Origin of the sequence: Jongsikchunia kroppenstedtii DSM 45133, from assembly GCF_000380485.1 — a bacterium.
Taxonomy (GTDB): Bacteria; Actinomycetota; Actinomycetes; order Mycobacteriales; family Mycobacteriaceae; genus Jongsikchunia; species Jongsikchunia kroppenstedtii.
Genome location: NZ_AQYG01000050.1, coordinates 115,207 through 171,351, shown reverse-complemented (window position 1 = coordinate 171,351; position 56,145 = coordinate 115,207). Strand labels below are relative to the sequence as shown.

The 56,145-nt window shown below is 67.6% G+C and carries 57 protein-coding genes, 1 tRNA gene, 1 other RNA gene and 1 riboswitch (1 of these 60 only partly in view); of the genes, 40 read left to right on the top strand and 19 right to left on the bottom strand.

Annotation, left to right across the window (positions count from 1 at the left end; all coding sequences use genetic code 11):
- Window positions 1–287: 287 nt before the first annotated feature.
- The 11 genes from G341_RS0116820 (at window position 288) to G341_RS0116770 (ending at window position 9,539) form a co-directional block, all read left to right on the top strand.
- Entirely contained in the window at window positions 288–926 is a 639-nt protein-coding gene (locus G341_RS0116820) for a hypothetical protein (RefSeq protein ID WP_018180333.1), read from the top strand.
- 82 nt (window positions 927–1,008) lie between these two features.
- The gene (locus G341_RS24305; RefSeq protein ID WP_281171116.1) at window positions 1,009–1,131 is read left to right on the top strand and encodes a hypothetical protein; all 123 of its coding nucleotides are present in this window, start codon (window positions 1,009–1,011) and stop codon (window positions 1,129–1,131) included.
- Between the two features lie 66 nt (window positions 1,132–1,197).
- On the top strand, window positions 1,198–1,803 hold the full coding sequence (locus tag G341_RS23120) for a hypothetical protein (RefSeq protein ID WP_018180331.1): 606 nt from the start codon (window positions 1,198–1,200) through the stop codon (window positions 1,801–1,803).
- A gap of 515 nt (window positions 1,804–2,318) precedes the next feature.
- The gene (locus G341_RS23825; protein ID WP_018180330.1) at window positions 2,319–2,462 is read left to right on the top strand and encodes a hypothetical protein; all 144 of its coding nucleotides are present in this window, start codon (window positions 2,319–2,321) and stop codon (window positions 2,460–2,462) included.
- 78 nt (window positions 2,463–2,540) lie between these two features.
- Complete coding sequence (locus tag G341_RS23115; protein WP_245557029.1) at window positions 2,541–3,170, top strand: hypothetical protein; 630 nt, start codon at window positions 2,541–2,543, stop codon at window positions 3,168–3,170.
- Between the two features lie 166 nt (window positions 3,171–3,336).
- The gene (locus G341_RS22345) at window positions 3,337–4,680 is read left to right on the top strand and encodes a hypothetical protein (protein WP_018180328.1); all 1,344 of its coding nucleotides are present in this window, start codon (window positions 3,337–3,339) and stop codon (window positions 4,678–4,680) included.
- Window positions 4,681–4,700: 20 nt separating this feature from the next.
- The gene (locus G341_RS0116790) at window positions 4,701–6,104 is read left to right on the top strand and encodes an amidase (protein ID WP_018180327.1); all 1,404 of its coding nucleotides are present in this window, start codon (window positions 4,701–4,703) and stop codon (window positions 6,102–6,104) included.
- A gap of 46 nt (window positions 6,105–6,150) precedes the next feature.
- Window positions 6,151–6,591: a hypothetical protein gene (locus G341_RS23110; RefSeq protein WP_018180326.1), complete on the top strand. Its 441-nt coding sequence runs from the start codon at window positions 6,151–6,153 to the stop codon at window positions 6,589–6,591.
- A gap of 46 nt (window positions 6,592–6,637) precedes the next feature.
- Complete coding sequence (locus tag G341_RS0116780) at window positions 6,638–7,696, top strand: HtaA domain-containing protein (RefSeq protein WP_018180325.1); 1,059 nt, start codon at window positions 6,638–6,640, stop codon at window positions 7,694–7,696.
- Window positions 7,697–8,321: 625 nt separating this feature from the next.
- Window positions 8,322–8,792, top strand: coding sequence for a hypothetical protein (locus G341_RS0116775; protein ID WP_155827022.1), 471 nt, complete (start codon window positions 8,322–8,324; stop codon window positions 8,790–8,792).
- Window positions 8,793–9,290: 498 nt separating this feature from the next.
- Window positions 9,291–9,539, top strand: coding sequence for a hypothetical protein (locus tag G341_RS0116770; RefSeq protein WP_155827021.1), 249 nt, complete (start codon window positions 9,291–9,293; stop codon window positions 9,537–9,539).
- A 126-nt stretch (window positions 9,540–9,665) separates the two neighbouring features.
- On the opposite strand, the gene G341_RS0116765 is transcribed toward G341_RS0116770, so the two are convergent.
- Window positions 9,666–9,751: transfer RNA gene (locus G341_RS0116765), tRNA-Ser, on the bottom strand.
- A 101-nt stretch (window positions 9,752–9,852) separates the two neighbouring features.
- On the opposite strand from G341_RS0116765, the gene ffs reads away from it, so the two are divergent.
- From ffs to G341_RS0116745, 5 genes are all read left to right on the top strand, one after another.
- An RNA gene (gene ffs, locus G341_RS23575) (signal recognition particle sRNA small type) lies at window positions 9,853–9,947 on the top strand.
- Window positions 9,948–9,975: 28 nt separating this feature from the next.
- Window positions 9,976–11,250, top strand: coding sequence for an aspartate aminotransferase type Ic (locus G341_RS0116760; protein WP_018180322.1), 1,275 nt, complete (start codon window positions 9,976–9,978; stop codon window positions 11,248–11,250).
- 127 nt (window positions 11,251–11,377) lie between these two features.
- A complete protein-coding gene (locus tag G341_RS0116755) occupies window positions 11,378–12,712 on the top strand; it encodes a glycosyltransferase 87 family protein (protein ID WP_245557028.1) in 1,335 nt (444 codons plus the stop codon).
- A gap of 117 nt (window positions 12,713–12,829) precedes the next feature.
- A complete protein-coding gene (locus G341_RS0116750; RefSeq protein WP_245557027.1) occupies window positions 12,830–14,119 on the top strand; it encodes a glycosyltransferase 87 family protein in 1,290 nt (429 codons plus the stop codon).
- Between the two features lie 9 nt (window positions 14,120–14,128).
- Window positions 14,129–16,312, top strand: coding sequence for a DNA polymerase III subunit gamma and tau (locus G341_RS0116745; RefSeq protein WP_018180319.1), 2,184 nt, complete (start codon window positions 14,129–14,131; stop codon window positions 16,310–16,312).
- A 134-nt stretch (window positions 16,313–16,446) separates the two neighbouring features.
- On the opposite strand, the gene G341_RS0116740 is transcribed toward G341_RS0116745, so the two are convergent.
- Together G341_RS0116740 and G341_RS0116735 are read right to left on the bottom strand one after the other, a co-directional pair.
- The gene (locus G341_RS0116740; protein ID WP_018180318.1) at window positions 16,447–17,739 is read right to left on the bottom strand and encodes a class I SAM-dependent methyltransferase; all 1,293 of its coding nucleotides are present in this window, start codon (window positions 17,737–17,739) and stop codon (window positions 16,447–16,449) included.
- Complete coding sequence (locus tag G341_RS0116735; protein ID WP_026303788.1) at window positions 17,736–19,136, bottom strand: FAD-binding oxidoreductase; 1,401 nt, start codon at window positions 19,134–19,136, stop codon at window positions 17,736–17,738. The genes G341_RS0116740 and G341_RS0116735 overlap by 4 nt, the downstream gene beginning before the upstream one ends.
- A 236-nt stretch (window positions 19,137–19,372) precedes the next feature.
- Between G341_RS0116735 and G341_RS0116730 the strand changes: the two genes are divergently transcribed.
- From G341_RS0116730 to G341_RS0116700, 7 genes are all read left to right on the top strand, one after another.
- Window positions 19,373–19,813, top strand: coding sequence for an SRPBCC family protein (locus tag G341_RS0116730; RefSeq protein ID WP_018180316.1), 441 nt, complete (start codon window positions 19,373–19,375; stop codon window positions 19,811–19,813).
- 134 nt (window positions 19,814–19,947) lie between these two features.
- Entirely contained in the window at window positions 19,948–21,237 is a 1,290-nt protein-coding gene (locus G341_RS0116725; RefSeq protein WP_018180314.1) for an MFS transporter, read from the top strand.
- A gap of 9 nt (window positions 21,238–21,246) precedes the next feature.
- Entirely contained in the window at window positions 21,247–22,158 is a 912-nt protein-coding gene (locus G341_RS0116720; RefSeq protein ID WP_018180313.1) for a pseudouridine synthase, read from the top strand.
- Complete coding sequence (locus tag G341_RS0116715) at window positions 22,155–22,484, top strand: hypothetical protein (protein ID WP_018180312.1); 330 nt, start codon at window positions 22,155–22,157, stop codon at window positions 22,482–22,484. Before G341_RS0116720 ends, G341_RS0116715 begins: the two co-directional genes overlap by 4 nt.
- A gap of 134 nt (window positions 22,485–22,618) precedes the next feature.
- Window positions 22,619–22,921 (top strand): YbaB/EbfC family nucleoid-associated protein, encoded by a 303-nt coding sequence (locus G341_RS0116710; RefSeq protein WP_043451864.1) that lies wholly within the window; start codon window positions 22,619–22,621, stop codon window positions 22,919–22,921.
- Between the two features lie 6 nt (window positions 22,922–22,927).
- Window positions 22,928–23,539, top strand: coding sequence for a recombination mediator RecR (recR, locus tag G341_RS0116705; RefSeq protein ID WP_018180310.1), 612 nt, complete (start codon window positions 22,928–22,930; stop codon window positions 23,537–23,539).
- 13 nt (window positions 23,540–23,552) lie between these two features.
- Window positions 23,553–24,092 (top strand): uridine kinase family protein, encoded by a 540-nt coding sequence (locus G341_RS0116700; protein ID WP_018180309.1) that lies wholly within the window; start codon window positions 23,553–23,555, stop codon window positions 24,090–24,092.
- A 118-nt stretch (window positions 24,093–24,210) separates the two neighbouring features.
- On the opposite strand, the gene G341_RS0116695 is transcribed toward G341_RS0116700, so the two are convergent.
- From G341_RS0116695 to G341_RS0116670, 6 genes are all read right to left on the bottom strand, one after another.
- Window positions 24,211–24,888: a hypothetical protein gene (locus G341_RS0116695; RefSeq protein WP_018180308.1), complete on the bottom strand. Its 678-nt coding sequence runs from the start codon at window positions 24,886–24,888 to the stop codon at window positions 24,211–24,213.
- Between the two features lie 268 nt (window positions 24,889–25,156).
- Window positions 25,157–25,783, bottom strand: a complete 627-nt coding sequence (locus tag G341_RS0116690) for a hypothetical protein (RefSeq protein ID WP_018180307.1) — start codon at window positions 25,781–25,783, stop codon at window positions 25,157–25,159.
- Window positions 25,784–26,230: 447 nt separating this feature from the next.
- Window positions 26,231–26,740, bottom strand: a complete 510-nt coding sequence (locus G341_RS0116685; RefSeq protein WP_155827019.1) for a hypothetical protein — start codon at window positions 26,738–26,740, stop codon at window positions 26,231–26,233.
- A 44-nt stretch (window positions 26,741–26,784) separates the two neighbouring features.
- Window positions 26,785–27,360 (bottom strand): hypothetical protein, encoded by a 576-nt coding sequence (locus tag G341_RS0116680; protein WP_018180305.1) that lies wholly within the window; start codon window positions 27,358–27,360, stop codon window positions 26,785–26,787.
- A 2-nt stretch (window positions 27,361–27,362) separates the two neighbouring features.
- Window positions 27,363–28,115 carry a type 1 glutamine amidotransferase gene (locus G341_RS0116675; RefSeq protein ID WP_018180304.1) on the bottom strand — a complete coding sequence of 251 codons (753 nt, stop codon included), beginning with the start codon at window positions 28,113–28,115 and terminating at the stop codon, window positions 27,363–27,365.
- Between the two features lies 1 nt (window position 28,116).
- A complete protein-coding gene (locus G341_RS0116670; protein WP_026303786.1) occupies window positions 28,117–29,391 on the bottom strand; it encodes a Mur ligase family protein in 1,275 nt (424 codons plus the stop codon).
- An 82-nt stretch (window positions 29,392–29,473) separates the two neighbouring features.
- Between G341_RS0116670 and G341_RS0116665 the strand changes: the two genes are divergently transcribed.
- Entirely contained in the window at window positions 29,474–30,445 is a 972-nt protein-coding gene (locus G341_RS0116665; protein WP_018180302.1) for an oxygenase MpaB family protein, read from the top strand.
- Between the two features lie 13 nt (window positions 30,446–30,458).
- Here the strand turns inward: G341_RS0116665 and G341_RS22335 are convergent, their stop codons facing one another.
- Window positions 30,459–31,034, bottom strand: a complete 576-nt coding sequence (locus G341_RS22335; RefSeq protein ID WP_018180301.1) for a YbhB/YbcL family Raf kinase inhibitor-like protein — start codon at window positions 31,032–31,034, stop codon at window positions 30,459–30,461.
- Window positions 31,031–32,494 carry a phytoene desaturase family protein gene (locus G341_RS0116655; protein ID WP_018180300.1) on the bottom strand — a complete coding sequence of 488 codons (1,464 nt, stop codon included), beginning with the start codon at window positions 32,492–32,494 and terminating at the stop codon, window positions 31,031–31,033. The genes G341_RS22335 and G341_RS0116655 overlap by 4 nt, the downstream gene beginning before the upstream one ends.
- A 48-nt stretch (window positions 32,495–32,542) precedes the next feature.
- On the opposite strand from G341_RS0116655, the gene G341_RS0116650 reads away from it, so the two are divergent.
- Window positions 32,543–33,145, top strand: a complete 603-nt coding sequence (locus G341_RS0116650; protein ID WP_026303784.1) for a hypothetical protein — start codon at window positions 32,543–32,545, stop codon at window positions 33,143–33,145.
- A gap of 90 nt (window positions 33,146–33,235) precedes the next feature.
- Here the strand turns inward: G341_RS0116650 and G341_RS0116645 are convergent, their stop codons facing one another.
- The 4 genes from G341_RS0116645 to G341_RS22330 all read right to left on the bottom strand — a co-directional run bounded on the left by G341_RS0116645 (window position 33,236) and on the right by G341_RS22330 (window position 37,884).
- Window positions 33,236–33,676 (bottom strand): YchJ family protein, encoded by a 441-nt coding sequence (locus tag G341_RS0116645; RefSeq protein WP_018180298.1) that lies wholly within the window; start codon window positions 33,674–33,676, stop codon window positions 33,236–33,238.
- Window positions 33,676–35,490 carry a 2-isopropylmalate synthase gene (leuA, locus tag G341_RS0116640; RefSeq protein WP_018180297.1) on the bottom strand — a complete coding sequence of 605 codons (1,815 nt, stop codon included), beginning with the start codon at window positions 35,488–35,490 and terminating at the stop codon, window positions 33,676–33,678. The genes G341_RS0116645 and leuA overlap by 1 nt, the downstream gene beginning before the upstream one ends.
- A gap of 145 nt (window positions 35,491–35,635) precedes the next feature.
- Window positions 35,636–36,220: a nitroreductase family protein gene (locus G341_RS0116635; protein WP_026303783.1), complete on the bottom strand. Its 585-nt coding sequence runs from the start codon at window positions 36,218–36,220 to the stop codon at window positions 35,636–35,638.
- Between the two features lie 158 nt (window positions 36,221–36,378).
- Window positions 36,379–37,884, bottom strand: coding sequence for an MFS transporter (locus tag G341_RS22330; protein WP_018180295.1), 1,506 nt, complete (start codon window positions 37,882–37,884; stop codon window positions 36,379–36,381).
- 70 nt (window positions 37,885–37,954) lie between these two features.
- On the opposite strand from G341_RS22330, the gene G341_RS0116625 reads away from it, so the two are divergent.
- Together G341_RS0116625 and G341_RS0116620 are read left to right on the top strand one after the other, a co-directional pair.
- Window positions 37,955–38,614 (top strand): TetR/AcrR family transcriptional regulator, encoded by a 660-nt coding sequence (locus tag G341_RS0116625; protein WP_018180294.1) that lies wholly within the window; start codon window positions 37,955–37,957, stop codon window positions 38,612–38,614.
- Between the two features lie 304 nt (window positions 38,615–38,918).
- The gene (locus G341_RS0116620) at window positions 38,919–39,989 is read left to right on the top strand and encodes an IS110 family RNA-guided transposase (protein ID WP_018180293.1); all 1,071 of its coding nucleotides are present in this window, start codon (window positions 38,919–38,921) and stop codon (window positions 39,987–39,989) included.
- Between the two features lie 93 nt (window positions 39,990–40,082).
- Here G341_RS0116620 and G341_RS0116615 read toward each other — a convergent pair whose 3' ends face one another.
- The 3 genes from G341_RS0116615 to G341_RS22325 all read right to left on the bottom strand — a co-directional run bounded on the left by G341_RS0116615 (window position 40,083) and on the right by G341_RS22325 (window position 42,626).
- Window positions 40,083–41,333 carry a hypothetical protein gene (locus tag G341_RS0116615; RefSeq protein ID WP_018180292.1) on the bottom strand — a complete coding sequence of 417 codons (1,251 nt, stop codon included), beginning with the start codon at window positions 41,331–41,333 and terminating at the stop codon, window positions 40,083–40,085.
- 61 nt (window positions 41,334–41,394) lie between these two features.
- Complete coding sequence (locus tag G341_RS0116610; RefSeq protein WP_018180291.1) at window positions 41,395–41,661, bottom strand: hypothetical protein; 267 nt, start codon at window positions 41,659–41,661, stop codon at window positions 41,395–41,397.
- Complete coding sequence (locus tag G341_RS22325) at window positions 41,658–42,626, bottom strand: FAD:protein FMN transferase (RefSeq protein ID WP_018180290.1); 969 nt, start codon at window positions 42,624–42,626, stop codon at window positions 41,658–41,660. Before G341_RS22325 ends, G341_RS0116610 begins: the two co-directional genes overlap by 4 nt.
- 242 nt (window positions 42,627–42,868) lie before the next feature.
- Between G341_RS22325 and G341_RS0116600 the strand changes: the two genes are divergently transcribed.
- The 5 genes from G341_RS0116600 (at window position 42,869) to G341_RS0116575 (ending at window position 48,957) form a co-directional block, all read left to right on the top strand.
- On the top strand, window positions 42,869–44,134 hold the full coding sequence (locus G341_RS0116600) for an aspartate kinase (RefSeq protein ID WP_026303782.1): 1,266 nt from the start codon (window positions 42,869–42,871) through the stop codon (window positions 44,132–44,134).
- Window positions 44,135–44,136: 2 nt separating this feature from the next.
- A complete protein-coding gene (locus G341_RS0116595; RefSeq protein WP_018180288.1) occupies window positions 44,137–45,162 on the top strand; it encodes an aspartate-semialdehyde dehydrogenase in 1,026 nt (341 codons plus the stop codon).
- A gap of 114 nt (window positions 45,163–45,276) precedes the next feature.
- The gene (locus G341_RS0116590) at window positions 45,277–46,551 is read left to right on the top strand and encodes a lipase family protein (protein ID WP_043451796.1); all 1,275 of its coding nucleotides are present in this window, start codon (window positions 45,277–45,279) and stop codon (window positions 46,549–46,551) included.
- 194 nt (window positions 46,552–46,745) lie between these two features.
- On the top strand, window positions 46,746–47,432 hold the full coding sequence (locus G341_RS0116580) for a hypothetical protein (protein ID WP_018180285.1): 687 nt from the start codon (window positions 46,746–46,748) through the stop codon (window positions 47,430–47,432).
- Window positions 47,433–47,547: 115 nt separating this feature from the next.
- Entirely contained in the window at window positions 47,548–48,957 is a 1,410-nt protein-coding gene (locus tag G341_RS0116575; protein ID WP_018180284.1) for a hypothetical protein, read from the top strand.
- A 98-nt stretch (window positions 48,958–49,055) separates the two neighbouring features.
- Here G341_RS0116575 and G341_RS0116570 read toward each other — a convergent pair whose 3' ends face one another.
- Complete coding sequence (locus tag G341_RS0116570; protein WP_018180283.1) at window positions 49,056–49,691, bottom strand: VC0807 family protein; 636 nt, start codon at window positions 49,689–49,691, stop codon at window positions 49,056–49,058.
- A 122-nt stretch (window positions 49,692–49,813) separates the two neighbouring features.
- On the opposite strand from G341_RS0116570, the gene G341_RS22320 reads away from it, so the two are divergent.
- The 8 genes from G341_RS22320 to G341_RS0116520 all read left to right on the top strand — a co-directional run.
- A complete protein-coding gene (locus G341_RS22320; protein WP_018180281.1) occupies window positions 49,814–50,467 on the top strand; it encodes a hypothetical protein in 654 nt (217 codons plus the stop codon).
- Between the two features lie 120 nt (window positions 50,468–50,587).
- On the top strand, window positions 50,588–51,010 hold the full coding sequence (locus G341_RS0116555; RefSeq protein ID WP_026303780.1) for an organic hydroperoxide resistance protein: 423 nt from the start codon (window positions 50,588–50,590) through the stop codon (window positions 51,008–51,010).
- Between the two features lie 46 nt (window positions 51,011–51,056).
- A riboswitch (Fluoride riboswitch) is annotated at window positions 51,057–51,154 on the top strand.
- 19 nt (window positions 51,155–51,173) lie between these two features.
- The gene (locus G341_RS0116545; RefSeq protein WP_245557026.1) at window positions 51,174–51,686 is read left to right on the top strand and encodes a FluC/FEX family fluoride channel; all 513 of its coding nucleotides are present in this window, start codon (window positions 51,174–51,176) and stop codon (window positions 51,684–51,686) included.
- On the top strand, window positions 51,680–52,048 hold the full coding sequence (crcB, locus tag G341_RS0116540; protein ID WP_018180277.1) for a fluoride efflux transporter CrcB: 369 nt from the start codon (window positions 51,680–51,682) through the stop codon (window positions 52,046–52,048). The genes G341_RS0116545 and crcB overlap by 7 nt, the downstream gene beginning before the upstream one ends.
- Window positions 52,049–52,109: 61 nt before the next feature.
- Complete coding sequence (locus tag G341_RS0116535; protein WP_018180276.1) at window positions 52,110–52,592, top strand: hypothetical protein; 483 nt, start codon at window positions 52,110–52,112, stop codon at window positions 52,590–52,592.
- A gap of 99 nt (window positions 52,593–52,691) precedes the next feature.
- Window positions 52,692–53,762, top strand: coding sequence for an SLC13 family permease (locus G341_RS0116530; protein WP_018180275.1), 1,071 nt, complete (start codon window positions 52,692–52,694; stop codon window positions 53,760–53,762).
- Window positions 53,763–53,919: 157 nt separating this feature from the next.
- Window positions 53,920–54,132, top strand: coding sequence for a hypothetical protein (locus G341_RS0116525; RefSeq protein ID WP_155827017.1), 213 nt, complete (start codon window positions 53,920–53,922; stop codon window positions 54,130–54,132).
- A 104-nt stretch (window positions 54,133–54,236) separates the two neighbouring features.
- Window positions 54,237–56,145, top strand: partial view of a proline dehydrogenase family protein gene (locus G341_RS0116520; protein WP_018180273.1) — the 5' portion only. 1,523 nt of this gene lie beyond the right edge of the window; only the first 1,909 of its 3,432 coding nucleotides appear in the window; its start codon is at window positions 54,237–54,239; the stop codon falls past the right edge of the window.

The window sequence follows — 56,145 nt, the reverse complement described above, 5'->3', positions numbered from 1 at the left end:
ACGGCAACTCAGTAAGGCTCGTCGATAGGTGGTTCGCACGACCGTGCAGACACCGCCGCACAGACGAAGACTCGGTAAGAACGACGAAAGGAACGTATTGATGCGTGGATCAGTGGCTACCGCGGGCACCGCAATCGGAGACATCATCTCGGGCGTCTCGACCCTGGCACAGCTCGCCGGCACGGGCAGCAGCCAGTAGCTCGCACCAGATCGAAGACCCGAACGACCCCGTCGATATCGACGGGGTCGTTTGTTGTCGGGCCACGGCTTGTAAAACTGTGAGCACGATGGATACACCACAATTCACGCTCCGCACGGTCGATGCGGCGGAGACCGACCGCGTCGCCGAGTTCCTTGGCCCGATCCTCTTCGAGATCCCGCTGTTCGCTTGGCTGGCCGGCGCCGAGGAGGACGCCGTGCTACGCCGCTGGATCGTCGATCTGCAGCTGGTCGACGCGATAGCGGGCGGCAACGTCCACGCGGCCGAGGTGGGCGGCGAGCTGGTCGGGCTGGCGATCTGGACCCCGCCGGGATGGGCGTCGACGGGCGTGCCGGTTGATTTTCATGATCGATCGGTGGAGCTGCTGACGACCCGGCCGGACGCGCTGCAACGGCTCGCGGAGATGAACCGGATCGCCGGCGAGCATGAGCTCGCGCCCGGCGACGCCTGCGTTCACCTGGCGGCGCTCGCGCCCGGGCAGCGCGGGGCGCGGATCCTCGAGGCGTTGGTGGAACCCGCGTTCGCGGCGGCCCGGGCGGCCGGGGTCGGGGTGTCGACGATGACGTCGGTGCCGGCCTTCACCGCGCATATCGCGGCGCGATTCGACGCGCACCAGGTCGATGAATTCGTGGTGGCCGACACGACGGTCTGGATATACCGTTGGCCTGGTGCCGAACCGCTGAACGTATCTGACGGTCTTCAGTAATTTGTGCGCTGAGTCAACCAATGGTTAAGATGTGGCGATTGTCACACTGAGGTGACAATCATTACGGAAGGGACACACCACCATGCGCCAGAGTGATTCTTTGAGCGGCAGCCTGTTGGGCGCGATCATCAGCGCCGTCAATAGCGGTAGCAGCGACAGCAGCACCGGCGGCATCATCAGCGCGCTCGGGTCGTCCGGCGCGTAGAAAACGGCTTTCAGACGGCCCCGTCGAGTTCGACGGGGCCGTTTGCTGTCGTCGGGAGGCTCTGTGATGAGTGAGGTCCGGGTGTTGAGCGTCGGCGAACTCGCCGATGCCGTCGACGTACTGGCGCCAGTGCTGCGTGAGGCGCCGTTGAACGAGTGGTTGCTCGGCGAGTGCGCCGATGATGTCGAGGTCCAGCGCTGGTTGATCGAGCTGCAATTGATCGAGTCGCTGCGGGCCGGATACGTCTTGGGCGGCTTCGACCGTGGCGAGCTGGTGGGCGTGCTCGCGTGGTCGCCGCCGGATCCGTATGCGCCCAGGTCCGAGCCGGAGTTTCAGCGCCGCTCGATCGAACTCTTAGAGCATCGCCCCGGGCTGCGGCAGCGCCTTGCGGAGTTTCACCGGGCCGCGATGGATAACCCGCCCCCGCAGCGCAGTGCCACCATGCTGCTGGCCGGCCTGGCGCCGCGGGCCCGTGCCACCGATGTGATGGCGAAGCTCATGGCTCCGGTACTCGACGCGGCGACCGGGGCTGGAGCCTGTGTTTGGTTCGCAACGGCCGCGCTCGAGATCGGGGCGAGTTCGATAGCGCGGTTCGGTTTCGAAGCCGTCGGTGAGTACACGGTCGGCCCGGTGACGATGCACGCCTACCTCAAACCATATGAGGCAGCATGAATCTCCGGCACGAGTTTTGGGGCGAATGACCGAATACTGGGTAACGACGAGATAGCTATGTTGGATATTTCACACATAAAGTCCATTAAGACAACCAAGCTGTTGTCGTTCTCCTAGTCGGGGGTAACGAACTAACAAGTTAGAAAATGAAGGGAACGCACATGCGTCTTGGAGATGGAACCACCGGAAGCCTTGACTCGATCCTGTCCGGCCTGGGCCTGGATACCGGCAGCCTGAGCAGCATCCTGGGTGGCGGCACTACTCCTCCGACCACGCCGTAGTCGGAAGCTTGACGAACGGCCCCGCTGACCAGCGGGGCCGTTCGTTGTTTGGGTGCAAGACTCGGCCTCGATTCGGCCGGCTCGGACGCGCGCTCGCGCGGTTTGCGAACTATGCCCGGGCAATTTATAACGAAAAGATAACGTGTTGAAAATTTCTCACATGGAGTTGAGTGGCGTGGGTCACGCTTAGCGAGCCCTCCTTAACGAGGGTCTAAGCAACTGAAAGGACAGATCATGCGACTAGGTGACGGAAGTGGCAGCGGCCTGGGCACGATTCTCGGAGGCTTGCTCGGCGGGCTGCTCGGGGACGGTGGCGACAGCGGAACCGGCAGCCTCAGCAGCCTGCTCGGCACCGGTAGCAGCGGCACCACCGGGTAGTCGGAAGCCATCGAACGGCCCCGTGGAAGCGGGGCCGTTCGTCATGTCCGGGCTCGAGCGAGGGTGCAGGTGGAGGTCATGGTGTTTGAGGTTCGTGCGCTCGCCGTTGACGAACTCGGCCTTGCGGTCGATCTGCTGCTGCCGGTGCTGCGTGAGGTCCCGCTGCATCGGTGGCTGCTGGGCGAGTGCGCGGATGATCGCGAGGTCGAGTGCTGGCTGATCGAGATCCAGCTCGTCGAGCATCTGCGAGCCGGCTATGTGCTCGGTGGGTTCGACGGTGCGGAGCTGCTCGGCGTCGTGGTGTGGTCGCCGGCGGAGCCGTTGCAGTCGGCGCCTGATCGCGGGTTCGAGCAGCGATCGATCGAGCTGCTGCGCCGGCATCCGGAATTCGTGCAACGGCTGGCCGAGTTCAAGCGGGCATGTGCCGCCGGGCGGCTGCCGCATCCCGATGTGGAGATCGTGCTAGCGGGCTATGCGGAGCGGGCGCGCGGAACCGATCTCAGCGAACGGCTGCTGGCCCCGGCGTTCGCGGAGGCTCGCCGCGAGGGTTCGGCCGTCTGGATGGCGACCGCCGCGCGCAGCATTGGTGCCAGCGCCGCGCGGCGATTCGGGTTCGGCCAGGTGGGTGAGTACAAGGTCGGCCCGGTGACGATGCATGTCCACCGCAGCGATCCTGCGAGCTCACGTATTACAGATGCTTCGACGTAGGCGAGGCATCCTCTGTCGCAAGTGGATTGGTGCTAGTCACCTGTCGTTTGCCCGGGCGAAATCGCCAGTTACTTACGATCGCTACGTTCGCCGGGTTAGCCTTTCTGGGTCAGTTGCCCCGGTTCAAACCGGGTAGTTATAACTTCGGGGGAAATCAATGAGCCGTATGCGCTCAATCCAGCGAGTCTCGGTAGCCCTGCTTGCCGCCGTCGCCACCGCGTTGGTCCTGGTCACCGCACAGTCGCCGGCCACCGCGGCCCCGGCGACCGGTACCGCGCCCGCGCCCGCGAATGCGCCCAAGCAATGCGTCGGCTCCGCGTTCGCGACGCTGGGCGAGATCTTCGATGCGCAGTTCGACTCGCTCCTGCCGAGCCTGCCGCCGGCGATGAAGGCCAACGCGCAGGCCTTCAAGACGCAGGCGCATCACGCGATGCAGACCACCGGGATCGCGAACACGGCCGTGTCGAACCACCCGTACGGGCTGGGCGGCGACCAGAGCACCCCGATGATGACCTACCGCGAGCCGCTGTCGACCTACATCGTCGCCCAGCTGCTCAACATCAAGAACGGACAGTCGGGCGCTCGCATCTCGGTGGAGAACCTGACCTTGAGCCAGGCCGTCGAGACCGCATACCTCTATCTCTACGTCGGCTTCTACATCCCGGCGATGACGCTGTACTCGACGATTCCGAACATCTACTCGATCGGCGGCGTCATCTCCGTCGGATCGCTGGTCGCGCTGCCGTTACTGCTCGGCGCCGCGGGCATGAACCTCATCTTCAAGACGCTGACTAACCAGATCGCCAACGCCTGCATCGTGTCAGTCACGCAGTCGCAGAAGGAGCATGCCGGCAAGCCGGACATGGACCTGCATTTCACCCAGCACGTGCCGGCCATGCTCAAGGGCTTCGCCGACCAGATTGCGCTGGCGGACCGCAAGAACTGCCCGTCGATTGGCAGTCAGCCGATGTCGACGGTCGTCGCGCGCACCTCCGACTATCTGAAGAAGGCCGACCCGAAGAACGCGGCGATGATCACCGATCGGACGGCGCGGCTGCAGGAGTTCATGAAGCTGGCGACCGTCCCGCAGGGAATCATTCCGGCCGACCCGCAGGACTTCAGCACCATCGAGACCGTGCTCTCGTATGCGATGACGCTGGTCCCGTACGCCGGTGGCGCGATCCTGAACTCGATCATCGGCCTCAACCACAAGAACCACGACCCCTCGATGGACAAGCGGACCGTGCCGTTGAGTCAACTGCCGGTGGCCACCGGGCTGACGGCCGTCTACTACGCGTACGCGATATCGACGCAGCTCATGGCGGATGCGTGGGGCCTGGGAGTGAGCGCGCTGGGCACGGTGGTGACGCCGATCGGCGGCGTCATCAACCCGTTCGCGCTGATCCCGTTGCCGTTCGGTGTGCTCAACGCGCCTAACCTCTATGGCGTCGCAACCGTCAATGACGTGCTGCGATCGGTTTGCTACGTCGAGGACCGCAAGCCCGCCTGATCCGCAACGCTAGGAGTCCGATGACCGAACGCATCTCTGCATTCACCGACGACGCGCTCGGCACGCTCGACGCGGTTGGCGTGGCCGAGCTGGTGCGATCGGGTGCCGCGAGCCCGCAGGAGGTCGCGGCGGCCGCGCTGGAGCGGATCGCCCGCGTCGACCCGGTGCTGCACGCGGTGTCCGGAGACCTGTTGCCGGAGCCTAGAATTGGCGCCGATACGGGGGCTCCGCTCTACGGTGTGCCGTTTGCGATCAAGGACAACACCGTGCTGGCCGGGCTGCCGACCGGCATGGGGTCGGAGGCTTTTCGGGGCAAGCCGGCCGCCAAGGACGACATCGTCACGCAGCAGTTGCTGAGCAGCGGTGTCACGGTCGTGGGGAAGACCCGGCTGCCGGAGTTCGGCTTCAACGCCTCGACCGAGTTCCGGTCGGAGCCGGCCTGCGTAAACCCTTGGAACACCGACTATTCGGTGGGTGCGTCGTCCGGCGGGTCAGCCGCGCTGGTGGCGTCCGGTGCCCTGCCGATCGCGCATGCCAACGACGGCGGCGGCTCGATCCGGATCCCGGCTGCCGCGGCCGGGCTGGTTGGTCTCAAGCCCACCCGCGGACGTCATCGCGACGGCGATACCGCCAAACATCTGCCGATCAACATCATCTCCGAGGGGGTGCTCACCCGAAGCGTGCGCGACACGGCGGCGTATTTCGCTGCGGCCGAAGACTTCTGGCGCAATCCGGCGCTGCCGCCGGTCGGGCTGGTGCTCGGTCCGGCGAAGAGGCGGCTGCGCGTCGGCCTGCTGCTGGAGACCGTCGATGAGTCGGCGACGGTCGACGCGCAGACTCGGGCGGCAGTCGAGAACGTCGCCCGCGCGCTCGAGGCGGCCGGACATATCGTCGAGCCGATCGCGCTGCCGGTGTCGCAGCAATTCGCCGACGACTTCCTGCAGTATTGGTCGCTCACCGCGGAGTTGGCGACGTCGACCGGAAAACTGTTGCTGGACAAGTCCTTCGATTCCACCAAGACCGACGGTCTGACGGCCGGCCTACGGGCCGCGCATCGCAAGCAGTTCACTCGGACGCCGGGTGCCCTGCGGCGGCTGCGTCGGGCGACCCGGGAGGTCGCGGCGATGTACGACAAGCGCGAGCTGGTGCTGTCGCCGGTCCTGGCGCACACGACGCCGCGGATCGGTCACCTGTCGCCGAATCAGCCGTACGAGGATTTGGTCCGCAATCTGCGCGCCTACGTCGCATTTACGCCACTGCAGAATATCGCTGGGACGCCGGCGATTTCGCTGCCGCTGGGCGTCACCGACGACGGCCTGCCGATCGGCGTGCAGCTGTCCGGTGCCCACGGTGACGAACGGACGCTGCTCGAGACCGCGTTCGAACTGGAGCCCGAGAACGGATTCCGCACTCTCGCCGGCTGATCGGATTGCAGCCCGAATTATCCGTTCGCCGGACTAAGGTTCGATGATGGCGATGTTCCGGCTGTTCTGGCTGCTGCTGGCGGGCGCCGCTGTGGCGCTGGCGATGTGGGCGGGTACCTGGCCGGCGGAGCAGTGCGGGCCGATCCCTGGGGGCGATCTGCCGGAACGATGTTCGGCATCGAACGTCCGGGTACTTGGAGTCTGGCCGGTGATCGGGCTGGGCGTTGCGTTGGTGATGCCCGCGGCCGTGGCGGCAGCGGTGATGCGAATATCGGCGTCGTGGTTGGCCGTCGCGGCCTACGGGGTGATGCCCTTTGTGGGCATTTTCAATTGGTGGAACTACTGGGGCACGCTGCTGTGTGCGATCCCGCTCTTTCTGCTCGGTGCGTTGTTCGCGTTCTTGCAACAGCTGATCGCCACCGATGACGGGGCTGAGTCGGCGCATGAGTCCGGGCAGGTCACGGAGCAGTTTCCGGGCAGCGAATAGTTAGTACCCGGGCCTCGACTGGCTGACTGCAGGTTAGGGTACCCATATGAAACGCCTGTCTCTTTTGTTCGGTTTGGTGCTGGCGCTCGCGGTCGGCGTGCCGGCGACGGCCGCGGCCGCACCTGCGGCAGCGGGTGCCCGCATCGCCGTGTTCGCTGCCGACGGCGTCACCCCGCTGGGTGCGCAGACCGTCCGCCCGGGCGACCAGCTGGTGATCCGCGGGTACGGCTTCGACCCGAACGCGAATCGGCAGGGACTGCCCGTGCCGGTGCCGCCGGGTGTTCCGCATGGCACGTTCATCGCGTTCGGTGCGTTCGCGCCGGTCTGGCAACCGTCCGCCGGCGCGCCGGAGGCGTCACGCGCGGTCAACCGGTCGGCGATGAAGTGGGCGCTCGCGCCGTCGGCCCTGGCGCAGGTCCCCGACGTTCCTTTCGACCTGCGCCGAACCGTCCGCCAGCAGTGGGTCTCGCTCGGGGCGGACGGCTCGTTCGTCGCGCGCATCACCGCGACGACGCCCAAGGACATCCCGGCGGGGGCCCGGTACGGCGTCTACACGTACGGCGCTGCGGACGCGACCAACGCCGCCCAGGAGCGCTTCGTCCCGGTGAACTACGACCCGCGGCCCGGCCCGAACACCCCGCGCCCGGCGCCGGCCGACTTACTCTGGGCGTACGCGCCGGCATTCCGTAAGACCGTCGTCGACACCGCACAGGGCGGGCTGGCCGCATCCGATGGGGCTGGAGTCGATGATCAGGGTCGGCTCACGTTCGCGTTGCGCGACAAGAAGATTCGCAACGGCGTGGGCACTCTTGCCTACCGCGGCACCGTCGTCGCCTACAGCCGATTCCATCTCGTCGAGTTCGCCCTGGCGGATCCGGAGCTGACGGTGCGCGGCGGTCGTGGCGTCCTCACGATGGCGACGTCGACGACGAACATGAACGGCACCGACGCGATGATGCGGGTGCCGATCGCGGATGTCGACCTGTCCCGGCTCACGGCCGACGGTCAGGTCACGGCCGCGGCGGTGACCTTCCGTCCGGGTATCCGTCCCGAGGCGCTCGCGCTGCTCAGCGTCGGCCCGGCGGCGCCGTTGACCCTGCACTGAGTGCCGCGTCCGTACCGCAGCCCGTTACGGGCGTTGATGTTTACGCATCTCGGCGGCCAACTTCTGCGCGCTCGCGGAACGGGTCCGCGTCGCGCGACTTATGTCCCGCAACGGAACACGATTCCACCGAATCCTGATATCGGCAGGGTTCGCACGATCCACCCACGCCGGCAACACATCCCCCGCACTGGGCCACCGTCGGCTCGGCACACTGCAGCGGTGCTGCACCGCTGCAGGCGTGACGCCGGGCGCGCTCACCACCCCATCCAATAGCGAGCTCTCCCAGGACGAATGGAAATCAAGGGGGAACCCCGACTGCGTCACACGGTAGGTCCCTGCCACAGGATCGCTCATACCCCGGCGGCGCCACCAATCCCGAATATCCACCAGCACATCGTGGCACGACTCGGCCAAGGCCTGCCCGCCGCTTATCTGGACCGACGTTCCGGCCGCCACGCCCGCGTGCGCGCACGGTGTCTGTGCGAGCGGCACCCACCAAACCAATCGGCCGCATGTCGGCGCTTCGTATTGCGAAGATTTATGAGCGCTGCTACTTTTCAAATTCACTATTGCAAATCTGTAGATCTGGTTGGGACCTGGCTTGATATCTGCGCATCGCATCCCCATGTATGTGGCGTCGCTCGTGGCGGCTGCTTTGGTGATGCTCACCGCCCTGACTACCATCAGCGCCGCAAGTGCGAACGCTGAGCCCGCACCACGCTGCAACGCCGCTAGCCCGACTGCTGCGGTGGCGCGCACGTTCGCCGCGTTCTACGCGCTGGATCGGCCGTTGATGCTGGCCTGCACCACCGATGTCGCCTACAGCGACATGGCAAGCGACCCCACGGTATTTAGCGCTCCCAACAGTGAAGCCCGCCAGATCCGAAACCGACGCGGCCCGATCCAGATGAACGCCCCGGTGGAGATTCGGCACGACGGCACCCATGCTGTCGTCTTTTTCGCCGCCACCTGGCCGAAGCTGCCCGGCACCGTGATCGCTACCGCGGCGGCAACCACCCTGACTGACCAGGGGTGGAAACTTGCCAGCATCGATACCGGTGCTGACATCGTGCCCTACCTGATCAACCAGCCCTGATCACCCCGAACCCGTAGCTCTCGTCTCTGACCAGGAGGTAGTCATGTCCGTTCGAAGACTTCAAGCAACAGCACTCGGTGTGCTCGCCATCGCGACGGGTGCGGCGATCGGTCTGGGAAGCGGCGCCGCGACCGCAGCTCCCGGATGGACCCCACCCAACGTCGCCTGCAACGGTGCGTTGTGTGTGAATTCGGGAGATCTCCCCGGCGTCGGGTTCGGAACAATGAACTGCCCGAACGGGCTTTCCGCGCCGGGGATCGCGTTCGTTCTCGGTCACAGCGCAGCCCCTCTGGGATCTGCGAACTGCCTACCGCGCCAAACGCAACCCTGAGCCTTCCCTGGGCTGGCCGCCGCACTTGGCTTGGGGCCGTCGGGCTCACCCGCCGTGGTCATCCAACGTTGATGTACTGGTAGCGCGATAGCAGTGTGGCCGACTTACGGTCGATAGTGTCCGCAAAGAACTAATACCCGCCAAGCTTTTTGGGGAGGCGTTCGCAGATGCTGGTCATCGTGATCCTGGCGGCAATCGTCGCTCTAACCTATTCCGACAGGCTGTTTCTGCGTGGCTACCGGCACAGCGTGACTGCCATCGACTCCCAGCCACTGCGGCCGGTGTTGCCTTACGAGGCAGCAATCCAGAAGTTCCATGCCGCGCATGAAGCCAGTCGGGCACGGTTTCATCGCGAACGCTACCGGCGGCACAAGATGGCCGGGGACGCAGACGAGCGACGAGGTGTCCTCGGCTAGCGATCCGGAGGCTGTCGGGACAGCCATCGATAAGGCCGCGCCAGCGGCAAGTACGGGCAAGGACGAGAGAAAGGTTCGACGCTGGCTAGCGTCGAACCTTTCTGGCCTGCGTGGACAGGCATCCGGCGGAGGATAGGGGATTCGAACCCCTGAGGGCTGTTAACCCAACCCGCGTTCCAGGCGAGCGCCATAGGCCACTAGGCGAATCCTCCAGGTCGGCGACGCCACACCGAGGCATCACCGAGCTGCATCCTATCGGTCCCGCATGGATGGGCCCAAAACGCGTCGCACGCAGGGAGCCAGTACACTGGTCGACGGATCCCGCGCGGCGTGCATCCTGTGAACTCCCCCAGGGCCGGAAGGCAGCAAGGGTCAGCGGGCTCTCTCGGGTGCGCGGGGTCCCCTTACCCCCGGCAATCGAAAGGGCCGTCCCGCGGTGAACTTCCACTCGCTGAGCACCGACGAGCTCCGGTCCACCCAGTCTGATCTGCGTGATCTGTACGCGAAGCTGCAGGCGGCCGGCCTCAAACTCGATCTGACCCGCGGCAAGCCCAGTCCCGAACAGCTCGATCTCTCGAACGCGCTGCTCTCACTGCCCGGCGACGACTTCCTCGACAGCTCCGGCGTCGACACTCGCAACTACGGCTCGCCCGCCGGCAACCCCGAGCTCCGCGCGATCTTCGGCGAGCTGCTGGGTATCCCCGCCGACCAGCTGCTCGCCGGCGGCAATGCCAGCCTGACGATGATGCACGACTCGCTCGTGTTCGCGATGCTGCACGGCACCCCCGACGGCGACGCCTGGAGCAAGCAGGGGCCGATCAAGTTCCTCTGTCCGGCACCCGGTTACGACCGGCACTTCGCGGTCACCGAGAGCCTCGGCATCGAGATGATCACCGTGCCGATGAACCCGACCGGTCCGGATGTTGCGCGCTGCGCCGAGCTCGCCGCCGACCCAGCGGTCAAAGGCATCTGGCTGGTGCCGACTTACTCCAACCCGACCGGCATCACCACCTCTCCCGAGGTCGCTCAGGAGTTGGCGGCGATGCCGACGGCCGCACCGGACTTCCGGATCATCTGGGACGACGCCTACGCGGTGCACACGCTTGTCGACGAGCCGCCGGCTCCGGTCGACATCCTCGGCATGGCCGCGGCCGCCGGAAATCCCAACCGTCCGTTGGTGTTTGCCTCGACCTCCAAGATCACCTTCGCCGGTGCCGGCGTCGCCTTCATGGGTGGATCCAAGGCAAACATCGACTGGTACTCGAAGCACCACATCATCACGTCCATCGGCCCGGACAAGGTCAACCAGCTGCGACATGCACGGTTCTTCGGTTCGGCCCAGGGCGTGCGGGAGCACATGGCCAAGCACCGCGAGCTGCTCAAGCCGAAGTTCGACATGGTCCAGCGGATCCTCGATGAGCGGCTGACCGACGCGAAGGTCGCCGACTGGACCGATCCCGAAGGCGGCTACTTCGTCAGCCTCGACGTCATCGACGGCACGGCGTCCCGGGTGATCGATCTGGCCAAGGACGCCGGCATCGCGCTGACGGCGGCGGGCTCGACCTTCCCGTACAAGAACGACCCGCACGATCGGAACATCCGGCTGGCGCCGAGTTTCCCCTCGGTGTCCGAGCTGGAGACGGCGGTCGACGGCCTCGCGACGTGCGTCTTGCTGGCGGCTGCGGACAAGATTCTCGCCGACCATCAGTAGCGCTCGAATTTTTCTGTTGCTGTGGGGCGCGCAGCGACAATAGTTGTCGGATAGCACCGCCAGAGCCACAGTTATCCCGGTGCACGACCGTGAATCGGCTCTGAAGCCGGGCGGTATTGTTTCGCAGGTGATCGATAGCCGAAGCGCCATCAATCCGCGGTTTCGGCTTCCACGTCCTTGGCTGACCGCCGGTGTCTTCGTGGTGCTCGCGGTCGTGTCGCTGATCGTCCACCAATGGGCGGTGCCGTTCAACGACGTCGACTGGGGGATGTTCAACAACGGCGTCGATCTGGACGTCTACCGTCACGGATCGCTGTCGGTGGTCGACGGGCATCGGCTCTACGAGGGGTATGTGCTGGGCATTCAGTACTACACCTATACGCCCACGTCGGCCGTCATCTTTCTGCCGTTCGCCGCGGTGCCCTTCGTGGTCGCCCATTGGACGTGGACGGTCTGCATCTTCATCGCGCTGTATTTCTGCATCACGCTGTGCTTCCGCAATCTCGGCTACGCGATCGACTGGCCGCTGCGGATCGTGGCGATGTCGCTCGTCGTGATGTCGCTGTTGCTCGAGCCGGTGCGCACGACCATCTGGTTCGGCCAGATCAACGTGTTCCTGATGCTGATGATCCTCTGGGATCTCACCCGGCCCGAGGGCAGCCGACTGCGCGGATTCACCACCGGCATCGCCGCGGGGATCAAACTGACGCCGTTGATCTTCGCCGTGTATCTGCTCGCGGTGCGCAGCCGGGCGGCCAAGTGGGTGGTGATTGGATTCGTCGCGACCGGGGCGATCGGGTTCCTGTGCCTGCCCCGCGATTCGTGGAAGTACTGGTCGGGCACCTTCCTCGATTCCCAACGGGTCGGTCCGTCGAACATGGCCGGCAATCAGTCGATCCGCGGGTTGCTGGCCAACGTCGGCAACACCACCGACCCGAACGTAATACTGTGGGCCGCACTGGTTCTGGCGGCGCTGGCGTTGGGCGTCGGCGCGGCGATGCTCTCGCACCGGCGCGGCAACGAACTCCTCGCCGTGACGCTGATGGGCATGACGGCGACGACGGTCTCGCCGATGTCCTGGGGTCACCACTGGGTGTGGGTGGTGCCGCTGATCATCATCTGCCTGCACTACGTGCTGCAGGCACGCAAGCCGGCAGTCTCGGTGGCCGCGCTGGTCGCCGCGTTGGCGGTCGGCGCCGGAACCTTCCTGTGGCCGCGGTACGTCGTGAACATCGCGACCCTCGGCCGGCACTGGGACCACGCCTACCTGACCGGCCTGTTCGTCCACAACAGCGTCACCTGGCTGCATTGGCTGGTGTACGGCTCGTACGTATGGGTCTTCCTGATCACCGCGGTGGTAACGGTCGTGATCGCACTCCGATATCCCGACAAGGTCGCGGTGCGTCAACAACCCGAGCGGGTTGCGGTGCGCCAACCAGCGGAAGGCGTCTCGAAGCAATAGCGTGAGGCCGTGCGCGTCTGTCTTCTCGACGCGCATGGGCTAGGAGGAGGTCCGGTGGCCGCATCCACTCCGTTCCCGCGGAGCCGGAAGCTGCTTGTCCTCTTCATCATCGGTGCCGTGATTGCGGCGTATGTGCAACTGACTCTCACGCCGTACCGCAACTGGCCGTTCGGCATATTTCGCAACCAGGTTGACATGGATGTCTACCGTCACGGCGCAATGCGATGGGCACACGGCGAGCGTGTATACAACGGCCCCGCGCTGGGACGTCTGCTTTACACCTACACTCCGTTCTCAATACTGGTATTCCAGCCGCTGGGTTGGCTCACCAAGATGCACGCGGTCTACCTGTGGAGCGCGGCGATATTCGCCACTTTGTGGTGGGTGATAGTCACCAGCTTCAGGTCACTCGGTTATCGGATGTGCTGGCAGCTGGTGGTGGTGTCCGGGTGTCTGGTGTCGATACTGTCGCTGTTGGAGCCGGTACGCACCACCATCTGGTACGGGCAGATCAATGTCTTCTTGATGGCGCTGGTGGTGTGGGATCTGGTGCGTCCGGGGGAAAGTCGATTGCGAGGTATCGCCACGGGACTCGCGGCCGGCATCAAACTGACACCGGCATTCTTCTTCGTATATCTGTTGATCATTCGACGCTATCGAGCGGCCGCCACTGTGGTGGCCACGTTCGCGACGACAATCGTGATCGGCTTTATCGCGATGCCGGGCGACTCATGGAAGTACTGGTCTTCCGAGGCATTCAACTCGGACAGGGTCTTTCCCACATTGCGGGTAGCCAGCAATCAATCGATCAAAGGTGCGCTGGCAATGTCATTGGGTACCGAGACGCCGTCGACTCTGCTGTGGCTGGTATGCATCGCGTTCGCCGGCGTCCTCGGGATGGTTGCGGCCTGGCTGGCGCACCGAAATGGCCAAGAACTCCTGGCGGTGACGCTGGTAGGCATGACCATGTGTGCCGTCTCGCCCTTTGCTTGGGGCCACCATTGGGTGTGGTTCGTCCTATTGGCTGTCTATCTCGTCCATCTGATGATCGGATTCGGTCGGCGCCTGCAGGCGGACGTTCAATGGGGACGCACCGCCCAGTGGCGCCCGCTGATGCTGGCGATCCTCGCTGCCGTCGGGCTGTACCTTGCGGTGTTCTCTTGGCTGAAAAGCCTACGGGGCCCGGTGCATGTCGGAGTCGACGAGTGGCGCCACGGTTGGTACGCAGTCGGCGTGTTCATGAACACCACACCTGAGTGGACGCATTGGTTCACCAGCCAGCCGTACCTCTGGGTGTTCGCGGTGACGAGCGTTGCGACCATCGTGGCCTGGGGTCCGGCGGCCCTGCGTGAACTCCGGGCCGCCGGGTCCGCCCGCACTGCGGGACCGGTCAGTCCCAATCGGTAGGCTCGCACCGTGGCCTTGTACCGGACCTATCGCCCTGCCAGCTTCGCCGAAGTCGTCGGGCAGGAACACGTCACCGACCCGCTGTGCCGGGCGCTCGATTCCGGACGAATCAACCACGCATACCTGTTCTCCGGCCCTCGCGGCTGCGGCAAGACGTCGTCGGCGCGGATCCTCGCCCGTTCGCTGAACTGCGTGGAGGGCCCGACGTCGACGCCCTGCGGCACCTGCCCGTCGTGTGTCGCCCTGGCTCCCGGCGGGCCGGGCAACCTGGACGTCATCGAGCTCGACGCGGCGAGCCACGGCGGCGTCGACGACACCCGCGACCTGCGCGAGAAGGCGTTCTACGCGCCCGCCGAATCGCGGTATCGGGTGTTCATCGTCGACGAGGCCCACATGGTCACGGTGGCGGGCTTCAACGCGCTGCTGAAGATCGTCGAGGAGCCGCCGGAGCATCTGATCTTCATCTTCGCCACCACGGAACCCGAGAAGGTGCTGCCGACGATCCGGTCGCGGACGCACCACTATCCGTTCCGCCTGCTGGCGCCGCCGGTGATGCGCGGACTGCTCGAGCGGATCTGTGCCGCCGAGGGCGTCGCGGTCGAACCGCCGGTGTACCCGTTGGTGATTCGGGCCGGTGGCGGTTCGCCGCGTGACTCGCTGAGCGTGCTCGATCAGCTGTTGGCAGGAGCCGGCGACGACGGCGTCACCTACGACCGGGCGCTCGCGCTGCTGGGCGCCACTGACGTCGCGCTGATCGACAGTGCTGTAGACGCGCTGGCCGCCGGCGACGGTGCCGCGCTATTCGGCGCGGTCGAGTCAGTGGTTGACTCCGGGCACGATCCGCGACGCTTCAGTGCCGACCTGCTCGACCGGTTGCGGGATCTCATTGTGCTGCAGGCCGTTCCGGACGCGGCCAGTCGTGGTCTGGTCGAGGCGCCGGAGGATCAGCTCGAGCGGATGATCGCCCAGTCGGAGGGAATCGGCGCGGCGACGCTGACCCGATTCGCCGAGACCGTGCACGCCTCGCTGGGGGAGATGCGGGGAACGACCTCGCCCCGGCTGCTGCTCGAGGTGATGTGCTCCCGCATGCTGCTACCGTCGGCGTCCGACGCGGAATCGGCTGTGCTGCAACGTGTCGAACGCATCGAGCAGCAGCTGGCATCCGGCGTGGCGCCCTCCGCACCGGCCCCCGCGGCCCCGCGTGCTCCGGCGGCCCCGGGTCGAGAGCCGGTGAGCGAACCTGCCGACCCGCCCAAGTACGTCCGCCGCTCGCAGCAGGCTGCGGCTCCCGAGTCGACCCCGTCGACTGTCGAGCCGACCCCGGCGACTGCCGAGCCGGCCCCCGCCGCGTCGGTCGCGGAGCCGGCAGCAGCCCCGGAGCCGGCAGCAACCCCGGAACCCGCGGCAAGCCCGGAGCCGGTGGCTGCCCCGGAGCCGATCGTCGAGGCGCCCGCGCCGGAGCCAGCACCTGAACCGACTCAGCCGGAACCGGCGCCTGAACCTGAACCCGCGGCCGCGCCGACGCCTGTCGAGCCGGTAGCTGAGCCCGAGTCGGTCCCGCTGGCCGAGCCCGAACCGATAGCCGAGCCCGAGTCGGTGGCAGCGATGGTCGAACCCGCGGCGGAGCCGGAACCTGTTGCGCCGCAGCCGGAGTCGTCGGCTCCCGACAGCGAGGCGCTCGAGCGGGTGAAGGCCCAGTGGTCGGAGGTCCGGCAGGCCGTCGGCCAGCGGGCCAAGCGTTACGAAGCGATGCTGTCGCCGGCGATGCCCGCCGCGATGGATGGCAACACCGTGGTCATCGCGCATCCACATGCGCCGATCGCCGGCCGGCTGGCCGAACCCGCGGCGCGCGATGCCATGCGCGCGGCGCTATCGGATGTGCTGCAGGTCGACTGGGATGTGCGCGTCGAGGCGGGGAGTGCCCCGGCCGCGGCCGCGGCGCCGACCCGTCAGGCCAAACCGCAACGCCAGCAGACCTTCACCAGGCCGAGCCGCCCGGACGCGCCGCCGCCGGAACCCGAGGCCGAGCCCGACTACCCCGAGCCGCCGGTGCCTGACGAAGAGCTGACCGATTCCGAGGTGGGCGAAATGATTGCCGGCGCCAAGGATTCCAGCCCCGACCCGCGGACCGACCCGGATCAGGTGGCCATGGAACTGCTGGCCAACGAGCTCGGCGCCAAGCCGATCGACTGATCCCAAATCCGCGCCAGCTACAGCCGGCGCGGATCCACGAAAGTGGCGCGGATTCGGTTGTGGGTGGCTGGAGGTGGCGCGGATTCGGTCTGGCTACTGAAAATGGCGCGGATCTTCCCGCAAACCGCAGCGACCTAGGCGTTCCACCACGGCCGCAGCGGGACTGCGACGCTGCCGCGATCGTCGAGCTTCACCGCCAGCACCTGGTGCAGCTGAATGACGTTGCGCTCAAACCCGAGTCGGCAGCCGGCCATGTAGAGACCCCACACGCGGGCGGTGCCGATACCGACCTCGGCGACGGCCTCGTCCCAGTGCTCACGAAGGTTGCGGTTCCAGTCGCGCAGCGTCATCGCGTAGTGCTCGCGCAGGTTCTCCTCGTGGTACACCTCCATGCCGCCGATGTCCTGGATGGCGGAGATGATGGTGCCCGAGCCGGTCAGCTCGCCGTCGGGGAACACGTACCGGTCGATGAAGCTGCCGGCCTTGCTGGATCGCTGGTTGCTCGGCCGGGTGATGCAGTGGTTCAACAGCATTCCGCCCTCGCGCAGCTTCGACTTGATGAAGTTGAAGTAGGACGGGTAGTTGTCCAGGCCGATGTGCTCGGTCAGGCCGATCGACGACACTGCGTCGAATCCGGTCTCGGTGATGTCGCGGTAGTCGCTGTGGCGCACCTCGGCGAACTCGGTGAGCCCCTCGTTGGCGATGGCCTTCTGCGCCCACGCCGCCTGCTCCTTCGACAGCGTCACGCCGATCACGTGCACGCCGCGTCGGGCGGCGTAGCGCACCATCGAACCCCAGCCGCAGCCGATGTCCAGCAGCCGGTCGCCCGGCTTGAGGGCCAGCTTCTCGAAGACCAGCCGGTATTTGTTCTCCTGTGCGTCTTCGAGACTCGCGTCGAAGTCGGGGTAGCAGGCGCAGGTGTAGGTCATCGACGGGCCGAGCACCCACTCGTAGAACGTGTTGGACACGTCGTAGTGGTGGTGAATGGCCTCGGCGTCACGAGTCTTGCTGTGTCGCAGTCCTTCTGCGTACCGCCGCCAGCGCGGCAGGGCCTCCTGGGGCGGGGGCGTCTGCGGGATGAAGTGCGTCGGGCTGATCGACCGCGCGATGTTGGCGAGGGTCATCGGCGACGGCTTCTGGAAGCCGGCGTTCTCCGAGATCGCCCGCAGCGGCTCGTACGGGTCGGCCGGATGGCCGCCGAGCAGTTCGAGGTCGCCGGCGATATAGGCCCGCGCGAGGCCGAGATCGTCTGGGGCCGTTGCCAGATAGCTGGTGCCGCGCGGCGTGTTCAGCCGCAGGCCGTACTGGGCGTCGGCGGGACCGGCGCTGCTGCCGTCGTAGGCCTCCACCCGGATCTTGAGGTCGCCGCCGGCGACCGCCTCCACAATCTGTGACAGGTTCAGCTTGGGGCCGAGCACGTCGATCATTGCTTCTTCACCGCCTTCGCATAGAGATTCAGTAGTCGAGACTTCGGGTCGTACCGCTCCTTGAGCTGACGCAGCCGGTCGCCGCCGTAGAGGCGATCGAATTCAGCTTCGTCGTAGAACGACTCGGAGTACAGCGATTTGTGGCCGTCGAGCTCGGACACCTTCTGCTCGATCAGCCGATTGGTATGGCCCTCGACGTTGCCGGGCACCGTGGGCACGGCCGACCAGAAGCCGATGTTGACGTAGGTGCGCTTCGGCTCCAGCGGATACAGCGGCCACGGGCGTCCGGCGTCGGCGCCGGGTGTGGCTGGCTCGCGAAGACGCAACGGGCACAACCAGATCGGCTCGATCGGCACGTTGTCCAGGAACCAGTGCAGGAATGCGGCGGTGTTCTCCAGCGGCACCTCGACGTCCTGCACCACCCGCTCGTCCGGCGGGAGGCCGCGGCGCGCGTTGCGCTTGTCGCTGAAGTTGATCTTCTGGTCGATACCGATGAGTTTCCAGTAGAAGCTGCTGCGCAGCAGCCGTTTCGGCCAGAATCGGCGGATGCGCGGATTCTGGGCTCCGAACGCGCGTGAGCACCAGAACCAGTCGGTATCCCAGCGCCACAGATAGTCCGCGATCGTCAGCCGATCGCGGATCGGCGTCTGCGCGGCGCCGTGCCGGATCGACTTGTAGTAGATGTCCATCCCGGTGTAGTCGCTGGTCGTGCCCGGTGAATCCGTCTGTCGTCCCAGGCAGAGGTAGGCCTCGTCGGCGGTGAACACGACGCCGTCGAGATAGTCGACCTGTTCGCCGTCGTACGATCCGTCGGCGATGATTCGATCCATCGTCGTCTGCAGGGTGGTCAGATCGGTGAAGCGCACGTGCCGCAGCTCGACGAACGGCGGTACCGGCTCCAGGTCGATCCGCAGCCGCGTCGAATAGCCCAGGGTTCCATAGGAATTCGGGAATCCGAAGTAGAGATCGGCGTGTTCGCCGGTCGGCGTTGCGGTGATCACCTCGCCGGCGCCGGTGAGGATGTCGATCTCGCGTACTGACTCATGCGGCAGGCCGTTGCGGAACGACGTCGACTCGATCCCGAGTCCGGTGACCGCGCCGCCGAGGGTGATCGTCTTGAGCTGCGGCACCACCAGCGGCGCCAATCCGTAGCGCAGCGTCGCGGCGACCAGGTCCTCGTAGGTGCACATGCCCGCGACGTCGGCGGTGCGGTTCTCGGCGTCGACGCTGATGACCCGATTCAGGCCGCTGACGTCCAGCCCGGGGGCCGTGGTCGCGGCCCGCTTGCGGAACAGGTTGGACGTTTTCTTGGCGAGGCGGACCGTGGCGCCGTCGGGGATGGCGGCGTAGCTTTGCCGCAACGCGGTGACCGCCGCATCGAAAGCGGGGCGGCCCATTTCGAGTTCCTTGTTCTCGCCCAGTCGGTTGTTCACAGTTGTCATGTTCAGCGCGTCACTCCCACGTTGACCCACTGTACGACCGTCCTGAACAGTTGGCGCGTCGGGTGCCGCCGGGACATCGCCTGTTCGGTCGACCCAGTGTGCGTCCCGGTCGGCGACGACCCCGCGCACACCGAGGGCGAACATTCTGGCAGGCTCGTAGGCGACTTCAACTGTCTCGAGGAAGGCCCACCGTGGCGCAGGTAACCGCAACCCAGTCCATCGACGTCAACGTCACTCCGGCGCAGGCCGCAGCCGCGCTGGCCGACTACGCGACCGTCCGTCCGGCGATCCTGCCCGAGCAGTACCGCGACTACCGCGTGCTCGAGGGCGGCCAGGGCGCGGGCACCGTCGTCGAGTGGACGCTGCAGGCCACCGAAAAGCGAGTGCGCAATGTCAAAGCCACGGTGTCGGTCGGCGCCGATGGCACGGTGACCGAGACCGATGCCAACTCGTCGATGGTGACCGTGTATCAGGTGGCTCCCGCGGGCACCGGCGCTCGCGTCACGACCACCACCTCGTGGCAGGGGGCCGGCGGCATCGGCGGCTTCTTCGAGAAGACCTTCGCGCCGAAGGGGCTCGGTCGAATCCAGCTGGCCCTGCTGACCAATCTGAAGACGCGCCTGGAGGCCTGAGGGCGGTCCGCCACTGACCGCGTTTTTCCGTGGTCAGTGGTGTGCGGTGGCGGGACGTGGGCTAATGTCCGCCGGTGACCACCGCGATCCACCCGAACCCGACTGTTCCGCGCAGGCGGATCGTCGTGGCGTCGATGGTCGGTACGACCATCGAATTCTTCGACTTCTACATCTACGCGACCGCCGCGGTGCTGGTGTTTCCAACGCTGTTCTTTCCCAAGGGAAATGACACCGCGGCGCTGCTGTCGTCCTTCGCCACCTTCGGGCTGGCCTTCGCCGCACGGCCGCTGGGGTCGATGCTGTTCGGCCATTTCGGCGACCGGATCGGCCGCAAGGCCACGCTGGTCGGGTCGCTCCTCACGATGGGGATCGCGACCTTCGTCATCGGTCTGCTGCCGACCTACGCGACGGTCGGGTACTGGGCGCCCGCGCTGCTGGCGCTGATGCGGTTCTGTCAGGGGCTCGGGCTGGGCGGCGAATGGTCGGGCGCCGCGCTGCTGGCGACCGAGACCGCCGAGCGCGGCAAACGCGGCTGGGCGGCGATGTGGCCGCAGCTGGGCGCACCGGTGGGCTTCTTCTTCGCCAACGGCACGTTCCTGGTGCTGATGGAGGTGATGGACTTCAACGCGAAGACCGCGGCCCACAACCACGCGTTCCTGACGTGGGGCTGGCGGATTCCGTTCCTGGCCAGCGCGGTGATGGTGGTCGCCGGTCTGTATGTGCGGCTCAAGCTCACCGAGACGCCGGTGTTCTCGCGCGCGGTGGCCGAGGGCAAGAAGGTGGCCGCGCCGCTGGCGCAGGTGCTCAAGTCGTCGTGGCGCGAGCTGATCATCGGGACATTCGTCATGCTGGCCACCTACACGGTGTTCTACGTGGTGACGACGTGGGCGACGTCGTACGGCACCGGCAAGGTCGTCGACCAGTCCGGCGTGAAGGTGACGTTCTCGTATACCGAATTCCTGAAGATGCAGTTGGTCTCGGTCCTGTTCTTCGCGGCGTTCGTGCCGATCTCGGGATGGCTGGCCGACCGCTACGGGCGCCGACCGGTGCTGCTGATCGTCACGGCCGCGCTGGTGGTCTTCGGGCTGTGCTTCGAGATCATGCTGGACCCGTCCTCGGTGGACAAGACGATGATGCTGTTGTTCCTGATCGTCGGAATGACGTTGATGGGCCTGTCTTTCGGGCCGATGAGTGCCGTGCTGCCGGAGTTGTTCCCGACCAATGTTCGGTATACGGGGTCGGGGATCGCCTACAACATGGCGTCGATCATCGGCGCCGCGGTCGCGCCGTTCATCGCGACCTGGGTGGTGCACGACTATGGCGTCGGCTGGGTGGGTGTCTATCTCGCGGTGGCCGCCGTGCTGACTTTTATTGCGCTGCTTGCAGTTCGGGAGACGCGCGATGTCGACCTCGCGGACGTCTGAGTAGCCGACATGGTTCGACGCCGGCGCCCGGCACCGTTGCCCCTGCGTGACGGTGTCGACCCGACGCGGGTGGTACTGCGGCCGGATTCGCCGACGATGACGGTGGAGCAGGCGGTGCTTGCGGTGCGGTCATGCGCCGATATGACCGTCGACGATGTGCGGCGACGCGCGGCGGCAGGGGAGCTGGTCGACATCGACGGGCGGCGGGTCGACCCGGGTGCGCCGGCCCGGCCGAACGCGGTGGTGTTCCTCTACCGGGACCTGCCGGCCGAACCCGATCGACCGATCGACCTGCCGATCCTCTATCGCGACGACAATCTGGTCGTCGTCGACAAACCGCATTTCGTGGCGACGATGCCGCGCGGCCGGCATGTGGCCGCGACCGCGCTGGTCCAGCTGCGCCGGGACCTCGGCGTCGACACGTTGAGCCCGGCGCATCGCCTGGATCGGCTGACCGCGGGCGTGCTGATGTTCACCCTGCGGCCGCAGGTGCGCGCCGCGTACCAGCAGCTGTTCGCCGAGCGTCGGGTGCGCAAGGAGTATCGGGCGTTGGCGCCGCTCGACGACGCGTTGCGGACACCGGTCGAGGTCCGCAACCGGATCGAGAAGCGGTCGGGCGATCTGCGGGCCCGGGTGGAGGCGGGAGAACCCAACGCGCACAGCACCATTGAGCTGGGCGACGACGACGTCTACCGGCTGACCCCGCACACCGGGCGCACGCATCAGCTGCGGCTGCACATGGCCGGGCTCGGAGTGCCGATCTACGGCGACCCGCTCTACGCCGGGTCGGATGCGCCGACGGTCGACGCGGACGAGCCGCTGCGATTGCTGGCCTACCGGCTGGAGTTCACCGATCCGTTCACCGGTGAGACCATGTCCTTCACCAGTTCCCGGGTCCTGCAGGAGTCTCCGACGCCATGAGCATCAGCGTTTCCTACGAGCGTTCGGAGCGGCTGCAGTTCGAGGCGGTCGTCTTCATCGACGATGACAGCGGCGACTGCTGGCAGGTGCAGCACGAGTTGGCCGATCCGCCCGGCGTCTACGGGGTCTCGGCCGGAGCCGGGGCGCCCGTCGTCGGCGCGATCGTCGAGTGGCGGCTCTCGGACGGTGAATTCGAGTTCGTGCTGACCCCGCGGGCGGCCCTGCTGTTCGGCGGCATGCAGGTGCTGGAGTTCGTCGCGGCGGCCGTCGGCGACGACGACCTCGACGCGGTCGCCGAGCGGCTGCGGCAGATCATCGGCGACTGAGGCTGTACCGACCGCTGGGGACACCTGCGACCAGCGCAAACGCCGGTTCCTCGGCGGCCCGTCACACGCGGCCCCGTCAACCGCGGAGTCCTCGCCCGGCCGGTTAGGCTGGACGGGTGAATCCCGAGAACCCGATGGCCGGACTGCTGCAGCAGGCTCAGCAGATGCAGGCCCAGCTGCTGGCAGCACAGGAAGAGATCGCGAACACCGAGCTGAGCGGCGTCGCCGGCGGCGGCCTGGTGACCGTCACCGGTAACGGTGTGGGCGAGGTGACCGGGGTGACGATCGATCCCAAGGTCGTCGACCCCGAAGACATCGAGACGCTGCAGGACCTCATCGTGGGTGCGCTGTCGGATCTGGCCGCCAAGCGCGACGAGCTGGCGACCACCAAGATGGGTCCGCTGGCCGGCGGCGGCCTGCCCGGATTGGGCATCTAGCACCCGATGTATGAGGGGCCGATCCAGGATCTGATCGACGAGCTGGCCAAGCTGCCGGGGCTCGGTCCCAAGGGTGCCCAGCGCATCGCCTTTCACCTTCTGGGTGTGCCGCATGCCGAGATCGACCGGCTCACCGCGGCCCTCACCCGGGTCCGCAACGACGTGACGTTCTGCGAGGTGTGCGGCAATGTGTCGGCGGCCAAACGCTGCCGCATCTGCCTCGACGCGCGTCGCGACGTCAGCAAGATCTGCGTGGTGGAAGAGCCCAAGGACGTGCAGGCGATCGAACGGACCAAGGAGTTCACCGGCCGCTACCACGTGCTGGGCGGTGCGCTCGATCCGCTCGGCGGCATCGGCCCCGATCAGCTGCGAATCCGAGAGCTGTTGCGGCGGTTGGGAACCGAAGAAGACGGCGTGACCGTCACAGAGATCATCGTCGCCACCGACCCGAACACCGAGGGCGAGGCCACGGCGACCTATCTGCTGCGGATGCTCAAGGATTTCCCGGATCTGTCGGTCACCCGGCTGGCGTCCGGCCTGCCGATGGGCGGCGACCTGGAGTTCGCCGACGAACTGACGCTCGGCCGGGCGTTGTCCGGGCGTCGTGCGCTGACATGACAGGCCGGTTGACGTGACGGGCGACGTGGTGGGGTGCGCCGAATTGGCGGCCCAGCTGCGTTCGGGAATCGTGGCGATCGACGGTCCGTCGGGCGCCGGAAAATCACAGTTCGCCGACCGGCTGGTGGCCCAGCTGCGCGACCGCGGCGTGCATTCGGTGCTGGTGCGCACCGACGACTTCGCCACCTGGGATGCGCCGGTCTCCTGGTGGGATGAGCTGGAAGACGATGTGCTGCAGGCGTTTCGCCGCGGACACGACTATCGGTACCACCCGCGGATCTGGCGGGACGGCAAGGCCGAACTCGGGACCCGCGTCTGGATCCGCTGGGAACCGCTGCTGATCATCGAGGGCGTCTCGAGCGCGCGTCGCCGCGTTGCCGACCGGCTCACCGCTGCGCTGTGGCTGGACGGCGGATCAGCCACGGACCGGCTGGAACGCGCGGTGGCCCGCGACGGTGAGTCCGAGCGCGAGAACCTGGGCCGCTGGCAGCAGTTCGAGTCGGGCTGGTTCGCCGTCGACGACACCCGCAGCCGGTGCCGGATCGTCGGCTGACCCGCGGGCCAACCATCGCGGCGCGGCGAAATCCGCGCCGGAAATACAGATCCGCGCCGGCTATAGCTGGCGCGGATCCATGAAAGCGGCGCGGATTCTGCTCCGCGGGCTGTGCGACTCAGAGGTCGCCGTTGGCCTGCAGCTGCTGGTACTCGTAGATGCCCGAAGCGATGCCGACCGGGACGCCGACCACAGCGCCGCCGACGATCGCGCCGAGACCACCGACAGTGCCGCCGCCGATGATGCAGGCCGGGATGGCCATGGTGCCGGCGGTGTCCACACCCGCCAGTGCGCCCGGGAAGACGCAGCCGAGGATCGCGCCGCCGACGCCGCCGACCATGGCGCCGACACCCGTCGCGAGACCGAAGTTCGTGGCGACGTTGTTGATGCTGCTCTGGATATCGGCGTTCTTGTCGGCCTGCGACTTGGGCGCGTCAGCGGCATTGGTGGAGCCGGCGAGCGCGGCGTTGTTCTTGGCGCTCGGCGCGGCCGGGGTGCCGGTCGGGCGCTTGAGGGCTGGGTTGCCGAACAGCGTCTTGCCGCTGTTGTCGACGACGGCGACCTGTCCGGGCGCGGTGCGCACGATGCCGAACGGGGTGGCCAGCTCGGTGGTGCCGGTCTTGGCGTCGCCGGTGTACTGGACGCCGGGGGCGACCTGCACGGTGATCGGCGGATGGCTCGGCTTGGTGGGCTGAGTCGGGGTGGCGGGTGCGGCGCCGGCCACGGCCGTGCCGAAGGTCAGTGCGGTGGCGACGGCGGCCGTGGCCACGACGGACTTGGTGATGATCGACTTCATCTGTGCTCTTCTTCTGTTCGGCCCACGGGATACCCGGGCAACTACGTAATCGTCGATATCTGACGATTGCGAGCTGAGGATAGCCTAAGAATAGATCGCAGCTCCCTCATGGGTACCGGCCATGCGCAGGGATTATGCGCCAAACCGACAAAAGCGGCCGGGCCTGATGAAGAAGTCTTCACCAGGCCCGGCCGTAGAGCATTATGAGGGCCCCGACCCCTCACCGGGGATCGCTCACAAGTCCCCGTTTGTCAGAGCTCCCTGTGTGTCAGAGGTCCCCGTTGGCCTGCAGCTGCTGGTACTGCTGGATGCCCGAGGCGATACCGACAGGTGCGCCGACCGCGGCGCCGCCGACGATCGCGCCGAGTCCGCCGAGGGTTGCGGCTCCCGCGAGGCAGGCCGGGATGCTCAGCGCGCCCGCAGTAGTTGCGACACCGACGAGACCGGGAACCGCGCAGCCGATGGCGGCGCCGCCGACGCCGCCGACCATGGCGCCCACGCCAACAGCGAGGCCGAAGTTGGTGCCGACGGTGCCGATGGCCGTCTGGATGTCGGCGTTCTTGTCCGCCTGCGACTTCGGGGCGTCCGCGTTGATTGCGCCGGGCAGCGCTGCATTCACTTTGGCGCTTGCGGCAACCGGTGCTGCCGGCTTCGGCGTAGAGATTTCCGGGTTGCCGTACAGCGTCTTGCCGGTGGTGTCCTGGACCGCCACCTGTCCGCTGGCGGTCTTGACCGTCCCGAACGGCGTAACAATTTCGGCCGAGCCAGTTGCGCCGTCACCGGTGTACTGGATTCCCGGGGCGACCTGCACCGAGACCGGCTGGTTCGCCGGGGTCGGCTTGGCCGGAGCGGCAGTGGCCGTCGCCGTACCGAGGGAGATGGCACCGGCAGTCATGGCAGTGGCCGCAACCGCTTTTACAATCGTCCTTTTCATGGGCTGATTGTTCCTTTCTTAGTATTCACATCATTTGAATCGAACGATGTGAATCGTCAATTCGTCGGTGTCATTCATGCGCCTTGCACCACCGGCTGGATACAGCCTCTAGCAGGTGTTATGAACCGTGCTCAGATTTTTATCAGGGTCGAGAGCGCAATCGCAACCCTGGGATAAACGCGAAATTGACCCCTTGTGTAAAGGGAATGTTACGAACATATTGATGCAAATGTCCTTTCCTGGCGGTTTCGATTCACACGTTTGCGACGGCCGCTATGGGCATCACAAAACCCCAGGACGCTCGGTGAGAACTATTAACGTCGTTTTGACGTCGAAATCGGACATTAGGAGCCGGATTCGGCCGTGTGATGACGTGAATCACGTCCAGGACGCCGGTAGCGCCGGCGGCTAGGACTGGAAATCGGCGGCGCTGACGCAGACCCGGCCCTGCTGGACGGCCACGGTGTACGTCACCCGATACCGCAGTTCGCTCCCGGCATGGGCGGCGGTGACGGCCGCCAGCACCTGGGCGGTCGACGCCGTGGCCGCGTGCGGAACCACGCCGATCGCGACCACCTGGGCCGACGTCGGCTCCCCGCTGGAACGCACCTGATCCAGCCGCTGCTGCAGCATCTGCAGGTTCTGATGTCGGTAGTCGTCGCAGGTGCTGGCCTTGAAAGCGCCGATGTTCGCCGGGTTGTCGGTGACGGGCAGCGCGAACACTGCATTGATCAGGTTCGTCGCGGTGCCGATCGCGGCGGCGTCGTCGATCACCGGCGTGCCGGCGGTGCGTTGTACGGCGCGGGTGTCGGGCACAGTGAAATAGGCGGCCGCCCACGTGCCCGCGACCACGACGATCAGCGCGGCCGTCGCGATCGCCCAGCCGGCGGCGCGCGCCGACATGGGTGCGCGGCGCACGACGGTTCGGGGCCGAGTGGGCCTGGGCGGAGCGGGTCGTCGACTCACGAGAGCAGCTCGATCGAGTTGATGCACATCGGCAGCGTCGTGGTGTCGACCGTGTAGCGCAGCGCGTAGTCGCTGCTCGGCGCGCGGCCGGTGCCGGACTGGTCGTGGGTGATGCTGCGGACGAAGAAGGCGAGCACCTGCGCCCGTCCCGGATCCTGTTTGGTGACGGCGTACCGGTCGTCGCCGATGTCGGCGGAGGCGCCGCTGTCCTGCAGCTCGGCGGTCAATCGGCCGCCGTTGGCGATCGCCGCGAAGTCGTCGAGCGCCTTGCCGCACAGCATCGATCGGGCTGCCTTGATGTTGCCGGGCGCGGTCTCGGCGGTGAAGGCGAACATCGCGTCGGTCGCCTGCCGGGCGAGGTCGATGATCGGCTGCCGCGGATCGGGGGTCGCCTCGATGGTGACGACGTCGCGCGGACGATGCAGCGCCCGCGTCGTGAACCAGGTGGCGAGCGCGGCGACGACGAGGACCGCCACCAGCGCGCCGACCGCCAGGCGCCGCGATCGAGTCGTGCCGGGTACCAGGGTCGGCGGGGCGGGCGATGACGGAGTGGGCGTCGCCGGGTCGGGCATCGTCAGCGTTGCCTCTCGCGCGCCCGTTCGTCACGGGCCCGGCGGGCGCCGGCCGCGAGACGTTCGGTGCGCAACTGCGCCACCTCGGCGATATCCAACGGTGCCAGCGTGGTGCCGGTCGCCTTGGCGAGCAGATAGTCCGCCAGCTGCGGATTGCGGGCCAGCGCCGGACCATGCATATAGGTGCCGATGACGCTGCCCTGCACCACGCCCTCGGATCGGTCGGCGGTCGCGTTGCCGTCGCCGTGCACGACGCGCGCGAACGGCCGCGCGTCTGGGCCGAGCGTCGTTGCGCCGCCGTGGTTCTCGAAACCGGTCAGCTGATCGGTGAGACCGTCGAGTAGGGGCGTGGTGACGATCTCGCCGATCGATCGCTTCGACTGCGGCGACGTCGTCAGGTCGAACATGGAGATGCCGTCGACGCGTTCGCCGGTATTCGTCTCGTACCAGTGCCCGAGGACCTGAATCGCGGCGCAGATGGCCAGCACCGGGGCGCCGCGCTCCGCGGCGCGCTGCAGGCCGGGGTACTGCAGCAGGTGTCGCGTGGCCAGCCGCTGCGCGTAGTCCTCGGCGCCGCCCAAGGTGTAGACATCGAGCGACTCGGGGACCGGATCGTTGAGCGTGATCGACACGATCTCGGCATCGATTCCGCGCATGCGGGCGCGCTGCCGCAGGATCAGGGCGTTGCCGCCGTCGCCGTAGGTCCCCATGACGTCGGGCAGCACGAGGCCGATGCGGAGCGTCGATTCGGCCATGTCAGTTGCCTCTCGCCGCGGCCGGGTTCAGCCGGTCGATCGCGGTGCTCAGATCGCGGAACGCGGTGTAGTTGGCCAGCACCTCGACCCGTCCGGGCGGGCAGGATGCGATGGCGCGCAACGGATCGGCGATGGTGGTGTGCTCGGCGCCCGCGTAGGTCAGCCGCACGCCGAGGTCGGTGCCGCGCTCCCCGGACGCGACCACCTGCATCGACTCGAAATGCTCGAACCGCACGTCCCACAGCCAGGACAGATCCTCGCCGTCGGGTACCTGTCCGTTGACGGCGATCACCAGCCCGTCGGCGTCCTGGTCGATCATCGACAGCGCCTCCTGCCAGCCCGCGGGGTTCTTGGCCAGCAGCATGCGCACCTGATGGTCGCCGACTGTGCGGATCGCGTATCGGCCGGCGATTTCACCGACCGTGCCGACCGCGGCCACCGCGGCAGCCGGGTCGACGCCCATCGTGACGGCCGCGGCCACCGCCTGCGTCGCGTTGCCGCGATTGGCCGTACCCGGCAGGCGGAGCTCCAGGGGCGCCTGAAATCCGTTCGGGCCGTAGATGTTCACGTCGTCGAACCGCCAGTCCGGCGTCGGCCGTCGGAAGTCGGCGCCGGTGCTGTACCAGTCGACCCCGTCGCGGACGATGGGCTCGCCCGACCGCGGGCAGCTGACGGAGTCGCCGGCCCAGCTCGATCCGGCCGCCACCCACACGACCTTCTGGCTGTCGTAGGCGACCGACGTGATGAGCACGTCGTCGCAGTTCGCGATGAGCGTGGTGCCGGGATGGCGCTGGGCGCCCGACCGCAGTGCGCGTTCGATCGCATTGATCTCGCCGACGCGGTCCAGCTGATCTCGCGAGAGATTCAGCAGCACAAGCACTTCCGGGTCGACCGCATCGGCGACATGCGGCACGTGCAGCTCGTCGACCTCGAGCGCGGCGAGCGGGGCCTCCTGGCCGAGCATCAGCGTCGCGACGATGCCGGCGTCCATGTTGGCGCCGTCGACCTGGGTGATCACGTCGCCGAGCGAACCCAGCGCGGCGGCGGTCATCCGCGTGGTGGTGGATTTGCCGTTGGTGCCGGTGACGATCGCGGTGCGCTTGCCGGCGGCCAGCCGGGGCATCAGTCGCGGGTCGATCTTGAGGCCGATGAGGCCGCCGATCATCGATCCCTTGCCGCGGCCGGCCTTCTGGGAGGCCCAGCGAGCTGTGGCGGCGGCGCTCAGTGCGAGTCGGGTGCGGGCGGGCCTACGGCTCCCGGCTGCTCCTGCTGACATGGCCCAGAGTCTTTCACAATCGACTGGCCACGCCTCAACCGTCAGGTGGTGGGCTGTGCGCTATGTACCGATGAGACGAAACATGTATCATCGTCTCACCAAGAACCGGAAGGACGTGCCCTCGATGTCCCAGACCTGGGTGATCGTCGTATCTGTAGTCGCCGGCCTTGCGGTCGTCGGCGCGCTGACGTCGATTGTTGCGGCCCTGATCGTCAATCGCCGGCAGCGTCGCATCGGCTCGCCGGCCGACCTGGGCACCTGGCTCGCCCCGTGGCTGCCGGCCGCGAATGTCGTGATGCAGCTCGCGCATCCGGCGGTCGGCTACGGGGTCTACGAGAGCCCGGTGAAGTCGGGACGGTCCGACCTGCATCCGGTCAAGCGCGGTCGCACCACCGCGCTGTACCTGGCCGTCGCGACGGTCGGGACCGAGAAGGACAAGCAGTTCGTCCACGACGAGGTCAAAAAGATTCATGCGCAGGTGTATTCGCGGGAGACCAGCCCGGTTCGATACAGCGGCAACGCGATTCCGCTGCAGCGGTGGGTGGCGCTCTGTCTGATCCGATACTTCGTCGACCAGTACGAGATGGTCTACGGGCCGCTGGATTCGGCACACCGCGACCGAGCGGTGGTCGTCGGGCGGACGCTGGCCACCACGCTCAATGTTCCGGCCGCGGCCTGGCCGACGACCTGGGCGGACTACGAGGACGAGTTCTCGAAGGGGCTGGCGGAGGTGCGCATCGATCCGCCCGTCCGCAAGTATCTGGATGATCTGACGACGTATCGGGGTCTGCGGGTACAGCTGGGCGCGGTCGGCACACTCATCCACCGGATGGTCGGACCGTGGTCCCTCGCGATCACCAAATACGGTGTGCCGCAGGAGGTCCGTGATGCGATGCAGTGGACGATCACGGATGCGGACCGGCGGCGGTACGGGCTGCTGGTGTTCGCCGCCCGGGTCGCCCGCTGGACCGTGCCGTTCCCGCTGCCCGTCGGCTATCGGCTGTACCTGTGGGATATGCGGCTACGGCGGCGGATGGGTCGGTCGGTCTTCTGACTGTCGGTGGCGGCTACCGCCCGAAGCGTGCCGTCAGCGTGCCGGTGGCCAGAGTGTCGGCCGCGATCTGACTGCGCACCTGTGCATGCGGTGCCCCGTCGGGCAGCGCGATCGGGTTCTTGAGCGCGTAGACGGTCACGATGTAGCGATGCGGCTTCCCCGCCGGCGGACAGGGGCCGTCGTACCGGGCGGCGCCCGCCTGGTTGGCCGCCTGCCGGATATCGGGACTGGGTGCGGGTAGCCCGCCGGGCAGCGAGTCGCGATCGGCCGGGACGTCGAATGCCACCCAGTGCCAGAAACCGTGGGCGGCGGCATCGGGGTCGAACATCGTCACCGCGTAGGCGGCGGTGCCGGCCGGTCCGGGTGCCCAGGACAGGTCCGGAGACCGGTTCTGGCCGCCGCACCGGGGCGAAACCTGCGGCAGCGCAACGACTCCGCCGTTGGTCAGCACGCTGCTCGTGACGCGCAGGGTCGGTGCAGTGGCCGTCGAACTCGACGCCGATGCCGAATGCTGGTCCGAATCGCAGGCGGCCGCCGACAGCGCCAGCGCCGCGGCGCTGCAGACGATGGCTACCCGGCGACCGATCATGAGGCCGTCTTGATCGGTTCCGGACTGAGGTCGGGCGGTTCCGAAATGCCGAATTCGTGGCGCAGGGCGCGGCGAGCGGCGTGATGGCCGACCATGCCGTGCACCCCGGACGCGGGCGGCGCGGCGGCCGAGCACAGATAGTAGCCGGGGGCGCCGAGGCGGTACGGATCGATAGTCGGGCGCGGGCGCGCGAAGAGCCGATACCCCGACGCACTGCCGGTGCCGATGTCGCCGCCGATGTAATTGGCGTTGTGCAAATGCATTTCGGCCGCCGGTACGCATTGACTGGCGACGATGATGTCGCGGAATCCGGGGGCGAAGCGCTCGATCTGCGCGATGACGGTCTCGGTGACGTCCTGCGTCGAGCCGGCCGGCACATGGGTATAGGTCCAGACCGGCATCAGGCCGTCGCGGGCCCGCGTGGGATCGTGCCAGCCGGATTCGCTGAGAAGCACGAACGGGTGCTGAGCGTGGCGGCCGGATCCGTTGGCGCGCTCGGCCTCCTGCAGGGCTCGGGCGGTGCCGGACAGATGCACCGTGCCGGCATTGGAGATGCGCCGATCGGTCCACGGGATCGGCTCGCGGACGACGAAGTCGACCTTGGCGGCTGCACCGGCGGCGTACGGGAAGCGCTTGAGACCGCGGGCTGCACCGCCGGGGATCCGGTTGCCGAGAATATGCGCGGCCGCCCGCGGCGTGGTGTTGAACAGGTAGCTGCGTGCCGACGGCAGCTGCTCGAAAGTATCGATGGCGCAATCGGTCTCGATGGAACCGCCGTGCGCCAGCAGATCGGCGACCAGGGCGTCCGTGATCGCCTGGCTGCCGCCGACCGGGATCGGCCAGCCGATCGCGTGCGCGAGCGACGTCAGCAGCGTGCCGACGCCGCCGGTGGCGAGGGACGGATAGATCCCGATGGCGTGCGCGCTGACGCTGCCCAGCAGGGCGGCGCCGTCGGCGCCGAGGAGTGCCTCGCCGCGGCTGCGGGCAAACGCTGCTACGCCCAGAATCAGCGGCAGCGCACCGGGTTTCGGCAGGGCGCGTTGGGTGCCCTGCGCGAACTCCACGGCGGCGTCGATGTGATTGACGATCGGCCGAAAGATCCGGCGCCATCCCGGTGAATCGAGCTCGGTGGCGGTGCGGGCGATGTCGCGGTAGGCGATCGCGGCCGGCCGGCCGTCGAACGGCTGGGCAAATGCCATGTCCGGGTTGATGAATTCGACCCCGCGGGCCGGGAGATCGAAGTCACGGAAGTACGGTGACGCCAGCGCCATCGGGTGCACCGCGGAACAGATGTCGTGCCGGATACCGGACGCCAGCCCCAGCTCGAGGGTGCGGCAGCCACCGCCGATGGTCGATTGTGCCTCCAGGACCTGCACGCGCAGTCCGGCGCGCGCCAGGGTGACGGCCGCGGCCAGGCCGTTCGGGCCGGATCCGACGACCACCGCATCGACATCGGTCATTCGATCAGCCTATGCCGCAGCCCGCGATTCGTCCCGTAGCCTGCCCGAATGGCTACTCCGACCACCGCCGCGGTTCGGCCCGCGATGATCTGGCCGGCGATCGGCGCCGTCCTTGCGTCGGCCACCGCGGTCGTCACGAGCTTTCTGCCGTGGCTGGGATTCCGATCCGATCTCGGCATTCCCTGGTCGTTCACCGGTACCGGCCGGGTGGTCGTCGCGGGACATGCCTTCTCGGATGCGTCGAATCACTACTCGGACATTCTTGGTGACGGGTTGCGTGATCAGGGGATCGCGACCGCGCTGCTCGCCGCGGCCGCGATGGTGGCGATCATCGTCGGATTCGTCTGGCGGTCGGTCGTGCCGGTGGCCATTGCCGCGACTGCACTCATCGCGACCACCGTCATCACCGCGGCAGTGTGGATTCGGCCGCCGCTGCTGGCGGGTGACCTGCTCCCGCAGATCGGCGCGTCCTCGATGCCGGCCGAGATCTTCGACGTCCGCAGCGGCCTCGTGGTCACCTGCGTGGCCGCGGCAATCGCCGCGGCGTTGGTGCTGCTGCGGATCCGGCAGTCCTGGCCGGCGCTGTTCGCCGCCGTGATCGGGGGCGGCGCGATCGGTGCGCTGGCCCTCGTCATCGCCGCGGCTGTCTAGCCGCCTAAAGGCCTGACGCCGCCCTGAAAACCTGACCAGACAGGCGCTTGAACCTCTACACGGCGATCAATCCGCGCTGCAGTCAGGATTTCAGGGCATGCCGGTGCCGGGGAGCAGGTCGCCATCCACGTAATACCAGCGGCCGGCGTCCTTGATGAACCGACTGCGCTCATGCAGCGACTGCCGGCCGTCGGCATCCCGATAGAACGCCTCGAACTCCACGGTGCCGTCGGTATCGAACGGGCCGCCGGCGGCGGTCGCGATGATGTCGAGCCGCAGCCAGCGGGGGCCGTCATCGAGCATCAGATCCGTCGGCCGCGTCGACGGATCCCAGCTCGCCAGCAGGTGTTCGCGAGCGCCGACCGCGAACGCGGTGTAGCGGGATCGCATGAGCGCCAGGGCGGTCGGCGCCGGCGCGCCGTCGAGGATGGGTGCGCAGCAGTCGCGCAGCACGTCCCCGGAGCCGCACGGGCACCGACCGCTCGGATCCCGGCCGACCGTGGCCGGCCGTTCGTCCGGGCCGCCGGTCACTAGCTCAGGCGGTTGGCGCGGTTGACCGCCGACACCACGGCCCGCAGCGATGCGGTCGTGATCGACGGCGCGACGCCGACGCCCCAACTGGTTTCGCCGCCCGTGCGGACCTCGACGAAGGCCGCCGCACTGGCGTCATCGCCGGCGGTCAGCGCATGCTCGGCGTAGTCGAGCACCTGCACGTCATAGCCGACGGTGCCCAGCGCGTCGACGAATGCGGCGAGCGGGCCGTTGCCCTCGCCGGTGATCTCCTTCTCGACGCCGTCGACCTTCACGGTCGCGGTGATGGAGTCGACGCCGCCGTCTTCCTCGGAAGCGACCACGTTCTGCCGGATCCGCTCCAGCGGCGAGATCGGCTCCAGGTACTCCTGCGAGAAGACGTCCCACATCTCCTTCGGCGAGACCTCGCCGCCCTCGCCGTCGGTGATCTTCTGGATCTCCTGGCTGAATTCGATCTGCAGCCGGCGCGGCAGGTTCAGCCCGTGGTCGGCCTTCATGATGTACGCGACGCCGCCCTTGCCGGACTGGCTGTTGACCCGGATGACGGCTTCGTAGGTGCGACCGACGTCCTTCGGGTCGATCGGCAGGTAGGGGACCTGCCAGAGGATGTCGTCGACATCCGAATCGGCCTCGTCCGCATCGATCTTCATCTGATCCAGGCCCTTGTTGATGGCGTCCTGGTGGCTGCCGGAGAACGCGGTGTAGACCAGGTCGCCGCCGTAGGGATGGCGCTCTGGCACGCCGAGCTGATTGCAGTACTCGACGGTGCGCCGGATCTCGTCGATGTCGGCGAAGTTGATCTGCGGGTCGACCCCGCGGCTGAACAGGTTGAGGCCCAGGGTGACCAGGCAGACGTTGCCGGTGCGCTCGCCGTTGCCGAACAGGCAGCCCTCGATGCGGTCGGCGCCGGCCAGGTAGCCCAGCTCGGCCGCAGCGACGCCCTCGCCGCGGTCGTTGTGCGGGTGCAGCGACAGGATGACCGAATCGCGGCGGGCCAGGTTGCGGTGCATCCATTCGATGGAGTCGGCGTAGATGTTGGGAGTCGCCATCTCGACGGTGGCCGGCAGGTTGAGGATCATCGGGTTCTCGGGTGTGGGAGCGATGATCTCGGTGACCGCGTCGCAGACCTCCTTGGCGAAGGACAGCTCGGTGCCGGTGTACGACTCGGGCGAGTACTCGTAGCGCCAGTTGGTGTCCGGGTACAGCTTCTGCTGCTCCAGCATCATCTCGGCGGCGTCGGTGGCGATCTTCTTGATGGCGGCCCTGTCGGCACGGAATACGACGCGACGCTGCAGCACCGACGTCGAGTTGTAGAAGTGCACGATGACATTCGCGGCGCCGTTGCAGGCCTCGAAGGTTCGCTCGATCAGCTCGGGGCGGCACTGGGTGAGCACCTGGATGGTGACGTCGTCCGGGATCGCGCCTTCTTCGATGATCTCGCGGACGAAGTCGAAATCGGTCTGGCTGGCGGACGGGAAGCCGACCTCGATCTCCTTGTAGCCCATGCGGACCAGCAGGTCGAACATGCGGCGCTTGCGGGCCGGGCTCATCGGGTCGATCAGCGCCTGGTTGCCGTCGCGCAGGTCGACCGCGCACCACATCGGTGCCGTGGTCGCGACCTTCTCGGGCCAGGTGCGGTCGGGCAGCGAGATCTTTTCGACCTCGTCGGCGAACTGCCGATAGCGATGGGCCGGCATCGCGGAGTTGCGCTGCGGGTTGTACGCCGGTTGGCCGTCGGGAATGGGGCCGGTCGGCGTGGCGATGCGGCTGCCGCCCGACGAATAAGCGTCAGAAGAGGTGAACGTGGAAGTCATTTCAGCGGGTCCTTCGAATGGTCGTGGTGATCGACCGGCGCATAGCTGAAACCCGCGACGGGAAGCCGGTCTGGATCAGACCCCGCCGCGGCGACCGAGAAGGAGCACGCGCTGCATGCGGTCAACTCTACTACCTGTGTCGAGGTCACCGCGACGGCGGGCGGGCCGCCGGGTGCAGCGGGTGTCCCCAGCGCTCGGCGAAGGCCACTTCGGTCAGCGGTCGACGCATCCGCTGCCGGTTGTCGTACTCGGCGACCTCGGGATCCTTCTGATCGTCGGGTACGAGGGTGCCGATCGCGACCATCACCAGCGGACGTTCGCCCGCCGGGATCGAGAAGCGTTCGAACGTCGCCTGGGCGTTGAACCCGGCCATCGGGTGCGCGCTGAGTCCGTCGGCCACCGCCTGCAGGAGCAGCTGACCGACCGCGAGTCCGAGGTCGACCGCGCCATAGGTCTGCAGCTTCTCGTCGTCCGGGATGTCGCGGGTGCAGACCAGGATCAGGGCGGCGGCGCGCGATGCCCAGCCGACGTTCCCGGCGGTGAGGTCGGCGGCGAGGGATTCGAAGGTCGTGTCGCCGCGCTTGCCGACGATGAACCGGACGGGCTGGGATTTGCCCCAGGTAGGTGCCCAGCGGGCGGCCTCCAGAATCACGTCCAGCTGTTCATCCGAAATCGTTGTGTCCGAATCGAATCCGCGTGCGCTGAAGCGGCCGGCGATGACGGGATGCAGAGGCACGGGCGAGCTCCTCGGTAGTGGCTGTACTTCGATGCTAGGGGAGCCGCACCGCTCTGCACGCCACCGCGAACGCACTCACCCACGAAATCCGCGCCGGTTGTGTGGATCCGCGCCGGTTGCAGGCGGCGCGGATCCACGAAAGTGGCGCGGATCTACGGAAGCGGCGCCGACTTCGCCGCCAGGGACTCCACCGGCTCGGCCGGCACCGCCGTCTTCGCCCTGGGCCGCAGCGCGAAGGCGCACACCACGGCCATGACCGCGAGCAGGGCCGCAGCCGTGCCGGAGGCGACGTGCACGCCGCTGACGAAGGCGTCCTTGGCGTCCGCGATCAGCGCGGCACCGGCGGCCGGGTCGAGTGTCTTGGCATGGTCGACGGTCTCGCCGAGCGTGCCGGAGAATCCGGACCCGCCGTGCCGGAAGACCACGGTGGCCAGCGAACCGAGCAGCGCCAGGCCGAGCGCGGTGCCCATCTCGAACGACGTCTCAGAGATACCTGTCGCCGCCCCGGCACGCTCCGGCGGGACCGAGGCGACAGCCACCTCGGACACCAGCGCGTAGAGGATGCCGTCTCCGATACCCGCGATGACCGACGCCGCGACGTAGATCCATGCGCCCTGCGAGGTGCCGACGAAGAGCATCAGGCCGGTCCCCAGCGCCGCGACCGTCAGTGCCGTGACGAATGTCCATCGCACGCCGATCAGCCGGGACAGCGGCGCGCTCTGCATGCAGACCACCGCGATCACGAGCGCGGCCGGCAGGCCGAAGTAGGCCGCGATCAGCACGTCCTTGCCGAGCACCGTCTGCAGGTAGATGCCCGCGAGATAGGCGACCGCCGAGGTGCCCATCATGCCGACCATCGCGGCCGTGATGGCCGACGAGAACGCGACGTTGCGGAACATCGACAGGTCCAGCAGCGGGTGCTCGACCCGCAGCTCATGCCGGATGAACAGCGCCATGGCCACCGCACCGAACACCGCGGTGATCCAGAAGGTGCTGTCGGCGCCTTCGGCGGCCACGTGCTTGACCGCGTAGACCAGCGGGAAGATCGCGGCCAGTGACAGCACGACACCGAGGACGTCGAACGGAGCCTTTGTCCCTGAACGGAACTCGGGCAGGATCAGCGGCCCGACAGTCAGCAGGATCACCAGCACCGGCACGTTGATCAGGAACACCGAGCCCCACCAGAAGTGGTTGAGCAGGACGCCGCCGACGACCGGTCCGATGGCGGTACCGCCGGCGAAGGCCGCGGTCCAGACGCCGATCGCGGTTCCGCGTTCGCGGGCGTCGGAGAACATGTTGGAGATCAGGGAGAGGCTCGACGGCATCAGCGTCGCCCCGCCCAGGCCCATCAGCACGCGGGCGCCGATCAGCACCTCGGGGTTCGGCGCGAACGCGGCGATCACCGACGCGACGCCGAACAACGTGGCGCCGACCAGCAGCAGGCGCCGCCGGCCCAGCCGATCACCGAGGTTGCCCATGGTGATCAGCAGTCCGGCGATCAGGAAGCCGTAGATGTCGAGGATCCACAGCTGTTCGGCAGCCGAAGGCTGCAGGCTTTCCGACAGTTTCGGAATCGCCAGGAACAGCACCGAGATATCCATCGAGACCAGGAACACCGGCAGTACCAGTACCGCCAGGCCCGCCCACCGCGAACGCATGTCACACCTCTAACTCATTGTTTGAAACTCACGGCGCGTACGCCGTACGCACATAGCGTACACTGTACCCATGGCAGCTCACACTGGCAAACTATCCCAAGAAGCGATCGTCGCAGCGGCGATCGAACTCGCCGACGCGGACGGCCTGGACGGCCTGTCGATGCGCAAGATCGCCGACTCGCTCGGCGTCGGCGCGATGTCGCTATATCGCCACGTCGCCGACAAGGACCAGCTCGTCGGGATCATGGTGGAAGAGGTGATCGGGAACTTCGCCTATCCGCCGACGCTGTCCGGCGACTGGCGGGCCGATGCGCATCTGGCCGCCGACATCGACTGGCGGATGTACCAGCAGCACCCGTGGATCATGTACGCGTTGACCAATCCTCGGCACAACATGGGACCGGAGTCGTTGCGGTCGCTGGCGTGGTTGATGGAGGTGTTCGCCCCGGTCGCCGCCACCGATGCCGAGGCCGCGCAGATGGCCTACATCCTGTGGAACTACGTGCTGGGCGTATCGGTCAACTTCATCACGGACAACCCCGAACCCGATGAGCCAGAGGCGATCTGGCATGAGCTGCTCGCCCACGAGCCGAGCCGAGTGCCCGAGCCGATCGTGAATCTCGTTGCATCAGGCGGGATTCAGACCCTGATCGATGCGGACGCGATGCTGCGTCGGGGCGTCGACGATCTCTGCCACGGATTCGCGACTCGAAGTGCCGCAACCAGATAGCCCTGGACATCACGGCTATCTGGCGATCAGCTGGGCGAGCGGCAAGGCTGTGAGACTTCATCTGCGGCCGTGATCGTGCTGGGCTGTAACCGGTGATCACGAGTGTGTCCCCTGGCAAGGCTGGCTTCGTGCCCTTCTTCTGACTTGTCCGCCTGTGGTCGCCGGCCCCGGCCCGGCCGGAGCAGCTGGCCTGATCAGGAGCCTGACCGACCGGCGTTCACAGCGCCGATCGTGTCCCATCACAGTCCCGCCGCATCTCCGAACCGAACCGGAACCACGTCCTATCCCGGCAAGGAGAGAACGCATGACCAGTGTGACCGATCCATGCGAATTGGTCGATGTCATCATCGGCGTCGACACCCACACCCGCACCCATTGCGCAGCCGCGATCAATACCAAAACCGGTGCAGTACTTGACCAAATCACCATCAACGCCACAGCTGAGGGTTATCAACAGCTCACCGAGTTCGCCGACCAGCGCACCACCACGCGTGGCTGGGCGATCGAGGGCACCGGCAGCTTCGGCGCCGGCCTGTCCCGCTACCTGACTGCCCGTCACGAACTGGTCATCGAACTCGACCGGCCGGTGCGTTCGGCCCGCCGCAACGGCGCCAAATCCGACCCGATCGACGCCATCCGCGCAGGTCGGGAAGCACTGCAACGTGACCGGATCGGCACACCCCGCGGGGCCGGTGACCACGCCCGCGAACGCCAATCCCTATCGCTGCTGCTTGCAGCCCGGCGCTCGGCAGTCGAGGGTGCCGCCAGCACCAAACGGCAGCTGTTCGGCCTGATCGTCACCGCCCCCGACCCCATTCGGCAACGCTTCCACGGGCGGTCAGTATCGACGTTTCCGGCAGTGGCAATCCGTCTGAGGATCCCCCGCACAGCAGATATCGAAACCCGCACCACGATCACCACACTGCGCACCCTCGCACACCGAATCCGCACTCTCACAACAGAAGCCACCACTCACGAACGAGAGATCGCCACGATCGTGCGCGCCTGGCGCCCCGACCTGCTCGCCCAGCCCGGCATCGGACCGATCGTGGCCGCAACCATCTTGTGCGCCTGGTCCCACCCGGGCCGGATCCACTCCGAAGCCGCCTTCGCCATGCTCGCCGGCGTCGCACCGCTACCGGCCAGCAGCGGCCAAGTCACCACCCGCTACCGCATCAACCGCCGCGGCGATCGACACCTCAACCGCGCACTGCACACCATCGTCATCTGCCGAACCAAACACGACGAACGCACCCGCAACTACATCGAACGCCGCACCAGCGAAGGCAAAACACCACGAGAAATCCGCCGCTGCCTCAAGCGCTACATCGCACGAGACCTCTACCGACTACTGGAAACTCCCGCGCTCGCTTGACAGACATAGGAGCGTCAGAAGGAGTTCCGCTAGGGCGCTTTCCCCTGCGGAGCTCCTGATAACGCAGCCGGTCGGTCAGCTGGCGCCAGAGAGCTACATCGCGTGGGGGAAGACGGTGAGCATGTGGGCGCCGAACCAGGAGCTGAATGCCACCAGCGCGCCGCAGACCGTCAGCTGCACCGGCAATCGGCTGCGCGCCAGGCCGATTGCGATCGGCACCATGATCACGAAGGCGGGCAGTAGCAACCGCGGCCGACTCATCATCAATCCGCTGGTCAGCACGATCGACGCGAGAACGCCGGTGCCGTAGAGCGAGATCGGCCAGGGCACCCGCTCGCCCCACATCACCAGCGCCAGCACGGCGGTGGCGATCACGATGCACGACGACGCGACCGGCGCCACCTCCGACGAGTTCACCAGTGAGTAGTTGAGGAAATCCCAGGTGTTCCGGCCCCAGTCGAAAGTCGTTCCCCAGCCCTCGGATTGGATCCGCGACCAGCCGTCGACGTGGCCGGTCTGCGCCCACACGATGCACAGGTAGGTGACGTAACCGATGGGGCTGAGCACGATCGCGGCCCACGCCCGCCAGCCGTCGCGCCGCGCCGCGAGCGCGGCGAATGCCACCACGGCGATGAGCACCACCGCGGTCGGCCGGCTGAATCCGGCTGCGAGCGTGCAGAATCCGGCGAGCAGCCAGCGCCGCTCCAGCACGCCGACCAGCGCCCAGGCGGCCAGGGCGCAGAACATCGCCTCCGTGTAGGCCATCGAGAACACGACCGCCATGGGGGCGGCGGCGAACAGCGCGGTGAGCAGCAGCCCCGCCCGATCAGCATCGATCGGCCCCGGACCGCCGAAGATCCGTTTGCGATCCGTCATCATCTCGGCGCACCGGGTACCGATCCGGCAGACCGCAACCGCTGCAGCGCAACCGAAGACGACGTTCACCGCGATGGCCGCGCCGAATACGGTCACGCCGGGCAGGGCGGAGATCCAGCGGACCACATACGGGTAACCCGGGAAGAACGCGTAGGCGGTGGTGGCCGTGTGCACGCCGTTGACGTCGGTCTGCGTGGACGGCACATTGCTGTATCCGTGCTGGGCGATCGCCAGCATCCATCGGCCGTCCCAGGCGGACAGCAGACTGCCGAGCCCGCGGTCATGCAGCTGGGCGGCGCGCTCGAGCACCAGCAGCCCGATCATTCGGATCAGCAGGAAGACCAGGATCGGCTCGAGCGTTCGCCGATGCGCGATCAGGGTGTCGCCCCAGGTAGACAGCGTCGCCCTGATCCGAGGGGTCGCGCTGACACTGGGGGCGGGATGGACACCCGTGGTCGTCGGCGGCACGGGTGAATCGTAGGTGACCTAGTAGTCGCGGGGGTGGCGGGACGCGGGCATCAGGCCGGGCTCAGGGCGCGGTCACCAGGTTGCCGGCCTGGCCGTCGGCGCTGGTGGTGAGGGCGGTGCCGGGGACCGAGGCGGACGGATTGTCCGCATGCATCAGCATCGGCGCGCCGATCAGCCCGATCGCGCCGATCGCCGCGGCGGCGACGATGTTGCCGATCCAGCGTCGGGTGCGATCGCTCAACGGTTGGGCGCCGGGTGCCTGCACCACCAGGTGACGGTCCTGGACCAGCGGGATGCCGGACGTTTCGCGGGCGGACGGGACGTTCATGCCAGTTCCTTGAGTTCGTGGGTGTGCAGATGGGCCGGCGCCGGGGTGCTCAGTTCGGAGTCGGCGGGCCAGCGACCGGTGTGCACGATCGAGCCGTCCCACTGGACCAGCCGCGCGGTCTGTCCCCAGCGCCGTAGCCGGCTGATCGCCGGTCGGCCGGCGACCACGGCCTGCAGGCTGATGGTGTTGGCCGCGACGCAGGACGGCGCCGTCACGCTGACGGTCCGGAAGAAGCGGCCGACCGGCGCACCCATCCGCGGGTCGATGATGTCGCAGACGTCGGTGACCCGCGGGCCCCGCTGCACCTGCCGATTGCGGGCGATCGTGCTGGAGGTCGCGAGCCCGCCGCCGGTCAACGCCACGCGCGCGAGCGGCTGGGGGTGACCGGCCGGGTCGGCGCCGTCCATCCCGTCCCCGACGAGGACCTGCCAGCCGCCGCGAGGTGCGGGCCCGGCGACGGCGACGTTGCCGTCGACCCCCACCAGGACACCGCTGCCGGTGGCGGCGACGATCTGCCGGGCGATGGTGTCGGCGGCCCACGGTCCGGCGATGGCACCGAGGTCCAGGGCGGTTCCGGCCACCATCGCCAGGTCCTGGCGATGCAGGTGCGGCAGCGGTACCCGGGCCGCCCGTCGCCCGGGCGCGGCGAGCGTCTCGGGTTGATCGGGGCCGAAGCCCAAGGCGGTCAGGGCGCCGCCCACGGTCGGGGTGACCAGGCCTTCGGTGCGGTGATGCGCGGCGATCGCGGCATGCAGGATCGAGGCCAGGATCGGTGAGATCCGCCGCTGCAGGGGGCTGTCCGCGGCGTCGGCGTTCAGCCGGGCGATCTCCGATGCGGGCTGATGCCGATCGGCGGCGGCGGACACCGCATCGAGCACCCGGCCCGCGATCCGGCGCGCCGAATCCGCGTGCGCCGGATCGGTGACCGCGAGCGCGGTATTGCCGATCTGAATGTGCTCGGTCATGGCGACTCCTCTAGATGTCGATGTTCTCGACGCTAAGGGCGAAGGTTGGTATCGACCTCGGAGTCGCCTGGGAGCTAGCTGAGACTGCGGGCTGTCTGATTCCGGCTGGCGGAATGTCGGGTGCGGAGTACGTCACACCTGCGCGCCATCGGCCCCGCGTCGCGGGCTTAGCCAGGCAAAACCGCTGGAGCGCGGCCAGAGGCCGAAGGTCGGCGCCGTCTGCTGATGGGTACCCTAAGCGCGTGGCTTTGGTGGTACAGAAGTACGGAGGATCGTCCGTAGCGAGCGCCGATCGGATTCGGCGCGTGGCTGAGCGGATCGTCGAGACCAAGCGTCAGGGCAATGACGTGGTGGTCGTCGTGTCGGCGATGGGCGATACCACCGACGAATTGCTCGATCTGGCGCAGCAGGTGTCGCCGTCCCCGGCGCCCCGCGAGATGGACATGCTGCTGACCGCGGGCGAGCGGATTTCGAACGCATTGGTCGCGATGGCGATCGAGGCCCTCGGCGAGGACGCGCAGTCGTTCACCGGATCGCAGGCCGGCGTCATCACCACCAGCAGCCACGGCTCGGCCAAGATCATCGACGTCACCCCGGGCCGCGTCCGCACGGCGCTGGACAACGGCAAGGTCGCGATGGTCGCGGGCTTCCAGGGTGTCTCGCAGGACACCAAGGACGTGACGACCCTCGGCCGCGGCGGCAGCGACACCACCGCCGTCGCGCTGGCCGCCGCCCTCAAGGCCGACGTGTGCGAGATCTACACCGATGTCGACGGCATCTACACGGCCGATCCGCGCATCGTGCCCAACGCCCGGCACCTCGACACCGTCTCCTTCGAGGAGATGCTGGAGATGGCCGCCTGCGGCGCCAAGGTGCTGATGCTGCGCTGCGTGGAATACGCGCGGCGATACAACGTTCCCGTTCATGTGCGCTCGTCGTACAGCACCAAACCCGGCACGATGGTGACCGGATCGATGGAGGACATCGCAGTGGAAGACGCAATCCTGACCGGCGTGGCACATGATCGCAGCGAGGCCAAGGTGACGGTCGTCGGCCTCGATGATCAGCCGGGATACGCGGCCAAGGTGTTCCGCGCGGTCGCCGACGCCGAGATCAACATCGACATGGTGCTGCAGAACGTCTCGAAGGTGGACACGGGCAAGACCGACATCACCTTCACGACGCCGCGCGAGCTCGGTCCGCTGGCGGTCGAGAAGCTCAACGGCCTGAAGTCGGAGATCGGCTTCAGCGAGGTCCTCTATGACGATCACATCGGCAAGGTGTCGCTGGTCGGCGCCGGGATGAAGAGCCACCCGGGCGTGACCGCCACCTTCTGCGAGGCGCTGTCGGAGGCGGGCGTCAACATCGAACTGATCTCCACCTCGGAGATCCGCATCTCGGTGCTGTGCCGGGACGATGAGCTCGACACCGCCGTGCGCTCGCTGCATGACGCGTTCGACCTCGGCGGCGAAGAAGAGGCCGTCGTGTACGCGGGAACGGGGCGATAGACATGGGCATCCGAGTAGGGGTCGTCGGCGCGACCGGTCAGGTCGGCGCCGTCATGCGAACCCTGTTGGCGGAGCGCAACTTTCCGGCCGACGAGGTGCGCTTCTTCGCGTCGCCGCGGTCGGCGGGCAAGAAGCTGCCCTGGGGTGACGGCGAGATCGTCGTCGAGGATGCGGCGACGGCCGATCCGTCGGGTCTGGATGTCGCGCTGTTCTCGGCCGGCGCCACGATGTCGCGCGAGCAGGCGCCGCGGTTCGCCGCCGCCGGCGTGACCGTGATCGACAACTCGTCGGCGTGGCGCAAGGATCCCGAAGTGCCGCTGGTGGTTTCGGAGGTCAACGGCGAGCTCGCGAAGAACCCGCCGAAGGGCATCATCGCCAACCCGAACTGCACGACCATGGCCGCCATGCCGGTCCTCAAGCCGCTGCACGACGAGGCGGGCCTGCGTCGGCTCGTCATCTCCAGCTACCAGGCGGTCTCCGGATCGGGCCTGGCCGGCGTCGAGGAGCTGGCGTCGCAGCTGCGTGCCGGGATCGACGATGCCGAGAAGCTGGTGCATGATGGCTCGGCGGTCACCCTGCCGGCACCGGTGAAATATGTTGCGCCCATTGCCTTCAACGTGCTGCCGATGGCGGGCTCGCTGGTCGACGACGGCTCGGGCGAGACCGACGAGGACCAGAAGCTGCGCAACGAGTCGCGCAAGATCCTCGGCATCCCCGAGCTGTTGGTGAGCGGCACCTGCGTGCGTGTGCCGGTGTTCACCGGGCACTCGCTGTCGATCAACGCCGAGTTCGATCGGCCGCTCTCGGTCGAGCGGGCCACGGAGATCCTCGCCGGCGCCCAGGGCGTTCGGCTGGCCGACGTTCCGACGCCGCTGGCCGCCGCGGGCAACGACGAGTCGCTGGTCGGCCGGATCCGGCAGGATCCGGGTGCGCCGGAGGGGCGGGGCCTCGCGCTGTTCGTCTCGGGCGACAACCTGCGCAAGGGCGCCGCGCTGAACACCATCCAGATCGCTGAGCTGCTGGTCTAGCTTCCGACTTCGGCCGGGGCGGATCAGCGTTGCCGGCCGGGTCGGCGTCCGATTGCGCAGTCTTGGTGACCCCGCGCACACCGACCTAGCTACCGTTCGGTAACTTCGCCGACCATGAGGCGCGGGACTTACAAATTCACCAGACGGATACGGGCTATCGCCGTTGCATCGGCGGCCGTGATAGCGGCAACGACCGGAATGGCAGTGCTGGCACCGACGGCCTCGGCCGCGGACTTCTACACGCCGCCGGCGAAGGTTCCGGCCACGCCGGGCTCGGTCATCCGGTCCGACTCGATGCCGCTACTGCTGCAGATTCCGGGCATGCCGAATCAGTGGCCGGGCAACGCGCAGCGCGTGATGTACACGTCGCGATATCAGGACGGGACGCCCGCCGCGGTGACGGGCACGTTCGTGCAGCCGACCGCGGCGTGGGCCGGCAAGGGGCCGCAGCCCACCGTCGTGATCGGCCCGGGCACCATCGGCCAGGGCGACCAGTGCGCGCCGTCGAAGATGATGTCGTTCCCGATGTCGGTCGATGTGAACCAACGGAGCATCGGCGTCAACTACTTCGCCCTCGAGATGAATTACCTTCTGCTCCATGGGGTGCGGGTATTCGTCACCGACTACATCGGACTCGGAACCCCGGGGATCCACACCTATGTCAATCGGGTCGAGGAAGGGCACGCGATGCTCGACGGCGCCCGTGCGGCGCTGAAACTCGCTGGGGCGCCAGCGAACTCGCCGGTCGGATTCGAGGGTTACTCGCAGGGCGGCGGCGCGGCGGCGTCCGCGGCCGAAATGGCCCAGACGTACGCGCCCGACCTGAACGTGAAGGGCACCTACGCCGGTGCGCCCCCGGCGGATCTGCGGCAGGTGCTGCGGCAGGTGGACGGGACGGCGATCGTCGGCGTGATCGGGTTCGCGATCAATGGCCTGGAGGCGCGGTATCCCTTGGTGCGCAAGGTGGTTGACCAGGAGACCTCCCCGGCCGGCAAGGCCGCGCTGGAGCGGCTGTCCCACTCCTGCATCGGCGACATCATCCTGCAGTACCCGTTCCAGCACACCAGTTCGTGGACGCGGTCGGGCGAGTCATTGAGCCAGGTGATCGATCGGCATCCGGAGCTCAACTCGGTGTTCGCCGAGCAGCGCATCGGTGGCCTCAAGCCGAATGCGCCGGTCTTCGTCGAGGGCGCGACCAATGACGACATCATCCCGTACGGACAGGTCAAGCAGATGGTCGCCGACTGGCGGGCGCGCGGGGCGAACGTCGATTTCGTGACCAACACGACGCCGCCGATCTTCCCCGGCCTGGTGATCAACCATGCGGTGCCGATGCTGACCACGCTGCTGCCGGGGGAGAACTTCGTTCTGGATCAGTTCAACCGGTAGGCCCACCCGTACGTGAAATCCGCGCCGCTTGCGTGGATCCGCGACAGCTACAGCTGGCGCGCATCCACAAAGGCGGCGCGGATTTCTGTATGGGACGGCAATTGTCCGTCGCCGTCGTGCTGTTGGATCTGGCCGATTCGCTCGAATGAAGTGAATCCGACAGCTACCTTCTACTCGAATCGGAGGAGGGGCTGATGAAACGGTATGCGCGAACTCTCGCGTCGGTTGGTGCCGCGATCGGATTGGCGGTCGGGGCGGCGACCATGGCGGGGGCGGGGACGGCGCAGGCCGTCGAACCGCCGGCGGGTGCGGGGGCGCATCTGACTGCGACCGCCGACAATCTCGGGTGTCGGGTCACGTTCACGATGCTCAACTACACGAACTCGCACAACTGGATGACCATGGACTACTGGTTCGCCCAGGAGGACCAGGCGTGGGCGCCGCCGGATGCCCCGTTGGTGTCAACCGGCCCGGTGCCGGCGGCCCCGCTGCCGGCGCCGTGGCGATACATCAACGGCGCCAAGCGTCCGGTCGCCCGGTACACGCCGCCGAGCCCGTCGGACTCCGGCGGGTCGTTGCGGGGGGCGCTGCCCGCGAGCTTCCCGGCGGATCAGCGCTACCAGGCGCCGTACACGAACTTCAATCCGCAGGCGCTCACGACGCCGTTCAAGACGACCGTCACCTTCGACCTGCGGACGGTCTCGCCGCCACCGCCACCGGTCCCCGCGGACGGGAAGTACACGCTGCGCTACCGCATCTACCTGGGTCCGCAGACGCAGGTGTACGGCTACTGGACGCCGAAGTCGGTGACCGTGGGCGGCTGCAACAACCACGGTCCGGCGTTCGGATCATCGGGGCTGGAATTCGGTTCGTCGTTCTAGTCGATCGTCCAGACCGAAATCCGCGCCGCCTCTGTGGATCCGCGCCGACTGCAACCGGCGCGGATGAATGAAGGTGGCGCGGATTTCATCCGTAGCGGTGTGGTTTGCTGGGTCGATGCGACGCATCAAAATTCTGTCGGTACTGTCCGCCGCGATCATCGCGGCGTTGATCGGGATCCCGGCGAATGCCGCTCCCACACCGGATCTCGGTCCTACGGATACCTCGTTGATGCACAACGATCTTTATTCGACGGACAGCACGTCGCTGCCCGGGCCGGGCGTCGGCGCCCACGTGGCGGCGTCGTCGACCCCGGGCGGCGCCTGCGCGGCCACGTTCGTCGGCAGCGATGGGATGCCGGTCTCGTTGTGCACCAGCTACGTCGGCACCAATCCGCCGGCGTTCGCGGCGCCGACTGTCGTGCTGTTCGATCCGGTGACCGCGAATCCCATTGCGCGCCTGCAGCTCACCAAGGGCGGCCTGCTGGGCGGCGTCTACGGTTATCTCGATTCGAAGGACCGGGTGGTCGTCGCGGACGGGTCCGGTTCGATCCTGCGGGTGGCGCACCGGCGCACCCCGGCGGGCTACCAGATGTTCATCGATCAACGCATCGACGTGAAACAGCTGATCCCGCAAGGCGATTCGATCACAGCCGTCGCGCCCGACTGGGACGGCCGGATCTGGTTCGCCACCACGCACGGCGTGATCGGCACGGTGCGTGGCGACGGCACGCGGGCCGTCGCGATGTCGCTGCCCGCCGGCGAGGAGATCGCCAACGGCCTGACGCTCCGCCCGGGCGGGGCATCCGTACTCACCGATCATGCGCTGTACGAGATGAGCGCCGGATCGAATGGTGTGCCGAAGACGCTGTGGCGCAAGACCTATGACCGGGGTCCGGCACGCAAGCCGGGGCAGCTGAGCTGGGGATCGGGTACCACGCCGGGGTACTTCGGCGAAGGCGACGATCAGTACGTCGCGATCGTCGACAGCGCCGTCCGGCCGAACCTGCTGGTGTACCGCACCGACGGCGGGTCGCTGAAATGCACGATGAAGACCTTCGTCACGTCGGGTCAGGGCACCGAGAATGCGCCGATGGCGTGGGGCGATTCGCTGCTGATCGGCAGCACCTACGGATTCGCCTATCCGCCGTTCGCCACCTCCGGCGGACCCGCGGTGCCGGCATTCGCCTCGTTCGTCGGCGGCATGACCCGGATCGACGTGAAACCCGATGGCTGCCATCGGATCTGGGAGAACCACGACCGGCTCGCCTCGCTGCCGCATCTGTCGCGGGCCGACGGTCTGATCCAGGGTTTGTCGTATGGCGACCTGAATGCCAATCCCGTCCAGGAGGTCGGCCCGGTCTACTACGCGGCCACCGATTTCCGGACCGGACGCCGTGTGGTGACCACTCAGGTGGGCGTGGCCCCGCTCGACGAACCGATGCAGCTCACCGGTGTCATCGGCCCGGGCCGCGTGCTCTGGCAAGGCACCCTCGGCCGCATGCTCAAGATCGCCGGGGGCCGATGAACGCTTGACTGCGCTGTCGGAAAGGCCGGCATAGCTCCGCTATTGCCGACCTCCCTCCGCCTTGCCAGATCGTCCATCGGATCCCCGGCGATTCAGGGTTACTGACCAGCGCGGCGGGCGACGCGCACCGTGTATGCGATGAGTCCGCCGTAGGCGGCGATCATCAGCACCTGCGAGAGGTCGCCGGCGATCGACAGCGGCAGCGTGTAGGCGACGATGCCGCGGATGATCGCGTCGGCCAGCAGCGTCACACCCCAGATCATCGAGAAGCGGTACCAGTGCCGCTCGATGGTGCCCGTCGTCGCCGCTGCGGCTGGCGAGCCGAAGCGCCGTGCCGCGTAGTAGGCGAGGGGCCGCCCCAGCAGGCAGGAGCCCACGAACGCCGCACCGACCGCGAACGACGTCGCCGAGTCCTTCAGCAGCACGAAGCGGGCGTCGCCGGTGGCGAAGGTGAGTGCCAGGCCGATCGCGAAGGTCGCGAGTAGGAATCCGGAGAACAGGTCGAGGCGTCGGCTGCGCAGGGCCACCCACACGGTGCGGGCCCCGGCGGCCAGCGCCCCGGCCAGCAACGCGTGAAAGACCGACCCGCCGGTCAGCTGGACGGCGAAGTACACGATGAACGGCAGGCCGACGTCCAGGCCCAGGCCGCGCAGCAGCGCGCGGCCGCGGTCCTTCGGGCCGGTCGGCGTGGGGGCCGGGGCGGTGGTGCGGTCGATGGTCGTGCTGGTGGTCATGTCGTCTCCTCTGGTGCGGTTGATGTCATTGACGGTAGGTTTTGCCTGGTCAGGCCACCTCAACCCGCGGGTGGAGATCCGGGTGGACTTCGATATGGACCACCGGTGACAGAATCGATTGCGTGAGCAGTGACACGCCGGCAGGCGAGCCCCGGATGCCGACGCAGGCCGAACTCGATGCTGCGGACCTCGCGGAACTCGCCGAGAAGCAGAACGCCGCTCCGCGACAGACGCTGCGGCCGCGTCCCCCGACCGATCCCGGTCCGCCGCCGCCCGCGCTGCGCTGGGCGATGCAGCTGTGGATCGGCGCCGCCGTCTGCGCCGCGATCGGGGTGATCTACGGATTCGCGCGGCTGGGAACCATCAACGATCTGATCCAGCCGCGACTGCGCGAGGGCGTCACGAAGCCGGATGAGCTGCATCGCGTCGACTCGATGGCGCATTGGATCCCGGCGGCATGCCTGGTCGGTGCCGTCATCCTGCTGGCCATCCAGTACCCGCTGCTCGCGGCGATCGGTCGGCATCACAGCCGCAACTGCCGCAACTTCTATGTCGCGGCCGCTCTGGCGATGCTGCTCTCGATCCCGATCGGGCTGGACCTGCTGTTCGGCTACCACCAGATCTGGGTCGGCCTCCGGGTGCTGGGCTGGATCCAGTTCGGGCTGTTGGCGGGTTCGGTGGTCTGCCTGTTCGGCACCGGCGTCAACAAATGGCTGCCGCGGTCGGAGCGCATTCGGCCGACCGCCCTGTTCCGTCCGGGGAATCACTACAAGTAGTCCTGCGGTTGTGCCTTACGGCGGTCGTGCGCATCGAGCCGCGCGGCGCCCTGATGAATGTTTGAATTGACTGGACCGGCCCGGTATCTGCGGGCGGATCCTCGGATTGGGAGATGTCAAGTGACAGTTAGTGTTTTGACCACGATTTCGTCCACGTCGACCGGTGGCGGTCGCGACGGCCACGTGAAGTCGGAGACCGGCCGGATCGATCTGGACCTGCGCCCGCAGAAGGAACTCGGCGGCAGCGGCGATGGTTCCAACCCGGAGGAACTCTTCTCCGCCGGGTACGCCGCCTGTTTCATGGGTGCCCTGCGCCTGGTCGGCAAGGGCGCGGTGCCCGACGATGCGTCGGTGACGGTCACCGTCGGCATCGGCAAGGACGACGCCGACGGCGGGTTCGGGCTGACGGCCGACATCAAGGTCGCGCTGCCGGGTCTGGACCAGGCGAAGGCGACCGAGCTGGCCGAGGCCGCCCACGGCGTGTGCCCGTATTCGAAGGCCACCAAGGGCAATATCGCCCAGACCGTCACCGCGACGGTCTGACCGCTCCGCTGGCCATGGCGGGTCGCCGAGGTGGCGGCCCGCTATAGTCGAGTCCGGCGATGGAACTCCGCCGAGCCGGACACGCCGGGAATCGGAATGTGTCGGCTGAACCGCCCGATCTGGGCTGATGGCTCCTCCTGTTCGACGATCGACGAGGAGAGCTGTGTCTGAATCAGAACCGAATCCCGCATCGGGGTCGATGCCGGCATCGGTGCCCGACGTTGATCCGGATTCGCCGCCGCCGCATCTGCGCCCCGGCGTGCTCGCGCTTGTACTGGCCGGCGGCATCGTGGGCACCCTGGTGCGCTACGGCCTGGGGCTGGCGCTGCCGACCAGGCACGGGCAGTGGCCGTGGTCGACCTTCACCGCCAACATGATCGGCACCGTGGTGCTGGCCACGACGATGGCGCTGCTGGCCGCGATCGGCTCCGATACGGGCTGGCGCCTGCACACCCGCATGCTGGTCGGTGCCGGCTTCTGCGGGTCTCTGACCACGTACAGCACCTTCGCGCTCGATTCCGATCGATTGCTGGCCGGCGACCATCTGCTGCTCGGCATCGGCTATTTCTCGCTGACGATCGTCGGCGGGCTGGTCGCGGCGGCGGGCGGCTGGTACCTGGGAACCGTTGCCGAGCAACGCTTTTCCCGCGATGCCGGGCAGGATGAGACATGCTGACGCTGCTGGTGGGCATCGCCGGCTCGGTCGGCGCGGTGTCGCGGGTCTGGGTGGACGGCGAACTCAAGCGCCACCTGCGGCCGGTCATCCCGTGGCAGACGATGCTGATCAACGTCACCGGATCGTTCCTCGTAGGACTGCTCGCCGGGCTGGTCACGGCGGGCGTCGCCGGCCCGAACTGGCAGACCGTGCTGGCGACGGGGTTCTGCGGCGGGTACACGACGTTCAGCACCGCCAGCGTCGAGACGCTGACGCTGGTGCGCAGCGGCCGCGGCGGCGCGGCATTGGGCTATGCCGTCTGCTCGCTGGTTCTGGCGCTGATCGCGTGCGCGATCGGGCTGGGTGTGGCGCGGCTGTTCTGAGTCGGCCGGGCGGTGCCGGTCCGGAAATGCGATTAGAACGTGTTCCCGTAGTCTTGCGCCCATGGTTGCGAGCATCTCCAACGTGTCGGTCCTGGCCATCGTCGCCTTGGTGGGGGTGGTCATCTACGTCCGCTACCGCAATCGCGAGACCCTGCGCCTGCAGCGCGATGCCGAGCTCGCGGCGACGATGAAGGCGGCCGCGGCCGACGACCCGGTGCGGCTCGCCGCGGTCAACGAGTACGAGACCCGCAACTACGAGCGGTTGTTCTACGCCGCCAACGTCGGCCCCCGTGCCCGTAGCGCCGCCTGGTCGCTGCTCGGCCTGGCCGTCAGCATCGCGGTGCTGCTCACCGTCACGTCGCCCGGCGGCGGGTCCGTCGCCGAATCGGTGATCTTCTGGATCGTCGTCGCACTCGCGGCCGTGTTCGGTGTCGCGTTGCTGGTCTTCACGGCCCTCGCGATCCAGGCCGCCGTCAGCCTGCCGCGTATCTCGTTCGCCGAGGCGTACGAGGACGAGGTCGACACGTCGTCCGCTGACGACTGACGCGGTCGACGCCGACCCCTCGATGAGCCCCTCGGCTCTGGGCCCCGATGAGCCCGCCGGCGCGGAGCGCGCGATGAGCCCGTCGGCGCGGAGCGCCCGATGAGCACCGCCGATTGGCAGCAGATCCTGCCGGTCGTCGTGTTTCTACTGGCGATCACCGCGCTGGCCGAGGTCGCCGCGGTGGCCGGACTATTCGATGTCGTCGGGCACGTGGCCGTGCGGCTTGCCGGCGGTCGGGTCTGGCTGATGTGGCTGGTGACCTTTGTCGCCGGATGCGTGGCGACGACGGTGCTCAGCCTCGACGCGACCGCGGTGCTGTTCACGCCGGTGGTCATTGCGATGGCCCGACAGGCGGGAACCTCACCGATCCCATTCGTGCTGACCACGGTCTGGGTGGCCAACACCGGGTCCTTGCTGCTGCCCGTCTCGAACCTGTCGAATCTGTTGGCGCTGCGTCATTTCGAGCAATGGGGTGGCGCGGGCGGCTATCTGTCGGTGGCCTGGCGGCCGGCCCTGATGGCCATGGCCGCGACGGCGCTCGTGCTCGTGCTGCTGCATCGCCGCGAGCTCACCGGCCGCTATCGGGTCGCCGAGCCGCCCGTTGTAAATGATCGGGTGCTGCTGTGGTGCAGCGCCGTGTTGTGCGTGTCGCTGGTGCCGGTGGTGCTGGCCGGCGTCAACCCGGCGATCCCGGCGACGGTGGCCGCGCTGGTCGGTATCGGCGTGCTCGCGTGGCGCGCCCGGGAGCGCCTGCGGGAGATCGTGGTGCCGTGGCGGATGGCCCTCGCCGTGCTGGTGGTGTTCGTCGCGATCCGGCTGCTGGCCCACGCCGGCGCGCTGGACTGGCTGACGACGGCCGCCGGGCACGGCACCGACACCGTGTCGCGGTTGCGTTTGGCCGGCGTGGGGGCGTTCGCGGCCAACGCCGTCAATAACCTGCCCGGCTACCTGCTGCTCGAGCCGGCGGCGACCGACTCCGCACATCGGATGATGGCCCTCTTGGTGGGCGTCAACGCGGGGCCGCTGATCACTCCGTGGGCATCGCTCGCGACATTGCTGTGGTGGCAGCGCTGCCGTCGAGCCGGCGTCACGGTGAGCCGAAAGTCCTTCGCGCTGCAGGGTTGCGTGGTCGCCGTGGTCACGGTCGTCGCGGCCGCGGTGGTCATCTGACACCTCGGCACGCTCCGTGCGGTTTTCGTGCCGTCGAGGGCGTTCAAATCAGCGTGGATCTGAACGGTGCCTGAACACGGTCCGAACAAATAGCCTCCGTCGCAGTAACAACAGCGGAGACGACATGCGGATCCGCATTCGGGATGGGATAGATCGGATGACGACAACCGTGGACTTCAGCCGGCAGCGGGTCGGCAGTCGGACGACCATCGAGGTCGTCGTTCCCAGCGACTGGTCGCAGGCGCTGGTGCGCGAGTACGTCCTCGACAAGCTGTGGCGAGGCGGCCGCATCAAGCCGGTCGATCTGGTGCTCACCGAATGCGGCCAGGGCACCTACGAATGGCAGCTCACCTGGTTGGCCAGCTACTGATCGATCGCCGATAGTCATTCGACGCGTCGGTCGACGCACGCATCCGCAGGTCGCACACTGGGAGGGGACCACAACCAGCGAAGGAGCGGCGAGAGGCGGGCGGCATGTCGGCGGTCGTCGAGGGGATCGACCAGGAACTCGCGGACCAGGCGATCGAGCAGGTGCGTCGATGGCTGGTGTCCGGTCGCGACGAGCCGATGGACGCCGCCGCGACCCGTCTCGCCGGGGTGCTGCACGACCCGCACGGGCTCGAATTCACGGCCGGCTTCGTCGACGGGGTGATCCGTCCGGAGGATGCCCGGGTCGCCGCGCGCAACCTTGCGGCGTTGGTACCGATCGTGCCCCGATTTCTGCCGGCGCCGCTGCGCGGGCTGGTGCGCGCGGGCGCGGTGGCCGGCCGGGTAGCACCGGGGCTGGTCGTGCCGATGGCCCGAAAAGCATTGCGGCGTATGGTTCGGCACCTGATCGCCGATGCCTCCGACCGGTCCCTGGGACGGTCGATTGCCCGCCTGGGCGGCGACGGCATCCGGCTGAACATCAATCTGCTGGGCGAGGCGGTGCTCGGCGACGGCGAGGCCGCGGCTCGACTATCCGGCACGGAGAAGCTGTTGCGCCGCAGCGACATCGACTACGTATCGATCAAGGTGTCGGGGGCCGTACCGCCGCATAGCCCGTTCGGGTTCGACGCGGCGGTGCGGCATGCGGTCGACGCATTGCGTCCGCTGTACCGGATCGCCGCGGCCGCGCCGGTCCCCAAGTTCATCAACCTCGACATGGAGGAGTACCGCGACCTGGCGCTGACGATCGCGGTGTTCAAGACGCTCCTCGGGGAGCCGGAATTCCTTGGGCTGCAGGCCGGAATCGTGCTCCAGGCGTACCTACCGGATGCCCTGTCCGCGATGATCGATCTGCAGGACTGGGCCGCGGCGCGGCGGCGATCGGGCGGGGCGCCGATCAAGGTTCGGCTGGTCAAGGGGGCGAATCTGCCGATGGAGCGGGTGGACGCCGAGATCCACGGGTGGCCGCTGGCGACCTGGCCGACCAAACAGGCCACGGATGCGTCGTACAAGGCGGTGCTCGACTACGCGCTGCGGCCCGAACGAATCACCAACGTGCACATCGGGATAGCCGGCCACAATCTGTTCGACATCGCGCTCGCCTGGCTGCTGGTGCAGCGACGGGGGGTGGACGCCGGTGTCGACTTCGAGATGCTGCTCGGGATGGCCGCCGCACAGGCCGCGGTCGTCAAACGCGACGTCGGGTCGCTGGTGCTGTACACGCCGGTCGTCTACCCGGAGCATTTCGACGTCGCGATCGCGTATCTGATCCGCCGGCTGGAGGAAGCTGCGACCACGGACAACTACCTGTCGGCGGCGTTCGCACTGGACGACGATCCGGAGCTGTTCGAGCGTGAGCGCCGGCGGTTTCTGGCCTCTGTTGCCGATCTCCCAGAGCGCGTTCCGGCGCCCTCCCGAGACCAGAACCGGCAGCTCCCGCCGGTGCAGCGTGTGGCCTCGACGGGGTTCTCGAACACGCAGGACACGGACCCGAGCCTGGCGGCGAATCAGCAATGGGCCGAGGCGATTCGACGACGAATGGCGGACTCGGCGCTCGGCGCCGAAGTCTGCGCTGCGGGACAGGTGAACTCGGGCGAGCGACTCGACGCGGTGCTGGACTCCGCGCAGTCGGCCGCCGCCCGCTGGCGTTCGCTGCCCGCGGCCGACCGAGCCGAGATCCTCTACCGGGCGGCCGATCTGCTCGAATCGCGGCGGGCCGATCTGCTCGAGGCGATGGGATCGGAATGCGGAAAGCTGCTGGACCAGGGCGACCCGGAGGTGAGCGAGGCGATCGACTTCGCGCGCTACTACGCCGACCAGGCCCGGGCGCTGGAAACGGTCGACGGCGCACGGCCCGATCCGGCCCGCGTCACGCTGGTCACGCCGCCGTGGAATTTTCCGCTCGCGATACCGGCCGGTTCCACGCTGGCCGCGTTGGCGACCGGTTCGGCCGTCG

Excerpts from the sequence above, each read along its gene's own strand:
- G341_RS0116695 (WP_018180308.1), bottom strand. The coding sequence starts at position 24,888 with ATGAAGTCGATCATCACCAAGTCCGTCGTGGCCACGGCCGCCGTCGCC.
- G341_RS22335 (WP_018180301.1), bottom strand. The coding sequence starts at position 31,034 with ATGATCGGTCGCCGGGTAGCCATCGTCTGCAGCGCCGCGGCGCTGGCG.
- G341_RS0116570 (WP_018180283.1), bottom strand. The coding sequence starts at position 49,691 with ATGACCACCAGCACGACCATCGACCGCACCACCGCCCCGGCCCCCACG.
- G341_RS0116620 (WP_018180293.1), top strand. The coding sequence starts at position 38,919 with ATGACCAGTGTGACCGATCCATGCGAATTGGTCGATGTCATCATCGGC.
- G341_RS0116675 (WP_018180304.1), bottom strand. The coding sequence starts at position 28,115 with ATGGCCGAATCGACGCTCCGCATCGGCCTCGTGCTGCCCGACGTCATG.
- G341_RS23115 (WP_245557029.1), top strand. The coding sequence starts at position 2,541 with ATGGTGTTTGAGGTTCGTGCGCTCGCCGTTGACGAACTCGGCCTTGCG.
- G341_RS0116770 (WP_155827021.1), top strand. The coding sequence starts at position 9,291 with ATGCTGGTCATCGTGATCCTGGCGGCAATCGTCGCTCTAACCTATTCC.
- G341_RS0116530 (WP_018180275.1), top strand. The coding sequence starts at position 52,692 with ATGAGCACCGCCGATTGGCAGCAGATCCTGCCGGTCGTCGTGTTTCTA.
- G341_RS0116590 (WP_043451796.1), top strand. The coding sequence starts at position 45,277 with ATGAGGCGCGGGACTTACAAATTCACCAGACGGATACGGGCTATCGCC.
- G341_RS24305 (WP_281171116.1), top strand. The coding sequence starts at position 1,009 with ATGCGCCAGAGTGATTCTTTGAGCGGCAGCCTGTTGGGCGCGATCATC.
- leuA (WP_018180297.1), bottom strand. The coding sequence starts at position 35,490 with ATGACTTCCACGTTCACCTCTTCTGACGCTTATTCGTCGGGCGGCAGC.
- G341_RS0116715 (WP_018180312.1), top strand. The coding sequence starts at position 22,155 with ATGAGCATCAGCGTTTCCTACGAGCGTTCGGAGCGGCTGCAGTTCGAG.
- crcB (WP_018180277.1), top strand. The coding sequence starts at position 51,680 with ATGCTGACGCTGCTGGTGGGCATCGCCGGCTCGGTCGGCGCGGTGTCG.
- G341_RS0116775 (WP_155827022.1), top strand. The coding sequence starts at position 8,322 with ATGTATGTGGCGTCGCTCGTGGCGGCTGCTTTGGTGATGCTCACCGCC.
- G341_RS0116790 (WP_018180327.1), top strand. The coding sequence starts at position 4,701 with ATGACCGAACGCATCTCTGCATTCACCGACGACGCGCTCGGCACGCTC.
- G341_RS0116610 (WP_018180291.1), bottom strand. The coding sequence starts at position 41,661 with ATGAACGTCCCGTCCGCCCGCGAAACGTCCGGCATCCCGCTGGTCCAG.
- G341_RS23120 (WP_018180331.1), top strand. The coding sequence starts at position 1,198 with ATGAGTGAGGTCCGGGTGTTGAGCGTCGGCGAACTCGCCGATGCCGTC.
- G341_RS0116595 (WP_018180288.1), top strand. The coding sequence starts at position 44,137 with ATGGGCATCCGAGTAGGGGTCGTCGGCGCGACCGGTCAGGTCGGCGCC.
- recR (WP_018180310.1), top strand. The coding sequence starts at position 22,928 with ATGTATGAGGGGCCGATCCAGGATCTGATCGACGAGCTGGCCAAGCTG.
- G341_RS0116665 (WP_018180302.1), top strand. The coding sequence starts at position 29,474 with ATGTATCATCGTCTCACCAAGAACCGGAAGGACGTGCCCTCGATGTCC.
- G341_RS0116690 (WP_018180307.1), bottom strand. The coding sequence starts at position 25,783 with ATGACTGCCGGTGCCATCTCCCTCGGTACGGCGACGGCCACTGCCGCT.
- G341_RS0116710 (WP_043451864.1), top strand. The coding sequence starts at position 22,619 with ATGGCCGGACTGCTGCAGCAGGCTCAGCAGATGCAGGCCCAGCTGCTG.
- G341_RS0116670 (WP_026303786.1), bottom strand. The coding sequence starts at position 29,391 with ATGTCAGCAGGAGCAGCCGGGAGCCGTAGGCCCGCCCGCACCCGACTC.
- G341_RS0116720 (WP_018180313.1), top strand. The coding sequence starts at position 21,247 with ATGGTTCGACGCCGGCGCCCGGCACCGTTGCCCCTGCGTGACGGTGTC.
- G341_RS0116650 (WP_026303784.1), top strand. The coding sequence starts at position 32,543 with ATGGCTACTCCGACCACCGCCGCGGTTCGGCCCGCGATGATCTGGCCG.
- G341_RS0116580 (WP_018180285.1), top strand. The coding sequence starts at position 46,746 with ATGAAACGGTATGCGCGAACTCTCGCGTCGGTTGGTGCCGCGATCGGA.
- G341_RS0116735 (WP_026303788.1), bottom strand. The coding sequence starts at position 19,136 with ATGGGCCGCCCCGCTTTCGATGCGGCGGTCACCGCGTTGCGGCAAAGC.
- G341_RS22345 (WP_018180328.1), top strand. The coding sequence starts at position 3,337 with ATGCGCTCAATCCAGCGAGTCTCGGTAGCCCTGCTTGCCGCCGTCGCC.
- G341_RS0116725 (WP_018180314.1), top strand. The coding sequence starts at position 19,948 with ATGGTCGGTACGACCATCGAATTCTTCGACTTCTACATCTACGCGACC.
- G341_RS0116680 (WP_018180305.1), bottom strand. The coding sequence starts at position 27,360 with ATGCCCGACCCGGCGACGCCCACTCCGTCATCGCCCGCCCCGCCGACC.
- G341_RS23110 (WP_018180326.1), top strand. The coding sequence starts at position 6,151 with ATGGCGATGTTCCGGCTGTTCTGGCTGCTGCTGGCGGGCGCCGCTGTG.
- G341_RS23825 (WP_018180330.1), top strand. The coding sequence starts at position 2,319 with ATGCGACTAGGTGACGGAAGTGGCAGCGGCCTGGGCACGATTCTCGGA.
- G341_RS0116820 (WP_018180333.1), top strand. The coding sequence starts at position 288 with ATGGATACACCACAATTCACGCTCCGCACGGTCGATGCGGCGGAGACC.
- G341_RS0116575 (WP_018180284.1), top strand. The coding sequence starts at position 47,548 with ATGCGACGCATCAAAATTCTGTCGGTACTGTCCGCCGCGATCATCGCG.
- G341_RS0116525 (WP_155827017.1), top strand. The coding sequence starts at position 53,920 with ATGACGACAACCGTGGACTTCAGCCGGCAGCGGGTCGGCAGTCGGACG.
- G341_RS0116655 (WP_018180300.1), bottom strand. The coding sequence starts at position 32,494 with ATGACCGATGTCGATGCGGTGGTCGTCGGATCCGGCCCGAACGGCCTG.
- G341_RS22325 (WP_018180290.1), bottom strand. The coding sequence starts at position 42,626 with ATGACCGAGCACATTCAGATCGGCAATACCGCGCTCGCGGTCACCGAT.
- G341_RS0116535 (WP_018180276.1), top strand. The coding sequence starts at position 52,110 with ATGGTTGCGAGCATCTCCAACGTGTCGGTCCTGGCCATCGTCGCCTTG.
- G341_RS0116780 (WP_018180325.1), top strand. The coding sequence starts at position 6,638 with ATGAAACGCCTGTCTCTTTTGTTCGGTTTGGTGCTGGCGCTCGCGGTC.
- G341_RS0116625 (WP_018180294.1), top strand. The coding sequence starts at position 37,955 with ATGGCAGCTCACACTGGCAAACTATCCCAAGAAGCGATCGTCGCAGCG.
- G341_RS22330 (WP_018180295.1), bottom strand. The coding sequence starts at position 37,884 with ATGCGTTCGCGGTGGGCGGGCCTGGCGGTACTGGTACTGCCGGTGTTC.
- G341_RS0116740 (WP_018180318.1), bottom strand. The coding sequence starts at position 17,739 with ATGATCGACGTGCTCGGCCCCAAGCTGAACCTGTCACAGATTGTGGAG.